At 69.1% G+C, this 46,340-nt stretch carries 44 protein-coding genes (1 of these 44 only partly in view); 16 read left to right on the top strand and 28 right to left on the bottom strand.

The window, feature by feature from the left end; genetic code table 11:
- Nucleotides 1-87: 87 nt before the first annotated feature.
- The 7 genes from AB0L53_RS07775 to AB0L53_RS07745 are packed head-to-tail and all read right to left on the bottom strand — an operon-like array spanning nucleotide 88 to nucleotide 12,604.
- A complete protein-coding gene (locus AB0L53_RS07775) occupies nucleotides 88-2,751 on the bottom strand; it encodes a hypothetical protein (RefSeq protein ID WP_363991916.1) in 2,664 nt (887 codons plus the stop codon).
- Nucleotides 2,751-5,144 (bottom strand): glycoside hydrolase family 3 N-terminal domain-containing protein, encoded by a 2,394-nt coding sequence (locus AB0L53_RS07770; protein WP_363991913.1) that lies wholly within the window; start codon nucleotides 5,142-5,144, stop codon nucleotides 2,751-2,753. Before AB0L53_RS07770 ends, AB0L53_RS07775 begins: the two co-directional genes overlap by 1 nt.
- A complete protein-coding gene (locus AB0L53_RS07765) occupies nucleotides 5,131-6,432 on the bottom strand; it encodes a glycosyl hydrolase (RefSeq protein ID WP_363991910.1) in 1,302 nt (433 codons plus the stop codon). The genes AB0L53_RS07770 and AB0L53_RS07765 overlap by 14 nt, the downstream gene beginning before the upstream one ends.
- 1 nt (nucleotide 6,433) lies before the next feature.
- A complete protein-coding gene (locus tag AB0L53_RS07760) occupies nucleotides 6,434-7,282 on the bottom strand; it encodes a carbohydrate ABC transporter permease (protein WP_363991907.1) in 849 nt (282 codons plus the stop codon).
- Nucleotides 7,282-8,211 carry a sugar ABC transporter permease gene (locus AB0L53_RS07755; RefSeq protein WP_363991904.1) on the bottom strand — a complete coding sequence of 310 codons (930 nt, stop codon included), beginning with the start codon at nucleotides 8,209-8,211 and terminating at the stop codon, nucleotides 7,282-7,284. Before AB0L53_RS07755 ends, AB0L53_RS07760 begins: the two co-directional genes overlap by 1 nt.
- Nucleotides 8,208-9,500 carry a sugar ABC transporter substrate-binding protein gene (locus AB0L53_RS07750; RefSeq protein WP_363991902.1) on the bottom strand — a complete coding sequence of 431 codons (1,293 nt, stop codon included), beginning with the start codon at nucleotides 9,498-9,500 and terminating at the stop codon, nucleotides 8,208-8,210. Before AB0L53_RS07750 ends, AB0L53_RS07755 begins: the two co-directional genes overlap by 4 nt.
- The gene (locus AB0L53_RS07745) at nucleotides 9,497-12,604 is read right to left on the bottom strand and encodes a glycoside hydrolase family 38 C-terminal domain-containing protein (protein ID WP_363991899.1); all 3,108 of its coding nucleotides are present in this window, start codon (nucleotides 12,602-12,604) and stop codon (nucleotides 9,497-9,499) included. Before AB0L53_RS07745 ends, AB0L53_RS07750 begins: the two co-directional genes overlap by 4 nt.
- 139 nt (nucleotides 12,605-12,743) lie before the next feature.
- On the opposite strand from AB0L53_RS07745, the gene AB0L53_RS07740 reads away from it, so the two are divergent.
- The 3 genes from AB0L53_RS07740 (at nucleotide 12,744) to AB0L53_RS07730 (ending at nucleotide 16,714) form a co-directional block, all read left to right on the top strand.
- Nucleotides 12,744-13,850, top strand: coding sequence for a LacI family DNA-binding transcriptional regulator (locus AB0L53_RS07740; RefSeq protein ID WP_363991897.1), 1,107 nt, complete (start codon nucleotides 12,744-12,746; stop codon nucleotides 13,848-13,850).
- Nucleotides 13,847-15,808 (top strand): beta-N-acetylglucosaminidase domain-containing protein, encoded by a 1,962-nt coding sequence (locus AB0L53_RS07735; RefSeq protein ID WP_363991894.1) that lies wholly within the window; start codon nucleotides 13,847-13,849, stop codon nucleotides 15,806-15,808. Before AB0L53_RS07740 ends, AB0L53_RS07735 begins: the two co-directional genes overlap by 4 nt.
- A 126-nt stretch (nucleotides 15,809-15,934) precedes the next feature.
- The gene (locus AB0L53_RS07730) at nucleotides 15,935-16,714 is read left to right on the top strand and encodes a hypothetical protein (RefSeq protein WP_363991891.1); all 780 of its coding nucleotides are present in this window, start codon (nucleotides 15,935-15,937) and stop codon (nucleotides 16,712-16,714) included.
- Nucleotides 16,715-16,808: 94 nt separating this feature from the next.
- On the opposite strand, the gene AB0L53_RS07725 is transcribed toward AB0L53_RS07730, so the two are convergent.
- The 5 genes from AB0L53_RS07725 to AB0L53_RS07705 form a co-directional block, all read right to left on the bottom strand.
- The gene (locus tag AB0L53_RS07725) at nucleotides 16,809-17,831 is read right to left on the bottom strand and encodes a right-handed parallel beta-helix repeat-containing protein (RefSeq protein ID WP_363991889.1); all 1,023 of its coding nucleotides are present in this window, start codon (nucleotides 17,829-17,831) and stop codon (nucleotides 16,809-16,811) included.
- A gap of 9 nt (nucleotides 17,832-17,840) precedes the next feature.
- Nucleotides 17,841-18,845, bottom strand: coding sequence for a pectinesterase family protein (locus tag AB0L53_RS07720; protein WP_363991886.1), 1,005 nt, complete (start codon nucleotides 18,843-18,845; stop codon nucleotides 17,841-17,843).
- 158 nt (nucleotides 18,846-19,003) lie between these two features.
- Nucleotides 19,004-20,755, bottom strand: coding sequence for a biotin carboxylase N-terminal domain-containing protein (locus AB0L53_RS07715; RefSeq protein WP_363991932.1), 1,752 nt, complete (start codon nucleotides 20,753-20,755; stop codon nucleotides 19,004-19,006).
- A gap of 2 nt (nucleotides 20,756-20,757) precedes the next feature.
- Nucleotides 20,758-20,991 carry an acyl-CoA carboxylase subunit epsilon gene (locus AB0L53_RS07710; RefSeq protein WP_363991883.1) on the bottom strand — a complete coding sequence of 78 codons (234 nt, stop codon included), beginning with the start codon at nucleotides 20,989-20,991 and terminating at the stop codon, nucleotides 20,758-20,760.
- Nucleotides 20,988-22,526 carry an acyl-CoA carboxylase subunit beta gene (locus AB0L53_RS07705; protein WP_363991880.1) on the bottom strand — a complete coding sequence of 513 codons (1,539 nt, stop codon included), beginning with the start codon at nucleotides 22,524-22,526 and terminating at the stop codon, nucleotides 20,988-20,990. The genes AB0L53_RS07710 and AB0L53_RS07705 overlap by 4 nt, the downstream gene beginning before the upstream one ends.
- A 79-nt stretch (nucleotides 22,527-22,605) precedes the next feature.
- Here AB0L53_RS07705 and AB0L53_RS07700 point away from each other — a divergent pair, with 79 nt between their 5' ends.
- Nucleotides 22,606-23,289 (top strand): TetR family transcriptional regulator, encoded by a 684-nt coding sequence (locus tag AB0L53_RS07700; RefSeq protein ID WP_357952415.1) that lies wholly within the window; start codon nucleotides 22,606-22,608, stop codon nucleotides 23,287-23,289.
- A gap of 6 nt (nucleotides 23,290-23,295) precedes the next feature.
- Here AB0L53_RS07700 and AB0L53_RS07695 read toward each other — a convergent pair whose 3' ends face one another.
- From AB0L53_RS07695 to AB0L53_RS07680, 4 genes are all read right to left on the bottom strand, one after another.
- Nucleotides 23,296-24,360, bottom strand: coding sequence for a TIGR03617 family F420-dependent LLM class oxidoreductase (locus AB0L53_RS07695; RefSeq protein WP_363991876.1), 1,065 nt, complete (start codon nucleotides 24,358-24,360; stop codon nucleotides 23,296-23,298).
- A 9-nt stretch (nucleotides 24,361-24,369) separates the two neighbouring features.
- Nucleotides 24,370-25,941, bottom strand: coding sequence for an AMP-binding protein (locus tag AB0L53_RS07690; protein WP_363991873.1), 1,572 nt, complete (start codon nucleotides 25,939-25,941; stop codon nucleotides 24,370-24,372).
- A gap of 49 nt (nucleotides 25,942-25,990) precedes the next feature.
- Nucleotides 25,991-26,908: an SDR family NAD(P)-dependent oxidoreductase gene (locus AB0L53_RS07685; RefSeq protein WP_363991871.1), complete on the bottom strand. Its 918-nt coding sequence runs from the start codon at nucleotides 26,906-26,908 to the stop codon at nucleotides 25,991-25,993.
- A gap of 459 nt (nucleotides 26,909-27,367) precedes the next feature.
- Entirely contained in the window at nucleotides 27,368-27,979 is a 612-nt protein-coding gene (locus tag AB0L53_RS07680; protein ID WP_363991869.1) for a TetR/AcrR family transcriptional regulator, read from the bottom strand.
- A gap of 109 nt (nucleotides 27,980-28,088) precedes the next feature.
- On the opposite strand from AB0L53_RS07680, the gene AB0L53_RS07675 reads away from it, so the two are divergent.
- Nucleotides 28,089-28,385: a DUF3817 domain-containing protein gene (locus AB0L53_RS07675; RefSeq protein WP_363991865.1), complete on the top strand. Its 297-nt coding sequence runs from the start codon at nucleotides 28,089-28,091 to the stop codon at nucleotides 28,383-28,385.
- An 85-nt stretch (nucleotides 28,386-28,470) separates the two neighbouring features.
- On the opposite strand, the gene AB0L53_RS07670 is transcribed toward AB0L53_RS07675, so the two are convergent.
- Nucleotides 28,471-29,970 (bottom strand): serine/threonine-protein kinase, encoded by a 1,500-nt coding sequence (locus AB0L53_RS07670; protein ID WP_363991862.1) that lies wholly within the window; start codon nucleotides 29,968-29,970, stop codon nucleotides 28,471-28,473.
- Nucleotides 29,971-30,158: 188 nt separating this feature from the next.
- Entirely contained in the window at nucleotides 30,159-30,536 is a 378-nt protein-coding gene (locus tag AB0L53_RS07665) for a PPOX class F420-dependent oxidoreductase (RefSeq protein ID WP_363991860.1), read from the bottom strand.
- Between the two features lie 102 nt (nucleotides 30,537-30,638).
- Between AB0L53_RS07665 and AB0L53_RS07660 the strand changes: the two genes are divergently transcribed.
- Entirely contained in the window at nucleotides 30,639-31,091 is a 453-nt protein-coding gene (locus AB0L53_RS07660) for a helix-turn-helix domain-containing protein (RefSeq protein ID WP_363991857.1), read from the top strand.
- A 25-nt stretch (nucleotides 31,092-31,116) separates the two neighbouring features.
- Here AB0L53_RS07660 and AB0L53_RS07655 read toward each other — a convergent pair whose 3' ends face one another.
- Nucleotides 31,117-32,175, bottom strand: a complete 1,059-nt coding sequence (locus tag AB0L53_RS07655) for a D-2-hydroxyacid dehydrogenase (protein WP_363991855.1) — start codon at nucleotides 32,173-32,175, stop codon at nucleotides 31,117-31,119.
- Between the two features lie 61 nt (nucleotides 32,176-32,236).
- Entirely contained in the window at nucleotides 32,237-33,307 is a 1,071-nt protein-coding gene (locus AB0L53_RS07650) for a FadR/GntR family transcriptional regulator (RefSeq protein WP_363991853.1), read from the bottom strand.
- Between AB0L53_RS07650 and AB0L53_RS07645 the strand changes: the two genes are divergently transcribed.
- From AB0L53_RS07645 to AB0L53_RS07630, 4 genes are all read left to right on the top strand, one after another.
- A complete protein-coding gene (locus AB0L53_RS07645; protein ID WP_363991850.1) occupies nucleotides 33,294-34,376 on the top strand; it encodes an ABC transporter substrate-binding protein in 1,083 nt (360 codons plus the stop codon). The two genes, AB0L53_RS07650 and AB0L53_RS07645, sit on opposite strands and share 14 nt — an antisense overlap.
- Nucleotides 34,377-34,468: 92 nt before the next feature.
- Nucleotides 34,469-35,305 (top strand): sugar ABC transporter permease, encoded by an 837-nt coding sequence (locus tag AB0L53_RS07640; RefSeq protein WP_363991848.1) that lies wholly within the window; start codon nucleotides 34,469-34,471, stop codon nucleotides 35,303-35,305.
- Nucleotides 35,302-36,165 carry a carbohydrate ABC transporter permease gene (locus AB0L53_RS07635; protein WP_363991845.1) on the top strand — a complete coding sequence of 288 codons (864 nt, stop codon included), beginning with the start codon at nucleotides 35,302-35,304 and terminating at the stop codon, nucleotides 36,163-36,165. Before AB0L53_RS07640 ends, AB0L53_RS07635 begins: the two co-directional genes overlap by 4 nt.
- Complete coding sequence (locus AB0L53_RS07630; protein WP_363991842.1) at nucleotides 36,162-37,829, top strand: alpha-amylase family glycosyl hydrolase; 1,668 nt, start codon at nucleotides 36,162-36,164, stop codon at nucleotides 37,827-37,829. Before AB0L53_RS07635 ends, AB0L53_RS07630 begins: the two co-directional genes overlap by 4 nt.
- Here the strand turns inward: AB0L53_RS07630 and AB0L53_RS07625 are convergent.
- The 3 genes from AB0L53_RS07625 to AB0L53_RS07615 form a co-directional block, all read right to left on the bottom strand.
- On the bottom strand, nucleotides 37,762-38,031 hold the full coding sequence (locus tag AB0L53_RS07625; RefSeq protein WP_363991839.1) for a hypothetical protein: 270 nt from the start codon (nucleotides 38,029-38,031) through the stop codon (nucleotides 37,762-37,764). The genes AB0L53_RS07630 and AB0L53_RS07625 overlap by 68 nt on opposite strands.
- Nucleotides 38,028-38,516 (bottom strand): hypothetical protein, encoded by a 489-nt coding sequence (locus tag AB0L53_RS07620; RefSeq protein ID WP_363991837.1) that lies wholly within the window; start codon nucleotides 38,514-38,516, stop codon nucleotides 38,028-38,030. Before AB0L53_RS07620 ends, AB0L53_RS07625 begins: the two co-directional genes overlap by 4 nt.
- Before the next feature lie 180 nt (nucleotides 38,517-38,696).
- On the bottom strand, nucleotides 38,697-39,134 hold the full coding sequence (locus tag AB0L53_RS07615) for a MarR family winged helix-turn-helix transcriptional regulator (protein WP_363991835.1): 438 nt from the start codon (nucleotides 39,132-39,134) through the stop codon (nucleotides 38,697-38,699).
- 225 nt (nucleotides 39,135-39,359) lie between these two features.
- Here AB0L53_RS07615 and AB0L53_RS07610 point away from each other — a divergent pair, with 225 nt between their 5' ends.
- Nucleotides 39,360-40,427, top strand: a complete 1,068-nt coding sequence (locus AB0L53_RS07610; protein ID WP_363991832.1) for a glycerophosphodiester phosphodiesterase family protein — start codon at nucleotides 39,360-39,362, stop codon at nucleotides 40,425-40,427.
- A gap of 26 nt (nucleotides 40,428-40,453) precedes the next feature.
- On the opposite strand, the gene AB0L53_RS07605 is transcribed toward AB0L53_RS07610, so the two are convergent.
- Entirely contained in the window at nucleotides 40,454-41,347 is an 894-nt protein-coding gene (locus tag AB0L53_RS07605) for an FAD-dependent oxidoreductase (RefSeq protein ID WP_363991828.1), read from the bottom strand.
- A gap of 92 nt (nucleotides 41,348-41,439) precedes the next feature.
- On the opposite strand from AB0L53_RS07605, the gene AB0L53_RS07600 reads away from it, so the two are divergent.
- The gene (locus tag AB0L53_RS07600) at nucleotides 41,440-41,943 is read left to right on the top strand and encodes an RNA polymerase sigma factor (RefSeq protein WP_363991826.1); all 504 of its coding nucleotides are present in this window, start codon (nucleotides 41,440-41,442) and stop codon (nucleotides 41,941-41,943) included.
- On the top strand, nucleotides 41,940-42,422 hold the full coding sequence (locus tag AB0L53_RS07595) for a hypothetical protein (protein ID WP_363991823.1): 483 nt from the start codon (nucleotides 41,940-41,942) through the stop codon (nucleotides 42,420-42,422). The genes AB0L53_RS07600 and AB0L53_RS07595 overlap by 4 nt, the downstream gene beginning before the upstream one ends.
- Here AB0L53_RS07595 and AB0L53_RS07590 read toward each other — a convergent pair.
- Nucleotides 42,403-42,564, bottom strand: coding sequence for a hypothetical protein (locus AB0L53_RS07590; RefSeq protein WP_363991820.1), 162 nt, complete (start codon nucleotides 42,562-42,564; stop codon nucleotides 42,403-42,405). The two genes, AB0L53_RS07595 and AB0L53_RS07590, sit on opposite strands and share 20 nt — an antisense overlap.
- A 32-nt stretch (nucleotides 42,565-42,596) precedes the next feature.
- Nucleotides 42,597-42,899, bottom strand: a complete 303-nt coding sequence (locus AB0L53_RS07585) for a hypothetical protein (RefSeq protein WP_363991817.1) — start codon at nucleotides 42,897-42,899, stop codon at nucleotides 42,597-42,599.
- A gap of 254 nt (nucleotides 42,900-43,153) precedes the next feature.
- Here AB0L53_RS07585 and AB0L53_RS07580 point away from each other — a divergent pair, with 254 nt between their 5' ends.
- From AB0L53_RS07580 to AB0L53_RS07570, 3 genes are all read left to right on the top strand, one after another.
- Nucleotides 43,154-44,407, top strand: a complete 1,254-nt coding sequence (locus tag AB0L53_RS07580; RefSeq protein ID WP_363991814.1) for a hypothetical protein — start codon at nucleotides 43,154-43,156, stop codon at nucleotides 44,405-44,407.
- A 149-nt stretch (nucleotides 44,408-44,556) separates the two neighbouring features.
- Complete coding sequence (locus tag AB0L53_RS07575; protein WP_363991811.1) at nucleotides 44,557-44,949, top strand: GNAT family N-acetyltransferase; 393 nt, start codon at nucleotides 44,557-44,559, stop codon at nucleotides 44,947-44,949.
- Nucleotides 44,865-45,401, top strand: a complete 537-nt coding sequence (locus tag AB0L53_RS07570) for a hypothetical protein (protein WP_363991808.1) — start codon at nucleotides 44,865-44,867, stop codon at nucleotides 45,399-45,401. Before AB0L53_RS07575 ends, AB0L53_RS07570 begins: the two co-directional genes overlap by 85 nt.
- Here the strand turns inward: AB0L53_RS07570 and AB0L53_RS07565 are convergent.
- Complete coding sequence (locus AB0L53_RS07565) at nucleotides 45,361-45,750, bottom strand: helix-turn-helix domain-containing protein (protein ID WP_363991805.1); 390 nt, start codon at nucleotides 45,748-45,750, stop codon at nucleotides 45,361-45,363. The genes AB0L53_RS07570 and AB0L53_RS07565 overlap by 41 nt on opposite strands.
- Before the next feature lie 101 nt (nucleotides 45,751-45,851).
- On the bottom strand, nucleotides 45,852-46,340 hold the 3' end of the coding sequence (locus AB0L53_RS07560) for a BTAD domain-containing putative transcriptional regulator (protein WP_363991802.1). 2,364 nt of this gene lie beyond the right edge of the window; 489 of the gene's 2,853 nt are visible here — the last part of the coding sequence; its start codon lies beyond the right edge, outside the window — the gene reads right to left on this strand; it ends in the stop codon at nucleotides 45,852-45,854.

Here is a 46,340-nt window from a genome sequence, read left to right as displayed (position 1 = left end):
CTGCCGGTGTGGGGCGGGCCGGGGGGGGGTGTGGATTTCGGTGGGGCGCCCCGGCGGCGCCCCCCACGTCTCCCCTGGCTTTCGCGATCAGTTGCCGCGAAGCACCGTCGTGGCCTTGTTGCCGGCGTAGTCCTCCAGGATGGCGACCACCTTGCTGGTGGCGCCGGACATGGTCACCGTCTCGGCGGCGCGTGTGGTGCGGCCACGGATGATGTACGGCTTGGCGCCCGAGCCGTACGTCGTCGTGAACGACTTCGCCTGGCCGTCCTCAAGGATGGTCAGGGTGTGCCAGTCCGGAAGCGTCGGCCGGGAGAACGTGAAGGTGTTCCCGTTGATCGCCACCGCCGACGCCGGGTAGGGGCTGATCTCGGTGTCGGCGAACGTCCCGCGTACCCCGGTGACCGTGCCCGTTCCCGACCGCAGGGTCAGGAGGTAGCCGTCGCCGTTGACGGGTACGCCGGTCAGCGTCGTGCTCGAGCTCGTTCCGGGGACTTCGACCTCCTTGGTGTACGGATGCGCGGTGTCGAGGCTTGTGACCTTCAGCGTGATCGGCTGCCCGCTCGCCGGGGGTGTCCAGGTGGCCGTCAGCGTGCCGTCCGGCTTCGCCGACGCCTGCGCCTTGCCCGGCGCCGTGGACAGGTCGAACGACGTGGTCGCCGCCGGGCTCTCCGACCCGTCCGGGCCGACCGCCACCAGCTTGATCGTGCCCGCGGTGGCCGTGAAGCGCTTGACGTAGTAGACGTCGTCGTAGGCGCCGCCGAGGTAGGTGTCGTCCAGGTAGACGTCGTAGCGGCGTACCTTGTCGTAGGCGGAGCGCTTCCAGGACAGGAACAGTTCGCCGGTCGCGGGGAGCAGCTCGGTGATGCGCAGGTCCTGCGGCGCGGCAGGGGTGTGGTTCGTGCCGTCGCGCAGGGCCAGTGCGCCGAGGTTGACCTGGTATCCCGGGATGGGGCGGGCGCCGGCGGCGACGACCAGGCCGAGCGCGGCCACCTTCTGACCGGCGTACGCCGACAGGTCGGCCGACCGGGTCGTCCAGCCCGTGGTACGCCGGCCCGAGCCGGTCAGCGGGAGCTGGATCACCTTCGCCGGATCGGAGGCGAGGACGAGGCCGAGTCGGAGTTCGGAGTCGTCGCTGGCCGAGGGCTTGTTGTAGGTCAGGTCCAGTGTCGAGCGCTTGTTGATCCGCAGGTCCGTCTTGTAGAGACGCACGGTGTTGTCACTGTCGAGGGTCCCGCTGAGGACGAGGGAGCTGCCGCCGTTGTAGGCGCCGATCTTCTGGTAGGAGAACCGGCTCGCCGGTGTGTACGCGGGGCCGTAGTCGAAGTCGGCGTTGAGCGGCGTTCCGGACGCGTCCACCCACCACTGCCAGGTCACCGGGATGTCCTGGAGGTTGATGTTGCCCCACTCCTGCTGGCTGGACAGCCGGCCCTTGGTCCAGGTGGACAGGCCGTGGCCGGTGTTGAAGGAGGTGGCGAACGTGGTGCCGCCGATGACGGAGCGTTCGGCGACGTACTTGGAGATGCCCTTCCAGGTCCCCTCCGGCGTGGTGGTGCCGGCTGAGGAGCCGGTCCACCAGCGGCGTTCCCGGTCGAAGACGTCCCGCTGGGCGGCGTCGTCGGTCTTGTTCGCGTAGTCGGAGGAGACGAAGTCGGCGCCGAGGGTGGCGATGGCGTTCATCGGCGCGCCGTTGGCGTCGAGGTTGTCATCGAGGTTGTACGGCTGGTTGAACTGGTACTGCCCGGCCTCGACGCCGGCGAAGACGCTCTTGCGGGAGTCCAGCCCGAGGCCGGCGGCGTAGCTCTTGGAGTTGGTGAGCTTGGTCCTGTTCCACCAGTAGTTGAGGAAGATGGAGTCGGACACGTCGCCTAGTTTCGCGTCGCGCACGAACGGGCCGTTGACCGCGTTGAACTCGTTCTGGTACGAAATGGCGCCGGTGGAGTTGTCGATGGAGTCGTACCACTGCACGTAGAGGCCGCCCTCGCGCAGTTGCCGCAGGAACTCCTTGTACGCCGGGATGTCGGCCGGCGCGACCCGCGCCTCCTGGTTGATGAAGTAGCCGTCGAAGCCGTAGAACTTGGCCGTCTGGATCAGCTTGGCGGCGACGGGGAACCCGCCGTCGGCGTCACGGACCAGGAGCTCGTTGTAGGTCTGGTCGCCGCGGTCGTTGTCGGAGAAGAAGAGGCAGCCCAGCGAGCGCACCCCGTTCGCGTGGGCCGCGTTGGTGTATCCGGGGTTCGGGAGGTTGAGCATCCCGAACTCGAACCACTTCTCCCGCCAATCCTTGGTCGGGTCGTAGTAGCTCGTCGGCACCCCCTCGGTGGGCATGCCGTGCCACGAGCCGTAGAAGTCGGCGTACTGCCAGTAGGAGAACAGGTACTGGCTGAACTCGTTTGTATACGAGTGGCTTTCGAAGAAGGCGTTGCCATAGTCGCCGGCCAGGGTCAGCTGCTGGGTGGCGGCGGGCAGCGCCGGGTTGCGTTGCGTGGCGGCGTTGGCGGCGTTGCGCTTCTGGAGCGGCACCTTGGCGCGTAGGAGCTCGGCGTGGGCGTCGTCGGCGGGGTTCCAGCGCAGCAGGTCGGTGACGGAGTAGCCGTGCTGGTACGGCTGGTTGGCACCGACCGCGCTGTCGCCCGTCCAGGGCAGCGTGTCGCTGGCGGCGGCACCGCCGGCGGTGAGCACGACGGCGAGCATGGCGGCCAGGGCGGCGGTTCCCGCACGGGTCGTCGCCCGTCTGCGATGTGATCGGGCCATCACAACTCCTCACTGTCGGGAATGGGCTCGGCCGATCCGGAGTGGATGGCGGCCTGGGGGTGACTGAATGGTCGGATGGTCGCGTGCAGGTCTTCGACGTACAGGTCGGTGACGGCCCGGTCCGTCGCGCCCTCGGCGAAGCAGCGCGCCTCGGACAGGTTCCAGACGACGGTGGTACGGGCGCCCGGTGGGACGGTGACCCGGCGGAAGGCGAGCAGTTCGCGGAGGCGAGGCAACGCGATGCCTCCGGTACGCCGCCCGAACACCGGCACGACGACCTCGGCTTCGGTGGCGTCAGGGTTGACGACCTCGACGCTGACCTCGATCGTGTCCGCGTGTGCCGCCGTGGTCAGGCGGTCGAACCGGATGGGCCGGTAGCGCAGGCCGGAGCCGAAGGGGAAGAGCACCGGGTCCGGCGCGTCCTGGTAGACGCCGTGGGCCGGGTGCCGGTCGTTGTGGCGTACCGGTACGGCCCCCGGATGGCGTGGCGCGGTGAACGGCAGGCGGCCGACCGGCTCGTAGCCGCCGAGCAGCGCGTCGACGATCGCGTGGCCGCCGTGCGGACCGGGGTAGCCGGCCCACAGCAGGGCGTCGGTGTGGGCCAGTACGCCGGTGAGCACGTGCGCACGGCCGGCGATGACGACGGCCACCACGGGGCAGCCTGCCTGCGCGCGGACGGCGGCGATCAGGTCGTCCTGACCGCCGGGCAGGGTTATGTCGGCCAGGTCGACGCCCTCCCCGGCGGTCGCGACGGCCGCCGGTCCGGTGATCGCTCCGTTGGCGGCGAAGTCCTCCGCGTACGTGCGGTGGCTCGTCCCGCCGAGCGCCAGGATCACGACGTCGGCGCCGCTCAGCTCGGCCGCCGTGGGTGCTCCAGGGGTGCACACCACCTCGGTTCGCGGTAGCGCCTGCCGCAGCGCCAGGTCCAGTCCGGCGGCCGACCCCGTGGGCAGGGGCGGTACGTAGTCGCCCAGCAGGGCGGTGACGTCGCGGGCGTTCGGACCGGCGAGAACCACCTTGGTCAGGGTCCGCCGGTCGAGGGGCAGGAGGGCGTCGGCGTTGTGCAGCAGGACCAGCGACTGCCGGGCCAGACGACGCGAGAGGCCGTCAGCGACACGGGAGGCCCGCGCGAGGTCGTCGGCGGTGCGAGCGGCCAAGGTGAGCCTGTCGCGAGCGGCCGGGGTGGCGGGACCGGTCGCGGACGTGGCCGGACCGGTCGCGGACGTATGGTCCGCGAGCAGGCCGACACGCTGCTTGAGTGTGAGCACTCGGCGGCAGGCGTTATCGACCAGCTCAGCCACTCGCGGATCCTCACCTGCAGCCTGTTCCAGCAGGCCGAAGGAGTCGTCCCAGAGCGACAGATCCACACCGGCCTCGATCGCGGCCACGGCGGCGGTCGTCGCGTCGCCTGTCATCGCGATGAGCCGATCCACGGCCAGGCCGTCGGCCATGACGATCCCGTCGAAACCGCACTCGGCCCGCAGAAAGCCGGTGAGGAGGTCGCGGTTGGCGCAGCATGGCACCCCGTCGATGTCGTTGTAGGCCGCCATGAACCCCATGGCCCCGGCCTCCACTGCGGCCCGTACGGCCGGGAGATGCAGCTCGCGCAGGTCGCGGGGGCCGATGACGGCGGATTGGCCGTTGCGCCCGCCGACGGCCTCGCCTTGGGCGGCCAGATGCTTGAGGACGATCGCGACCCCGCCGCGACCCACCGCGCCGCGATCACTGCCCTGCATGCCGATCACCAGCGCCCTGGTGAGCTCCGCCGCCAGCAGCGGATCCTCTCCGAAGCACTCCTCCGCCCGGCCCCAGCGCGGGTCGCGCAGCAGGTCGAGCGCGGATACCAGGGCCAGGTGCACCCCGCTGGCCGCGAGCTCGGCCGCGACGGCGGCCGCGGCCTCGGTCAGCAGCTCCGGATCCCAGCCCGCGGCCACCGCGAGGTTGGTGGGCAGCAGCGTCCCGCCCAGCGCCTGGTGCCCGTGCGGGGCCTCTTCCGACAGCAGCACCCCGATGCGGTGCCCGCCGGACCGCGACACCTCGTCTTGGACGAGGGCCGCGACCTCGGCGCGTTCCTCCGGCCGGATCCCGTCGGCCCATGAGCGGCCCGACCAGGCGTCGGCGCGGAAGACTCCGTACAGCGCGCCGAGCCCGCCCCACCGGTCGAGCTCGGCGCGGGCGAGGTCGGTGAGCCGGAAACCGCCTCGCGGAGCCCGCTCGACGGCCTGCCAGCCGAAAAGCCGCTGGTTGAGCTGGCCGACCTTCTCCCGCAGGGACAGCTCGCCGAGCAGCCGCTCCACGGGCTCGGCGGGCAACGGCTCCACCGGCCCAGCGCCCCGCGCGCACGGCTCCACGGGCCCGGCGAGCAGCGGTTCCGCCGACTCAGCGTTCCGCATGCGCGGCCGTCCGGTTGAGTACCTCCACGTCGCTGACGGAGCTGTAGAACGTACGCCCCGTCGGCTCGGCGTGGACGAGCCGTTCGACGCCGCGAGCGCGCAGCGCCGACGGGTCGCCCGCGACCGTGGAGGTGACCAGAGTGGGACGGGCTCCGGCGCGGGCGCGGCCCATCCAGGTCTCGAAGACGCCGCCACCGGGAGACAGCTCCGCCCGGGACACGGGAACGTCCTCGGAGTCGACCGGTACGACGACCGCCTCCCGCCTTGGAGAAGGGCGCGGCCGGTGCCGCAGCTCGGCGGCCAGTTCGGCGAAGCGCCGGCCGATCGGCTTGACGGTGGCGTCGGCGTCGATCAGGCCGAGGCTGTACTCCAGGCCGGGGAAGTCGGCCAGCCGGCGTTCCACGTCGTGCGAGCACCACCACGTGACGCCCCACAGGGCGTCGCTGTCGGCCGCCGCGCGCACGGTCGCCTCACAGAAGTCGGGCGCCTGGTCCTCGGTGAGGTGGTTGAGCGGCGCGCCGACCTCCTGCAGCCACACCGGGCGGGCCGGGTCGAGGGCGAAGGCGCGTGACAGTTCGATGAGGTACGCGGCGTGGCTGACGCTCTCGTGCGACATCGCGCCGTACCCCTGCGCCGTGCCGTTGAAGATCCACGAGTGGATCACGCTCATCTGGCCGTGCCGGGCGGAGTGCGCGGGGGTGAAGGCGTGGCCGTCGGCGTACCAGACGGCGTCGTATTCGGCGTTGAGCCGGAAATGGCGCCGGTCGCGCGGGCCTTCGCCGTGCAGCGCCCGGAGCCAGGCCGTGACCTGTTGCGCGGTGGCCGGCATCGGGCTCGGGTGCAGGGCGGAGGTGAACTGGTTGACCTCGTTGCCCAGGGTCAGGCCGAGGAAGTTGGGCAGGTCGTACAGGTGCCCGTCGAGGGCCTCGACCAGCTCGGCCTGCGCGGCGATGGCGTCGGGGTCGGTGAACATGCTGCGCCGGTGCCAGTCCGTCAGCCAGCTCGGCACGAAGTCGAACCCCGACAGGTGGCCCTGCAAGATGTCCACGCCTGCGTCGAGGCCGGCCTCGCCGGCGATCTCCACGACGCGGCGCACGTCGTCGAGGGCGCGGCGGCGGATCAGCGTCCGGTTCGGCTGCAGAACGGGCCACAGCGGCATGACCCGGACGTGGTCCAGGCCGAGACCGGCGAGGGCCGCCATGTCGCGCCGGGTGACCGCCCAGTCCGGATCCAGCCAGGAGTAGAACCAGTCCCGGGAAGGCGTGTAGTTGACCCCGAATCTCAGCATTTCACCCTTTCAAGCCTCCCGCTTCGAGCCCGCGGAAGAAGTAGCGCTGCAACATGGCGAAGAACGTGACGATGGGCACCAAGGCGATGATCGTGCCGGCCGCGATGAGGCGTGGATCGTCGTAGAAGGTGCCGCGCAGGCGGTTCAGTCCGACGGTGAGGGTGTAGTTGTCCTCGTCGGACAGCACGATGAGGGGCCACAGGAAGTCGTTCCACGAGCCGACGAAGGCGAAGATCGCCACGACGGTGATGACGCCTTTGACCTGGGGGACGGAGACGCGGATGAACCGCTGCCAGGCGTTGGCGCCGTCGATGACGGCCGCCTCGTCGAACTCGGCGGGCAGGTTGGCGAACGCGTTGCGCATCAGCAGCACGTTCAGCGCGGCCACGATCGTCGGCAGGACGACACCCAGCAGGGTGTTGGCCAGACCGGCACCCCTGACCAGCAGGAACTGGGAGATGAGGACGGTCTCGGCCGGGACGAGCAGGGCCGCGACGAAGATCCCGGCCGCCACCCCGCGCCCGCGGAAGCGCAGCTTGCCCAGGGCGTAGCCGGCGCAGGTGGCCCCCACCACGTTCCCCGCGACGGCCATGGCGGCCACCATCAGGGAGTTGACCAGGTAGTGGGGTACGGGGATGCGGTCGAGCACCGTGGCGAAGTTCGCCGGCGTGGGATGGCCGGGGATCAGCTCGGGCGGCCGGGCGTACAGGTCGTCGCCGGCGCCCTTGAGTGACAGCGAGAGCTGCCAGAGCAGCGGTCCGGCCAGCAGCACGGCCATCAGGATGAGGATCAGGTAGCGGCCGACGAGGCCCGGCGAGACGCGCCGCCGTCCGGCGGCGGAGGTGGGCATCAGAAGGTCCTCTGCTTGCGCTGCATGACGAGCTGCGCGATCAGCAGCGCGCCGAGGATGACGGACATGACCAGGCTGATCGCGCCGGCGTACCCGGTACGCGCCTGCAGGCCGGTGCCTTCGCGCTGGATGAGCATGGTCATCGTGAGATCGCCGCCGCCCACGCCTCCGGTGCCGTCGGTGAGCACGTAGATCTCACCGAAGACCCGGAAGGCCGCCACGGAGGACAGGACACCGATGAGCGCCATCGTCGAACGCACGCCCGGAACGGTGACGTTCAGGAAGGTACGCACCGGGCCGGCTCCGTCCATCGCCGCCGCGTCGTACAGGCTCGGGTCGATGTTCGCCAGCGCGGCAAGGTAGATGACCATGTAGTAGCCCAGGCCCGTCCACACGGTGACGAACATCGCGCTGAACAGCAGCAGCCAGCGGTCGGTGAGGAACGGCACCGGCTGGGCGACGACCTTGAGCGTGCCGAGCAGCTCGTTCACCAGGCCCTGCTTGTCGAGCAGGTTCGTCCAGATCAAGCCGACGATCACCGGCGACATGATCACCGGCAGGTACATGGTGGTGCGGAAGAACCCCATGAGCCGCCCGGCGCCGCTGAGCAGCGAGGCCAGGACGAGGGGCAGCCCCACCATGAACGGCACGACGCACACCACGTACAGGCTGGAGTTCAGCAGCGCGGTGCCGAACCGCTCGTCGTCGAACATCCGCCGGAAGTTGTCCAGCCCGACGAAGTCCCCCGGCCGCAGCAGCATCGAGTCCGTGAACGCCAGCCGCAGCGTGTTCACGAACGGCACGAGGACCAGGAGAACGACGACGGCCAGCCCCGGCAGCAGGAACAGCCACGGAGTCGCCCGCCACCGGTGGGTGGCCAGAGCGGTGTCCCCGCCGCGTGGCGGGGACACCTGATGCTTGGTCGTCATCCGTGCGAGGCCAGCCGGTCGTTGGAGTACTTCACCGACGCGTCCAGCGCCTCTTTCACCGTCTTCTTGCCCAGCAGCGCCTGGGCGATCTGCTCGCGCAGCGTCTCGGCGTCGGTCGAGCCGGAGAACGCCGGGGGCCACCACACGATCGCCTTCTTGACCTGGGCGGCGCTCTCCAGCCGCACCTTCGTGGCGGGGTCGCCGTCGTCCTTGGTGAAGTACTCGTCGTCCATCGACCCGGCCGACGAGGGGAACACCGAGGCCTTCTTGCCGAAGGCGAGCTGGTTGGCGGGGTTGGTCACGTACTTGGCGAAGGCCATGGCCAGCGGCTGGTTCTTGCCGGTGGCGTTCACGACGAGCGACTCGATGTACATGTTGGGCGCGGCGGTGCTGATTCGCGGCCCGATCCCGAGATTCTTGTAGATGTCGGGCGCGGTGTCCTTCAGGTCGTTGAGCGTGTACGAGCTGCCCGACAGGTACGCCAGCCGCCCGGCCTTGAACTCCTCCACCTCCTTGGTCTGGAGGTTGTTCAGCGACTCCTGGGTCAGGCCCCTGCCGGCGTACAGCTTCTTGTAGCGCTCGACGAACTCCACGCCTTTGGCGTCGTTGTAGGTGAACTGCTTGCCCGCGGCGTCCATGAGGGGCACGCCGTACTCGCCGAAGTTCTCGATGGCCGGCATCCTGACGATCATCGACACGTCCGAGCAGTTCTTGGCCATGGTCTCGGCCTGGGTGAACAGCTCGTCATAAGTGGCGGGCAGCTTCTCCGGGTCCAGGCCGCACTTCTTGAACAGCGCCTTGTTGAAGAACGACGGCCCGGTGTTCAGGTACCACGGATAGCCGTAGGTCCCGCCGCCCAAGCCGCTGAACGTCATCGCCTGCCACGCCTTGTCCAGGAACAAGCCCTTGGCCTGGGGGTCGGCCTTGTTGAGGTCGAGCAGGACCCCCGCCTGGGCCAGGGTGTAGGCGGCCTCGGGGCCCATGTCGACGACGTCGGGGAGCGCCCCCGCCGCGGCGTCGGCGGACAGCTTGTCCTGGTAGCCCTCGGCTGGCTGGTCCACCCACTTGATGTCGGTGCCCGGATTGGCCTTCTCGAAGGCGGCGATGAGCTCGGTGAAGTAGGGCGTGAACTTGTCGTTCTTCAGGTTCCAGGTCTGGAACGCGATCGATCCCGACAGCTTTCCGCCCGACGCCTTCTGCGTCGTGTCACCGCCGCCGCACCCGGACAGCAGCAGCGATCCCAGGGCGAGTGCCGCGACGCCGGTCCAGCCTCTTCCGATTCTGGTCATTGGGGGTCCTCCTTAGGTGATGCGTGAGGGGCGATCCGCAGGGTCGCCACCTGGAAGGGGCCGAGATCCAGCCGGGCCTCGCTCACGGGACGGCGTCCCCCGGCCAGTGCCACGGGCAACAGGTCCTCGTCGCCGCCGGGCTCGCGTTCGTCGCCGAGCTCGCGTTCGAGCAGGTCGGTCTCCCACAGGACGGCTCCCGCGGCGAGTTCCTCGTGGCAGTGCAGCCGGGCGCTCGCCCGTCCGCCCCGCGTCTCGTACACCCGTACGACGAGGTCCCCGGAGCCGTCGTCGGCCTGCTTCACCCAGTCGATGAGCGCGTGCCCGGTGAGCGGCTCCAGCCGTACCAGCGGCGCCAGCCGGGACAGCCCGGCGATGTCGGGCGCGTTGAACGCGTAGGCGGCCTCGGCCGCGGCGGGCACGTCCGCGCCGGGCAGCACCGCCCAGCGGAAGGCATGGGTGCCCATGTCGGCGCGGGGGTCGGGGAAGCGGGCGCTCCGCAGCAGGGACAGCCGGACCACGGTGGAGTCGCCGTCGGCGCGGGCGTCGGCTCCGTACATCGAGTCGTTGACGATCGCGACGCCGAAGTCACCGTCGCCCACCTGGACGTAGCGGTGCATCGCGGCCTCGAACATCGCCTCCTCGGTCGCGGTGTTCGACAGCAGCGGGCGTTCGACGTATCCGTACTGGGTCTCGAACCGCGCGGTCCGCGCCATGACCCGCACCGGGACGGCCACCTTCAGCAGGCGTTCGCGCTCCTGCCAGTCGACGGCGCAATCGGTCTCGAACCGCCCGGTGCCGGCGCGCAGCCACATGGTCAGCGTGATCGTCGACGTGCCGACCCGCCGGACCACCTCCACACCGGCGTCGGGCCCGTCGCGGACCACTCTCCGACTGGTGACCTGGTCGAGCACCTGGGGGTGGCGCAGCGTGTGCCGGTCCACGTCCCAGGCGTCCCAGCGCACCGGCTCGTCACGGAAGAGCTGCAGCTCGTTGAGGCGCCGGCCGGGCGGGACGACCTCCCGGCCGCTGCGCACGTCGAGGAGCGAGGTGACGTGGCCGTCGTCGCCGATCACGACCCGCAGCAGGCCGTCCTCCAGTACGGTGCCGCCGTCGTCGGTGACCTCGACGGCGCGCGTGTCCGGTTCCGCTGTGGCGAACGGGGGGAGCACACTCCCTACCCGGCCGCTTTCACCGTCGCCCAGTGCCGCGCTCGCCTGTTTGATCAGGTCGGTCAGCCGTTCCTCGATCGCCCGATAGGTGTCTCGGGCCTCGCGGTGCACCCAGGCGATCGAGGTGCCCGGGAGGATGTCGTGGAACTGGTGGAGCAGCACGGTGCGCCAGATGTCGTCCAGGTCCGCGTGCGGATAGGGCGCCCCACGCAGTGCGCTCGCCGCCGCGCTGAGATATTCCGCCGCCCGCAGCAGCGACTCGCAGCGCCGATTGTGCCGCTTCATGGCCGCCTGCGAGGTCAGGGTGCCTCGGTGCAACTCCAGGTAGAGCTCGCCACGGTAGACCGGCTCCAGTGGCCCGGCGTCGCGCAGTTCGGCCTCGGCCTCCCGGAAGAACTCCGCCGGCGACCTGGAGGTCACGCGTGGCGCGCCTTCCAGGTCGGCGAAGCGGCGCAGCCGCTCGGCCATCTCCCTGGTGGGTCCGCCGCCTCCGTCGCCGTACCCGTAGGGCAGCAGCGAATGGGAGGCGATCGCCTTGTCCTTGAAGGTGGTGACGGCATGGCGGAGTTCGGCGGCGGTCACCTCGGCGGCGTACGTCTCCGCGGGCGGGAAGTGGGTGAAGATCCGCGTGCCGTCGATGCCCTCCCACCAGAAGGAGTGATGCGGGAAGACCGTGGTGTCGTTCCAGGAGATCTTCTGGGTCAGGAACCAGCGGGACCCGGCCCGGCGGGCCAATTGCGGCAGGGCGCCCGAGTAGCCGAACGAGTCGGGCAGCCACATCTCCCGTGGTTCCCTGCCGAATCGGTCGATGAAGTACCTCTTGCCGTAGGTCAGCTGGCGCACCATCGACTCGCCGGTGGGAATGACGCCGTCCGCCTCGACCCACATGCCGCCGACCGGTACGAACCGGCCCTGCTCGACATGGTGTCGCACCCTCTCGAACAGCTCCGGATAGTGCTCTTCGAGCCAGCTGAAGTGCTGCGCCGCCGACATCGTGTACACCAGCGAGGGGTCCTGGTCGAGCAGGGCGAGCGCGTTGGAGACCGTACGGGCGAGCTTGCGTACCGTCTCGCGCAGCGGCCACAGCCACGCCGTGTCCATGTGCGCGTGCCCGACGGCGGTGATCCGGTGGGCGCTGGCGTGCGCCGGCGCGGCCAGGAGCGGGGCGAGGATCGCGCGCGCCCGCCGGGCGCCGGCCTCGGCGTCCGCCTCGTCGTAGGCGTCCAGGGCCTCCTCTATCGCGCGCAGCAGCCGCCAGTGACGCGGCTCGTCCGGGCTCAGCTCGGCGGCGAGCCCGCCGGCGACGTCCAGATCGCAGCTCAGGGCGTGAATCTCGGGCGAGAACGCGGCGACCTCCGCGCGACGCAGCCTGAACTGCTCGAACTCCTCCTCCGCCCGCTTCTCACCCAGTTCGGTGACCACGAACGGCGGCAACCCGAGCAGCAGGGGGTTCGCCGCCGCCTCGACGTAGAGCAGGAACGCGCCATCGGCGTCGAGCACACCGGGGACGGCTCCGTCGCCCCGTAACCGGATGGCGGACTGCCGAGGGTGCAGGCCTTTGACGATCGTGCCGTCCCGGGTGAAGACCAGGCCCTCGCAATGACCGCCCACGGAGTGGTCGAACCAGCCCAGGTCGAGCACGAGGTCGACGGGGGTGTCCCCCTGCGGTCCGACCGTGCCCCGAATCCGGAACCAGGTCGTCGACCACGCCTCCCCCCAGGCCGCGCCCAGCGGGAAGGGGCGGTAACCGGGAGGGGTGCGGCCGGGATCGCGGGCGAGCCCGAGGGCATGCCGGGCGCTCACCGGCTCCCCGTCGTCCGCGACCGTCCATGCCTCAACGTCGACACCCGACAGCCGGGTGTGCGTCCGGGACAGGATCCGTTCGCGCTTCACGCGGGTGAGCCGCTCAAGCGTGCGGCTGAGGTGGTTGTGCATCTCGTACCTCTCCGTAGCGGAGATATGACAATATGCCTGATACGTTTTAGTTGTCCTGAGTGACCGCAGACTAATACGTTTGAGTCCTCAAGGTCACCGGGGAGGATCGTCTCGTTTGCGTAACGACGATGGAGGAGCGATGCCGCCGAAAGATGAGGTTCCGCCCCAGGATGCCGCCGCTTCATCGGGCCCTTCCCGGGGTGCCGCGCCGGCCCGGCTGCGAAGCACCGACATCGCGCGGCTGGCGGGCGTCTCCGTCTCGGCGGTGTCGCTGGCGTTCAACGCCCGTCCGGGCATCAGCGACGCGACGCGCAAGCGCATCCTCGACGTCGCCGAGGAGCTCAACTGGCGCCCACACCGGGCCGCGCGCGCCCTCAAGGGGGCCAACAACGACGCGGTCGGCATCGTCATCGCACGTCCGGCCCGCACGCTGGGCGTCGAGCCGTTCTTCGCGCACGTCCTGTCCGGCCTGCAGTCCCGCCTGTCCAACGAGGGCATCGCCACGCAACTCCTCATCGTCGAGGACACCCAGGCGGAGGTGGCCGTCTATCGCCGCTGGGCCGCCGAGAACCGGGTCGACGGGCTCGTGCTCTTCGACCTCGCGGTGGACGACGTACGGCCGCGGCTCGTCGCCGACCTCCGCATACCCGCCGTCGTCCTGGGCGGCCACGGGGCCCCCTTGCCCCTGACCAGCGTCTGGGTCGACGACCACGCGGCGATGACGCGCGTCCTCGCCTACCTCGCCGGGCTCGGCCACCGGCACATCGGCCACGTCGGCGGCATCCCCTCCTACCAGCACACGCGACGCCGCCTCCAGGCCATCGCCGACGGGCGCGAGACGCTCGGCATCGACATCGTGAGCGTGGCGACCGACTACTCCGACACCCAAGGCGCCTCGGCCACGCGCCGGCTGCTGGCGTCGAGCCCTCCGTGCACGGCGATCATCTACGACAGCGACGTCATGGCGGCGGCGGGCCTGGGCGTGGCTACCGAGCTGGCCGTACGGGTGCCTGGTGACGTCTCCATCGTGTCCTTCGACGACTCCATCCTCACCCAGCTGCCGCACCCCTCGATCACCGCGCTCACTCGCGACACGTTCGCGCTCGGCACGCTCACCGCGACCGAACTGCTCCACGTGATGGCCGAGCGTCCTGAGCCCCGTGCGGTGCAGGCTCCCACCCCCGACCTCGTGCTACGTGCCAGCACCGCCCCTCCAGCCGACACAGACGAATGGAGAGTTCCGTGAGAAGTCGCAAGATCACCCCCACCGCGGTCCTCGCACTGGCCGCGGCCCTGTGCGCCGGGGCACTCCTGCCCATCCCCGCGGCCTATTCCGCTCCTGTTCCGAGCGGCTCCTTACCCTCGGTGTCGCCGACTCCGCAATCGCTGAGCGGCGTCGGCGCGGCCGCCGTCGTCACCAGCCGGGTGCTCGTGATCGCCGACGACCAGACCGACCCCGCCGCCCGCGACCGCCTCGTACGGGAACTCAAGGCACACGGCGCCGACCGGGTGGACATCATCGCCCCTGACCGGACCCCCACGGCCGGCCTGCTCACGGTGCGCCTCGGCCCCGCGGCACGCCCGGACATCGCGCGGGCGCTCGGCGACGCGGTCGTGCCCGACAAAGCCGAGGGATACGCGTTAAGGGTCTCCGGCGGCCGGTCGCGCCAGATCGCTCTCGGCGGCAGGGACGCGGCGGGCCAGTTCTATGCCGTACAAACGCTGCGCCAGTTGTTCGTCCCCGCCAGCGACGGCTGGACGGTGGCGGGGGTCCAGGTCAGCGACTTCCCGTCCATGCCGCTGCGCGGCACCATCGAGGGCTTCTACGGCGCGCCGTGGACACACGCCGAACGCCTCGACCAGATGAACTTCTACGGCGACGTCAAGGCCAACACCTACATCTACGCCCCCAAGGACGATCCCTACCACCGCGACAAGTGGCGCGACCCCTACCCGGCGGCCAAGCTCGCCGAACTGGGCGAGCTGGTGACCAGGGCCGCCGCGAACCATGTCCGCTTCACCTTCGCGCTGTCCCCGGGCGTGTCGATCTGCTACTCCGACCAGGCGGACCGCGACACCCTCAAGCGGAAGCTGCAAGCGCTCTACGACCTGGGCGCCAGGGCGTTCTCCATCCCGCTGGACGACATCAGCTACACCAGCTGGAACTGCGCGGCGGATGAGGCCGCGTACGGCACGGCCGGGCGCACCGCCGCGGCGAAGGCCCAGGTCGATCTGCTCAACGACCTGCAGCGAAACTTCATCGCCACCCACGAGGGCGCCCAGCGGCTGCAGATGGTGCCCACCGAGTACGGCGATCTGACCGACACCACGTACAAGCAGACCATGCGGGCCTCCCTCGATCCCGCGATCGAGGTGATGTGGACCGGCACCGACACCGTGCCTCCAGAGATCACCAACGCGCAGGCCGAGAAGGCGGCGGAGCTGTTCGGCCGCAAGGTGTTCGTCTGGGACAACTACCCGGTCAACGACTACGGCAACACCAGCGGCCGACTGCTCCTGGCCCCCTACGACAAGCGTGAGGGCGGCCTGGCCGCGCACCTGTCCGGCATCGTGGCCAACCCGATGAACCAGCCGTACGCGAGCAAGGTCGCGGTCTTCGGCGCCGCGGACTTCACCTGGAACGACAGAGCGTACGACGCGAGGAAGAGCTGGCCGCGCGCGATGGCCTATCTCGCCGGCGGCGACAAGGCGGCCACCGAGGCCCTGCTGGTCTTCGGCGACCTGGAGCATATGGCGCCGACCTTCGGCGGCACCCCTTGGCAGCCCCAGGCACCCGAGCTCGCCGCGCGGGTGGCCGAGTTCTGGCGGGGATGGGACGGCGGGCGGCCCGCCGACGCGATCGCCGCGCTGCGTCCGTACGCGAAGGCCATCGCCACGGCGCCGGCCACCATCCGCGGCGGGTCGGTGGAGAAGGGCTTCACCGATGACGCCGCGTCGTGGCTGAACGCCACCGAGCTGTGGGGCAGGGCGATGGTGACCACGCTAGACGCGCTCCAGGCTCGGCAGGCCGGAGACGAGACCAAGGCCGCCGCGTTGCTCGCCGAGTCGCGTGAGCTGCAGCGGCAGGCCCGCGCGATCCGGGTCAGCCCGCCGCGCAACCGCTGGGGCGCGGCCCAGCCTCAGGTCGGCGACGGGGTGCTCGATGTCTTCCTGGCCCAGGCCGAAACCCGGCTCCAGGGGTGAAGCAGGTCAGCCGAACTCCTCGACGTACTCCTCCGGAGGTCCCGGCTCGGGGCGCTCCCGCGTGCCGGCTGACCGAGATCGCCGTCCACCACACGGGTGGGTAGGTCTGATCGCTAATGTACCGGGATGAGTGAAGCGTTCCCCAGGCATGTGCTGTGCGTACTCGGCTCCGGGATGGCCCTTTCAGAGATGGAACGGGTCGCGGCGGGCTTCGGCGGGTTCGTCCTCGACCGTGAGTACTCCGAGGCCGAACCCGACCCCCGGATGCCGGAGGCGTTCGAGGCCAGCATGGCGGCGGCCTCGTTCGACGAGACGGACTGGGCCGCGGTCGAGTCGCACGACACGGTGGGCTACTTGCTGTCCATGCCGATGATGCGGGAGCTGGCGTTCGACACCTCCCGGCGGCTGCTGGCGGTGACGGCGGCGCTGTTGCGGTCCGGCGCCACGGCGGTGAAGAACGAGAGCAGCGGGATCGCGCACGGCCGGTACCGCTGGCTCACGCTGGCCGATGTAGCGGCCGACGTCCCGGACAAGGGCCTGGCCGATGTCCCGGACGCGGGCTTGGCCGACACACTCGTCACCGCCTGGGTGAAGCGGCCGATCTACGACGGCCAGGTGCTCTACAGCTGCGGCATGCACCTGCTCGGCGCGCCCGAGGTGGAGATCGAGGTCGGCGCGGAGCCGCCGGCGAAGGACGAGCTGCCTGAGCTGGTCGCGCTCCTGGACACGCTGGCGGTCTACCTGCTGACCGATCCGCGCGCGGCGGAGATCGAGGACGGCGCCGGTTTCCGGATGACCGAGGACGCGCCCCGCTGGTCGCTGCGCACCGGCCCGTGCGACCGTTACGACGAGGACGATCTGTTCTTCAATCCGTACGGATATGTCCGGCTGACTCGCTCGGAGTGACGGACGCCAACCCCCGGACGTGAAGCTTCCGGGATCTCAGTCGCCGGCCGCCCGCGTCCCAGGTGATGGACGCGCGCGGCCCGCGACGTGAGCGTCAGGCGCCGATGTTCGCCTGGGCTCCCGCGAACGTCCTGAGCAGGGACGGGACGTCGGCGGCCGGGTCGAGCGCGTAGGAGTAGAACGAGCCGGGAGTGAAGGCCGAGCCGCTGGTGGTCCGCTTGCCCGTGCAGCTGACGCAGACGCTGCCGCTCTGGCGCAGCTGGGCGGCGGCGTCGGGGTAGTAGGGGTCCTTGACGTGGTCGTAGTAGCTGTTCTCGATCACCATCTTGGTGGCGCCGCGCGAGTAGTTGCCGTAGCTGGTGATGTTCTGCAGATAGTTGTTGTAAAGGTGGGCGTAGGCGACATTGTCGGTGCTGGGGTTGCGCTGGTTGTTGTCGTGGATCCAGTTGTGGTGGATCGTCATGCGGGCGGTGACGTTGTCGGTCCAGCCGATGCCGAACGACTTGTTGTTCTCGGACAGGACGTTCCAGGAGACCGTGAGGTAGCTGGTGTCCTTGCGGCTGTCGATCAGGCCGTCGTTCATCCGCGTGATCGTGTTGTGGTCGATCCAGACGTGGTGGGCGGTGTCCAACTGGATGCCGTCGTAGTCGTAGAGCTTGTCGTCGGGGTCGTCGTCGGCCATGCGGGTGTCGCGGATGGTCAGGTTGCGGATGATCACGTTGCTGACGCCGGTGCCCAGGAAGAAGCCGCCGTTGACGATGTGACCGCTGGTGCCGACGCCGACGATGGTCTTGTTCGAGGCGACCTTGATCTCGGTGCCGTACGGGGTGACGGTGATCGCGCCGTTGACCCGGATGGTGTAGGGGGTCGCGGCGGTGGCGTACTTGACCAGGTCGGTGTAGGTGGTGACGGTGACCGTGGCGCCGGCCGCGCCGCCGGTGGTGGTGCTCAGCCCGTTTCCGCTGGTGGCGGCGAACCCGTCGGCGGTGCTCGGCCAGGTGCGCGCGATGCCCACCGGTTCGAGGGCCCGCTGCTGGTGGGTTCCGCCCGCGGCGGGGGCGGCCGTCCCGAGCGCGGCCAGGACGGTCAGCGCGGTGAACGTTGCACGGAAGTTCATGATCCTCCCTTAGGAGATGGGGTTCCAGCCGTCGGAGCCGGCCAGGTACCTCTGAGGCGTGTAGTTCGCGGCCTGGGCGTCGCTGTACTGCGGCCGGTTGGCGTTCGAGCCCGCCCCCGAGCCGTTGTTCCGGTACTCGAAGAAGCGGGCGTTCTTCCACGAGTTGCCGGACATGTCGGTCCACGGCTGGCCGGTTTTGATCACCGAACTGAGCGTGGACTCCCGGTAGAGCACCTGGGCATTGGGCCGCCAGGGACGGCCCAGCGTGGTGGTCCCGGCCGCGGACGCTCCGGAGATCCGCGACTTGTAGAACAGGAATCCGTAGCTCTTGGCGGCGTCGGTGCTCGCGGCCGTGACCGGGCCGCCGGTGCCGCGCTTCTCGAAGATGTCGCAGTTGTCGAAGACGATGGTGCCGCCGCCGAAGATGAAGTCGACGGTGCCCTCGACGTAGGAACCGGCGACGTAGGCGCGGGCCGCGTTGTTGACCAGGAAGGTGTCCTGGTCGCCGAGCAGGCGTACGTTGCGCAGGACCGCGCGGTCGGCGTTCAGGTTGAGCGCGACCGCCTGGTGGCCGGTGACGTTCGGGTTCTCGTCGAAGTCGTTGGAGATCGTCAGGTTGGTGGCGACGAAGTCATGGCCGTCGACGAAGGCGGTGGCGCTGTTGAAGGTCCCGTACTGGCCCGCGTAGTGATTGTTGACGATGACGGTCTGGGCCGCCGAAGAGCCGAGTCCCTGGAGCGTGATGTACGGCTTGTTCGCCGGGATCCGGACGATCTCGCGATAGGACCCGGCCGCGATGGTGATCGTCACCCGGCCGGCGTTGCCCGCGGGCACGGCGTCGACGGCGGCCTGAACGGTCCGGTAGGTGCCGGAGCCGTCCGCCGCCACGGTGGGCTTGGCCAGGGAATCGAAGGCCCGTTGCTCGTTGCTGTCGGCCGCCGCCCGCGGTACGGCTCCGCAGACCATCGCCGTGGCCGCCAGCAAGGCGGCGCCTGCCTGCTTGCGTACGAACATGTCGCGTTCCCCTTCCTCTCGTCGTCACCGAGGAAGAGGCACCTTGAGCGGGAAGTCAACTCAACAAGCGCGGGCGAGTCGAAATCCCAAGGTCACGCGTGAAGCTTTCAGGCGAGGAGCGGTAGTGGCGCGGACGCCTCGGCGATCAACCGCCGGGGTCACGACGGGTCCTTGATCTCGCAGATCACCGCGCCTGCCGCGACCGTCGCGCCGACCTGGGCGGACATCCCCACCACGGTGCCGTCCTTGTGGGCGGTGAGCGGCTGCTCCATCTTCATGGCCTCCAGGACCACGATGGTGTCGCCCTCGCGCACGGTGTCGCCGTCGGCGGCCACCAGCTTGACGATGGTGCCCTGCATCGGGCTGACCAGGGCGTCTCCGCTGGGCGCGGACCGCACGGCACTCGTGCCTCGGCGGCGCGGGGCGGCGGCCCTGGGCGGGCCGGCACTCTGCGGACCGCCGAGCCCGGCAGGCAGGACGACCTCCAGGCGCTTGCCCGCCACCTCGACGGTGACCCGGTCCCGCTCCACCGGTTCCGCCGTGGCGGCCGGTCCGGCGTAGGGGGCGAGCTGGTTGTCGAACTCGGTCTCGATCCAGCGGGTGTGGACGGTGAACGGCTCGGCGGTGAACGCCGGGTCGTCCACGACCGCGCGGTGGAAGGGCAGCGCGGTGGGCATGCCGTCGACCTCGAACTCGGCCAGCGCCCGGCGGGCGCGCTGGAGCGCCTGCTCGCGGGTGGCGCCGGTGACGATCAGCTTGGCGACCAGGGAGTCGAAGGAGCCGGGCACGGTCTCGCCCTGTTCGTAGCCGCCGTCGAGACGGACGCCAGGGCCTGAGGGGGCGTGCCAACGAGTGATCGTGCCGGGGGCGGGCAGGAAGCCGCGGCCGGGGTCCTCGGCGTTGATCCGGAACTCGATCGAGTGGCCGCGAGCCTGCGGGTCGTCGTAGCCCAGCGGCTCGCCGTCGGCGACGCGGAACATCTCGCGTACGAGGTCGATGCCGGTGACCTCCTCGCTGACCGGGTGCTCGACCTGCAGCCGGGTGTTGACCTCCAGGAAGGAGATCGTGCCGTCCTGGCCGACGAGGAACTCGCAGGTCCCGGCGCCGACGTAGCCGGCCTCACGCAGGATGGCCTTGGAGCTGTCGCGCAGCAGGGCCTCCTGCTCCGCGGTGAGGAACGGCGCGGGCGCCTCTTCGACCAGCTTCTGGTGGCGGCGCTGGAGCGAGCAGTCGCGGGTGCTGACCACGACCACCCCGCCGTGGGCGTCGGCCAGGCACTGGGTCTCGACGTGGCGGGGCCGGTCGAGGTAGCGCTCGACGAAGCACTCGCCCCGCCCGAACGCCGCAACCGCCTCGCGGACCGCGCTGTCGTACAGGTCGGGGATCTCCTCCAGGGTGCGGGCGACCTTGAGGCCGCGCCCGCCGCCGCCGAAGGCCGCCTTGATGGCGATCGGCAGGCCATGCTCCCGCGCGAACGCCAGGACCTCGTCCGCCCCGGACACCGGGTCGGCCGTTCCGGCCACCAGCGGCGCTCCTACCTTCTGGGCGATGTGCCGGGCCTCGACCTTGTCGCCGAGGGCGGTGATCGCGGGCGGCGGCGGGCCGATCCAGACCAGCCCGGCGTCGATGACCGCCTGGGCGAAGGCGGCGTTCTCCGCCAGAAAGCCATAACCGGGATGTACGGCGTCGGCGCCCGACCGCGCCGCCACCTCGATGATCTTGTCGATCGACAGGTACGTCTCCCCCGGCGTGGCGCCGTCCAGCGCGTACGCCTCGTCGGCCATGCGGACGTGCAGCGCGTCGCGGTCGGGATCGGCGTAGACGGCCACGCAGCCGATGCCGGCGTCCCGGCAGGCGCGGACGATGCGGACGGCGATCTCGCCGCGGTTGGCGATCAGCACTTTGCGCAGGCTCACAGGTGTCCTCCCAGGTTCCAGCTCGACTCCCGCCAGCCGCGCGGGCCTGGCACGAGGGGACGGCGCAGCACACGCCGTGAGCGGGTGACGGCGGGTCGCGGGGCGTCGGCCGCCGGTCGCACCAGACGCAAAGCCACGACCAGGGCGGCGAGTTCCTCCGGCGTCGGAGCGCCCTTCACCACGCGCACCTCGACTTCGGGCGCCCGCTCGACGTCCTCGATGTTACTCACAGCGGTATGTTCCCGTGCTTCTTGGGCGGCAGGGCGTCGCGCTTGCCGCGCAGCAGCCGCAGCGCCCTGGTCACCTCGCGGCGGGTCTCGCTCGGCCGGATGACGGCGTCCACGTAGCCGCGTTCGGCCGCCAGGTACGGGGTCGCGAGGGTGTCCTCGTACTCGTGGACCAGCTCGGCGCGCAGCGTGTCGGGGTCGTCGGCGGCGGCCAGGCGTTTGCGGTGCAGGATGTTGACCGCGCCCTGGGCGCCCATGACCGCGATCTGGGCGGTGGACCAGGCCAGGTTGACGTCGGCGCCCAGGTGCTTGGAGCCCATCACGTCGTACGCGCCGCCGTAGGCCTTGCGGGTGATGACGGTGACGAGCGGGACGGTGGCCTCGCCGTAGGCGTACAGGAGTTTGGCGCCGCGCCGGATGATGCCGTTCCACTCCTGGTCGGTGCCGGGCAGGAAGCCGGGCACGTCCACCAGCGTGAGGACCGGGACGCTGAAGGCATCGCAGGTGCGTACGAACCGGGCGGCCTTCTCGGAGGCGTCGATGTCGAGCGTCCCGGCCAGCCGCATCGGCTGGTTGGCCACCACGCCGACCGGACGGCCCTCGATCCGGCCGAAGCCGACCACGATGTTGGGCGCGAACAGCCCCTGCACCTCCAGGAACTCTCCGTCGTCCAGCAGCGCGCCGATCACCTCGTGCATGTCGTACGGCTGGTTCGGCGAGTCCGGGACCAGCACGTCCAGCGCCAGGTCGTCGGCCGAAGGCTCCAGGTCCGCCTCGAACACCGGGTGCGGCGGCTCGTCGAGGTTGTTGTCCGGCAGGTACGACAGCAACGCCCGGACGTAGTCCAGCGCGTCGTCCTCGTCGTGCGCCAGGTAGTGGGCCACGCCGCTGCGGCTGTTGTGCACCCGCCCGCCGCCGAGTTCCTCGAACGTGACGTCCTCGCCGGTCACGGTCTTGATCACGTCCGGGCCCGTGACGAACATGTGCGAGGACTCGTCCACCATGACCGTGAAGTCGGTGAGCGCCGGCGAGTACACGTGACCGCCCGCGCAGGCACCCATGATGAGGGAGATCTGCGGGATCACACCGGAGGCGCGGATGTTGCGGCGGAAGATCTCGCCGTACAGCCCGAGCGAGACCACACCTTCCTGGATGCGCGCCCCGGCGCCCTCGTTGATGCCGACGATCGGGCACCCGTTGCGCATCGCCAGGTCCATGACCTTGCAGATCTTCTGCCCGTACACCTCACCCAGACTGCCGCCCGCGACCGTGAAGTCCTGCGAGAACACGCACACCTGGCGGCCGTCCACCGTCCCGTACCCGGTCACCACGCCGTCGCCGTAACCGAGCGAGCCCTTCATGAGGGCGTCCAGTTCGACGAACGAGCCGGGATCCAGCAGCCGCTCGATCCGCTCGCGGGCGGTCAGCCTGCCCTTGGCGTGCTGCTTGGTCGCCGCCCGTGCCTCGGCGACGTGGACGGCCTCGTCGAGCCGCTCCTTCAGGCGGGCGAGGCTGCCCGCGGTGTCAGGTGGTCTCATCCATCACCGTCCATGGGACTGAGTTTCATAAGTACGGTACTGAGTTTCGTACGTTTTGGACACCCCTGAATCCGGAAGAATGGCCCCTGTGCCGAACCCGAGCATCAGCCACCGCCTGGCCGAAGCCGCCGTCGCCCTGTTCGACGAGAACGGCTACGACGCCACGACCGTGGACGACATCGCCGCCCGGGCGGGCGTGAGCCGCAGCACGTTCTTCCGCCACTACCACTCCAAGGAAGACGCGATCTTCCCCGACCACGACGCGCTGCTGGCCAAGATCGACACCCGCCTGCGCGCCTCCGCCGCCGACACCGCGATCGTGGCCATCACCGACGCCGTACGCCTCGTGCTCGCCCACTACGTCGACGACGCCGAGGTGTCGCTGCGCCGCTACCGCCTGGTCCGGGAGGTGCCCGCGCTGCGCGACCGGGAGATCGCCAGCGTGGCCCGCTACCAGCGGCTGTTCCGGGAGTTCGTCGGCGAATGGCTCGGCGACTCGCCCGACGCCGGACTGCGGGCCGAGCTCATGGCCGCCTCCGTCGTGGCGGCGCACAACCAGGTCCTGCGCGGCTGGCTGCGGGCAGGCGGCGCCTACGATCCCTTCGGGCTCCTGGACCACGCTCTCGGCTACGTCATCGCCACGTTCCGCCACCTGGAGCAGCCCCAGGAGAAGGGCGAGCAGGTGGTGGTGGCCACCTTCAGCCGCTCGGCCTCGCCGCGGGCCGTCATGGACGCCATCCAAGCCCACCTCGAGACCCGCTGAGACGGCCTATCGCTCGCCCACAGGGTGGGCTCGCTCTCCTACGGGCAGGACGGAGTCGTGGAGCGTGGCCAGGGCGGCGCGGATCTCCGCCTCCGGTGTGCCCGCCGGTGGATGGAGGTGCACCTGGCCGACCAGCCCGCCGAACCGGCGGCGCAGCTCCGCCGCCACTTCGGGCAGCGTGCCGCTCGTACAGAACGTGTCGAGCACCTCGTCATCGACGAGGTCGGCCATCCGGTCCCAGCGATCGGCCTCCGGACGGACCGACAGCGCGTGGAGCCGCTCGTGTAACTCCTCCCAGCCGTGGAGGGCGAGAACCCCCCGATAGGCGGGGGTGGAGCCGTAGAAGGCGACCCGGCCGCGCAGCATTTGCCGCTGCTCGTCGACGGAGCCTTCCGGTGCGTACACGTGCGCGAAGCCCGGGCAGTGGACGCTCACCTCAGACCGGTCACGGCCGGCCCGCTCCAGGCCCTCCTCCAGAGCCGGCAGGGTGATCTCGCGGAAATACCGTTCGGTGCTGAAGCCGTGCGGGATCAGCCCGTCCGCCACCTCGCCGGCCAGTCGCGTCATGGCCGGGCCGACCGCGGCGAGGTGGATCGGCGGATTGTCGTGTCCGTGCGGCGCCGGGCGGAAGGTCGCCGTCATGAGCGTGTGCCGGTAGTACTCCCCCGTGTGCCGTACCTCCTCGCCCTTGTTCCAGTCGTTCCAGATCGCGCGCAGGGCGGTGATGTACTCCCGCATCCGGGTCACCGGTTTGCCCCACCCCATGCTGAAGCGGCGAGTGATGTGGGGCTTGGTCTGGGTGCCGAGGCCGAGAACGAAGCGCCCGCCGGAGAGCGCCTGAAGGTCGTTGGTCACGTACGCCAACGCCATCGGCGTGCGCGCGAAGGCGACCGCGATGCCCGTCGCGAGCCGCACCCGGCTGGTCGCCTGGGCGGCCAGCGCCAGTGGCAGAAAGGGATCGTGATCGACCTCGGTGGTGGTGACGACGTCGAAGCCGGTCTCCTCGGCCCATCCGGCGAACCGCGCGACCTCTGACGACGGCGGGCCGCCGACGTGCGCACCTACCTTCACCTGTACTCCTTATATCGATGGGTTGATGTAGGCATCGCGCAGCTTGCGGCGTTGCAGCTTGCCCGTCTCGGTCCGCGGGAAGTCGGCGCGGAACTCGTACCGGCGCGGGATCTTGAACGAGGCCAGGTACTCGGCGCAGTGCGCGCGGAGTTCGGCGGCCAGTTCGTCACCGGGCACCGCGCCGGCGGCCGGTTGAACGACCGCGAGCACGCTCTGACCCCAGTCCGGATCCGGCACGCCGATGACCGCGACGTCGGCGACGGCGGAATGCGTGATCAGGGCCTGCTCGATCTCGGCCGGATAGATGTTCACGCCGCCGGAAATGATCAGGTCCGTCCGCCGGTCCAGCAGGAACAGGTAACCGTCCTCGTCGAAGTAGCCGTAGTCGCCGGCGGTGACCAGGTCGCCCCGCCGCGCGGCCGCGGTCTTGTCCGAGTCGTTGTTGTACTCGAAGGCCGGCCGCCGCCCCGACGTGCCGAAGTAGATGGTGCCCGCCTCCCCGACAGGCACCTCCTTGCCGTCCTCGTCGAGGATCTTCACGTCCGTGTTCGGCACCGGCCGTCCCACGGTGCCGGGCTTGCGCAGCCACTCGCGCGGGCTCACCAGGGAGACGCTGCCCTCGGTGGACCCCAGGTACTCCCACACCCGCGGGCCCAGCCACTCCATCATCTGCTGCTTGATCGGCACCGGGCACGGGGCACCCGCGTGGATGACCGCCTCCAGGCTGGACAGGTCGTACGCGGACCGCACCTCCTCCGGCAGGCGCAGCAGGCGGTGGAAGTGCGTGGGAACCATGTGCACGCTGGTCACGCGGTATCGCTCCACCGCGCGCAGCACATCCTCGGCATCGAACCTGTCCTGGAGCACCACCGTGTGGCCGAGGTGCAGGAAGGCGGAGGCGTGGCCGCTGGGAGCGGCGTGGTAGATCGGCGAGCACACCAGGTGTACCCCCTCGGCCACGGTGATCTCGTAGCGGGAGACAAAGGCCGTGAACGACGTGATCGCCGCCTCCGGAAGGACGTCCGGCAGCGGGAACCGTACGCCCTTGGGGCTGCCCGTGGTGCCCGAGGTGTAGCCCATGACGGACCCGAGCCGGCGCTGCGGCGGCGTGTCGGCCGACTCGCCCGCACCCAGCTCCGGGTAGGGCCGCCAGCCGTCCACCGCGCCACCGACCACGAACCGGTGCTCCGGCAGCGACTCCGGCGGCAGCGTCGCCGCCTGCTCGGCGTCCATGACCACGACCTTGGCCCCGGAGTCCTGGATGATGTACCGCGTCTCGGCCGGGGCCAGCCGCCAGTTCACCGGAACCAGGAACATCCCGACCTGCCCCAGGGCCAGCGACAACTCCAGATACTCGTGACCGTTGTGCACCGCCACCGCCACGGCGTCGCCCGCCGTGAGACCGTGCGACCGCAGGGCGCGCGAGACGCGGTTGACCCGCGCCAGCAGCTCGCCGGAGGTGAGAGCCGATCCGTCCGGATCGATGATGGCCACCCGGCCGGGCTCGGCGGCGGCGATCTCATAGAAGCCGATGGGTGCCGTGGGCGATGGGGTGGTACTCGATTGAGTAGCAGAGGACATAGCGCTTCCCTCTCCTGTCGGCATGGACGGGCCTAAGGTGATGATCGGCTCACTTGGGGATCTGTGCCATGAAGAGCGATGGCGGAAGGCCGTCGGCCTTGGGGCGGAACGACTTCGCGACCTTGGCCGCGAGGTCCTGGAGGTCCCACGGGCCGTCGGAGGCGACGGTCTCGACGACATCGGGGGTGTTCCACAGCCTGACCTCGTACCCGGCGGCGCCGAGCGTACGCCCCGACAGCCAGTCCGACTCGGTGGAGGCGAGGTAGGTGACGATCGGCCCGATGTTGTCCGGCGACATGACCTCCGCGAGGCGGGAGTCGTCGCCGACCTTCTTGTCGTCGGGGACGGTGGCGGTCAGGCGAGTGGCCGCGCCGGGGGCGATGGCGTTCGCGGTCACGCCGTACCGGGCCAGGCCGTTGGCGAGTGAGGCGGTCAGGCCGATGATGCCCATCTTCGCGGCGGCGTAGTTGGGCTGGCCCGGGGAGCCCTGGAGCGCCGAGTCCGAGGTGAAGTTGATGACGCGGTAGTGGCCGTCCGGGTTGCGCCGGCCGCGCCAGTACGCGGCCGCGGGCTTGATCGTGCTGTAGTGGCCGCGCAGGTGCACCCGGATGACGGCGTCCCAGTCCTCCTCGGGCAGATTGAAGATCATCTTGTCGCGGAGGATGCCGGCGACGTTGACGACGATGTCGAGCCCGCCGTAGTTCTCCACAGCCAGGTCGACCAGGCGCCGGCCGGTCGCGGTCTCGGCAATGTCGCCGGTGTCGGCGACGGCCTGGCCGCCGTGGTCGTTGATCTCCTTGGCGACGTCCTGTACGGGACCGGCGTCGCCGCCCGTGCCGTCCGGGCCGGCGCCGAGGTCGTTGAGCACGAGTTTCGCGCCCTGGGCGGCGAACATCCGGCCGATGGAGGCGCCGATGCCGCGACCCGCGCCGGTGATGATGGCGATCCTGCCGTCGAGAGCTCCCATGGAATGCCCTTCCTGTGTGCGCAGCGGTCGTTAGGACTGTTCAGTGGGGATCGGTTCCGTCAGGTAGGCGGGCCGTACCTTGCTGGTCGGCTGCAGATCGCCGGACGCTAGATCGCCGGACGCTAGACCGCCAGACGCTAGACCGCCAGACGCTAGACCGCCAGACGCTAGACCGCCAGACGCTAGATCGCCGGACGCTAGATCGCCAGCCGCATCGGCGGACGCTCGATCGGCGGAGCGTCGGCCGGGCAGGAAGACGGCACCGCGACGATCCGGCCGGGGCGGCTCTCGTCTGTGAGCGTCACGGGCTGGGGGCCATGTCTGTGCTCCTTCCGGGAGGCCGCGTCAGGGCCGTATCCGTGAGCCGATCAAGCCGTTGGCGCGCTGATCCGCACGCTAATACAGACGAACTTGGTCTGTAAATAGCCGCTCAACAAGTGACCGATTGTCCTGAAACAGTCAGACCGCTGACTGGTAGCCGACGGCCGACAGCACGAAGTCGACGGTCTCCTCGGCGAACTTCTCCTTGCGCTTGATCAGCGCGGGCATCTGGCTGGCCGGTGTCGACAGAACGTGGTTGGTCAGAATGCCCGCGACCGCGTCCAGCACCCGAGCCGGGGATGTCCCCGCCGGAAGTTCGCCTCGGTCGATGCCGCTCACCACGATGGCGCGGCCCTCCCTGATGCGCTCTCGCTGGAGCCGCTCCAGCGCATGACCGAACAGCTCCGGATAGACCTTGGCCTCGATCTGCGCCCGTAGGATGACCAGACCCCGTCGATCGAAGTAGCCGTCGAGGATGTTCACCGCCATGACGACCAAGTCCTCCCGCAGCAGCCCCGACCGTTTCGGGGCATTCGGGTCAGGGTCGGGGTGCATGGCCGTCAGCGCGTCGACGATCAGCTTCTCTTTGCTGCCCCACCTGCTGTAGAGGGCCGCCTTCCCCACCCGCGCCCGCCGCGCCACCACGTCCAGGCTGAACCCCGCCCAGCCCACCTCGCCGTACAGGTCGAGCGCCGCGGCATGGACCCGCGCTTCGAGGTCCGGGTCCGGCGGGCGACCTCGTCCACTCATGGACTCAGTGTGCCAGACGATCATGCACCCCAGAACGACCCTTGGCCGCCGCTCGCCATCCTCTACAGCCTGTAGAGTATCCGCGTCATTTCGGGCGAAAGGGTGAGAAATGCTGGGTTGGTTCCGGGTCGTGGCAGTGGCCGAGGCATGCTCGTGGGCAGGGCTGCTGGTCGGGATGTTCTTCAAGTACGTGACCGCGACCGGCGAACTCGGGGTGAAGGTGTTCGGGCCGATCCACGGAGCGCTCTTCGTGCTGTACGTGATCGGCGTGCTGCTCTCGGCGCGCGAGGCGGGCTGGAGCCGGGGCGCGGTGGTGCTGGGCCTGGTGTGCGCGGTGCCGCCGTTCTGCTCCCTGTGGTTCGAACGGCGGATGGCGGCGCGCGCGGCGGCCGGCCAACCCGCTTAAGGGAAGCCACCGGGGATGCCGTTCGCGCCGACAGCAGTCACGTTCGGCGCGAACGTACGCCGCGCCGAACGCCGGCCGGGCCGGGCTACAACGCCTGGACCAGGGCCACGATCACCGAGGTCAGCGCGATCGGTCCCATCACGGCCACCGTCACCACGGTCGCGCTGCGGCCGGGCAGGAAGCGGGCGAGGATGTCCGAGGCGGCCCACCGTACCGTCCCCGAGCCAGGCAGCACGAACAGCCCCAGCGTGAACGCGCCGGCGGCCAAGGACTCCGCGTGGCCGACGCTCAACCGGCCGGCCATGTGCAGGAAAGTCGCGGCGGCGATGCCGAACGCCAGCGACAGGAGCATGTGACCTCCCGCCACGAGCGCCTCCCTGGACAACGTCCGCTCGTTCTCGCCCAAAAAGTATTCGGCCACGCGCAACGCCAGCGTGAGCGCCGCCGCCAGCAGCCCCATGGCGACCGGCATGACGACGGTCAACGCCATCAGCGTCACGACCGCGAGCACCCCGACGAACCCGCTACCGGCCAAGAATCGCTGGAGGTCGAAGGGTTCCTTGGGAGCCGGAGCCGGGCGGCGCTCCTCCGGCTGATCGATGTGGACGGTCGGCGCCGGGGCGGGTATGTACGGCGACTGCTCCTGGCGCCTCGCGGCGTAGTCGACCGGCGGGAGCAGATCGGAGACGGCGTCCATGGTGAGCGTGCTGTCTCCGCGCCCCTTGGCCTCACCCAGGCGGCTCGCTGGCGTACGATCTCCGTGCCATTCGGCCTGAGCCGGGCGGCCCGCCGGATCGAGCGCCCTGGCCATCCGCAGCAACTCCCGCGCGCTGGGCCGGGCCGCCGGATCGACCTGCAGCGCCCGGCCGAGCCAGTCCCGCAGCCACACCGGCGCCTTGTCGAGCTGCACCCGCCCTTCCATCGTGTTGAAGCAGACCGTCTCGAACGCCCCCGTCCCGAACGGCGGCAACCCCGTGGCGGCGAAGAACACCGTCGAGGCGAGCGCGTGCACGTCGGCCGCCTGGGTGATCTGGGAGTCGCGGATGATCTCGGGCGCCAGATAGCCCGGCGTCCCCACGAACATGCCCGTCAGCGTGAGCCGGGTCGCGTTCACCAGATGCGCGATGCCGAAGTCGATGACCAGCGGCTCGCCGCCGACCAGCATGACGTTGGACGGCTTGAGATCCCGATGGATCACACCGGCCGCGTGCACGTCCACCAGCGCCTGGCACAGCCCCTGGGCGAGCCTGATGACCTCGCGCGCCTCCATCGGGCCCTGGGACAGCACGGCGTCCTCCAGCGTGCGGCCCGCGGCGAAACGGGTCACCACATACGGCCGGCCGCCCGTCAGCTCGGCGTCGATCACCTCGGCGACGTACGGGCTACGCACCCGCCGCATGGTCTCCACCTCGCGGACCAGCCGGTCACGGGCCTTGAGGTCGGCGGCCACATGCTGGTGCAGCACCTTGATCGCGACTTTGCGGCCCGCGCCGTCGAGACCGAGGTGGACGACCCCCATGCCGCCTTCGCCGATCTTCTCGATCATCCGATAAGGGCCGAGCTGCTCCTGAGCCTGAGTGCCCATTCCCGACGTCATCCTCCGTGATCCCCCCTTGATCCCCCCTGCCACGCCGCGCATCTGTACGCCCTGGCTCGGACATTCTGCCTCAGCGATTTCCCCGAGATGCACAGTAAGCGAAGATCGATGCTCCTCTGCCCAGGCAACTTCTCCGCGCGATCCGTACCGAGCAAGACGGCGTGCGACAGAGCGCCTCAGCCCATGGTCTGCCGATCGGGCTCGATGAGCGCGACGACCCGCTCCACATCGCGCGTGTAGGGGCCGCCGATGTACTTCGTCGAGATCCGGTCGACGATCTCCCAGGCGGCGTCGCCCTCGATCCACTCGACGACCCTGCCGCGGACGATGACCGGCTGGAACGGGTTGTCCGGCGGCGTCAGGGAGAGTGCGACCCGGGGGTCGCGTCGCAGGTTGCGGGCCTTCTGGGAGCCCGGGCCTGTCATGATCGCGACTTGCTCGCCGTACGTGCCGACCCAGACCGGAACGGAGTGGGGAGCGCCGTCGGGGAGGACGGTGGCGAGGTGGGCGAGCGAGGTGCCGTCGAGCACGCGGCGTACGTCAGCGTTGAGCATCGTGATCATCTCCTGGCATGAGTTCTTTGGGTTCCTTGAAGAGACTCCATGACCGTAACACTCGAAGTTCCCTAAGGGAACCCCAATTGCTAGACTCCGCTCATGCAACGCACGAACTTCAGGGAGATGGCCTGCTCCATCGCACGCACCCTCGACGTGATCGGGGAGCCGTGGTCGCCGTTGATCCTGCGTGACGTGTGGGCCGGGGTGAGCAGGTTCGACCAGATCCAGGCCGACCTCGGGATCTCCCGCAAGGTGCTGACCGAGCGGCTCAACCACCTCGTCGACCAGGGCGTGCTGGAGCGCCACGCCTACGACATGCGGCCGCGCTACGAGTACCACCTGACGGCGAAGGGCAGCGAGCTCGTCGACCTGCTCATGGTCATGGCCGGCTGGGGGGACAAGTGGCTCGCGGGCGAGGCCGGCCCGCCGGTGCTCTACCGCCATCACGCGTGCGGTGAGATCAGCAGCGTCGACCTGCGCTGCGCCCACTGCGGCGAGCCGATGCACGCGGGCGACGTCGACCTGCTGCCCGGCCCCGGCGCGGCCGGGTGACCGACTTCTTCCAGGAACCCGCAGGTCAGTAGAACTCGACGGTGTCGACGACGTTCACGAGCGGATGCCCGTCGAGCAGCCGCGTGGCATTGTCCGCGAACAGCTCGACGACGGCCGCCTCCTCGTCGACGGCGAGGGCTGCCGTATGCGGGCTGATCAGGACGTTCGGCATGGTCCAGAGCGGGCTCTCGGCGGGCAGCGGCTCGACCTCGAACACATCGAGGGCGGCGAAACCGATCCGTCCGTCCTCCAGCGCCGCGACGAGCGCCGATTCGTCGACCACGGTGCCTCGGCCCACATTCACGAATGTGGCACCGGGTTTGACCCGGGCGAGCAGTCGTTCGTCGACGATTCCTTTCGTCAGATCGGTGCCCGGCAGCGCGCACACGATCGCGTCCATGTCTCCGATGACCTCGGTCAATTCATCGACGCTGACAAATCTGTCGACATCGGGGTGCTTGGCGTCGGCGTGGCGCGAGGTTGCCGTAACACTCATGCCCAGCGCCGAGAGAGATCGAGCGACGGCCCGGCCGATCCCGCCGAAACCAAGAATCAACACCTTTTGCCGGGAGATTTGCCGAGACATCCACCGTTCGCTCCAGCGGCGCTGGCTTTTCAATTGCAGCAGCCGGGGAAGGTCTTTGGCACCACTGAGAATGCCCAGGACCACGAACTCCGACAGCGGCGACCCGTGCACGCCGGCGGAGGTGGTGAAGGTGACCCTCTCGAGGTGCGACGGGCTCAGTCCGGCCCTCCCGACCTGCTGACCACCGCCGGCCGAGGTCGCGTGCACCCAGCGAAGACGTGGGTTCGACCGCACCGCCCGACCCAGCGCCGCGGCATCGACGTCAGGGATCCCGAGCAGCGCGTCGGCTGAATCGAGGAGTGCCTCGAATTCCGCCTGCTGTTCAGGGGTCCGCCGAAATTCCGGGTCGCCGGAGAAATCCGCCCGGTGCCGTATGGGGGGAAGCAGTGAGAGATCATTGAGCAGGGTTACACGGGGTTCGCGCTCTATGATGCGCTGGTAGGACTCCTCATGAAGAGGATTGGCAACAACTACTCGAAGGCGTTTCTGGCCGGGCAAAAGTCGTTCCTCGTTCAGTTTTTCGTCATCACTAAATTTTCGTCATCACCAGATTCGCGGGTCAGCTCTCGACGAAGAGCCGTTGCGCACGCCGCCAAGCCTCTACGGAAGTCGCCATGTGCACCTTCATCGCGTGCCGCGCCTGATCAGGGTCGCGTTGTTCGATCGCGCGCAGGATCTCCGTGTGCTCCTCCAGCGCCAGTGAGATCGCGCCGGGGAGACGATCAGTAAGCTGACGCGCGTTCAGGAGAAGATCACCCACGCCTTCGAGCACGTTACGGAACGCCACGTTGTGACTGGCGACCGCCAGCGCCGCGTGAAAGGCGACGTCGGCACGGTAGGCTCCGTGGCCGTCCCGGTGGGCGCGCTCGTAGTCCTCCAGGGCGAGGCCGATCGCTTCAAGGTCGGCGGGCGTCGCCTCGGTCGCCGCACGCTCGGCGATCGCCGTCTCCAGCACCCGCCGCAGTTCATAGATATCCCCAACGGCCTCCCCTGCCAGTAATGCCGAGATGGCCGCGGACTCGACGGCCTCGTCCACCGGTACGGAGGTCACCCTCGCCCCGACGCGTGGGCGGACATCGAGGTACCCCATGGTCACGAGCGACTGAACCGCCTCCCGGACGGTGTTGCGGCCAACCCCATAGGCCGCCATGAGCTCCTTCTCGTTCGGCACCTTCGAGCCCGGTGGCAGCTGACCGCTCTTGATCTTGAACAGGAGATCGTCGGCGATCGAAGCCGACAGGTTCCTCCTGGTCGCCTTGACACGAGGTTCGATCATGTGCTCTACTCCATTCATCCTACAAATGGGATTAATCGGAATAATAGCGAGATTCCGACATATCAGCAAATCCCCGCCGACTTGATTTGTGGCGCTCCGACGACACACCTCACAAGCAACCAGAGAAAGCACAATGATGTTGACAGGTGAACGACGTCTGTTCCGTGCCGTTTCGGTGATCGGGGCGGTCTCAGCGCTGGCCGTAGCGCTCACAGCGTGTTCCGACTCCCAGAAGTCGGACGCCACCAGTGCGCCGCTCGATTCCGCGCAGGCCAAGTCGGCGAAGGGAAATATCTCGGTCTGCGGGCCAACGGACTCGTCGGGCGTCTGGAAGGCGACGATGGCGGCCTTCAATAAGGCGCACCCGGAGGCATCGGCCAATTACGTGGAGCTAGGAGCGTCGGCCGACGACCAGCTTCAGCAGATCACGCAGCGAATGCAGACGAAGTCCACCCAGTGCGACGTCGTCCGGCTGGATGTCGTTTGGACGGCACAGCTGGCCGCTCAGGGATGGCTCGCGGACATGAGCAACGTCATCAAGTCCAAGCTGGACAAGCTCATCCCCTCCACGGCCGGCACCCTGCTCTACAAGGACAAATACTGGGGCGTCCCGTTCTATTCGAATACGGGCCTGCTCTTTTACCGCACCGACCAGGTCAAGCCGCCGAAGACCTGGCAGGAGCTCTACTCCTACGGTGAGGCCGACCCCAAGAAGGGATTCCTCTACCAGGCGTCGCAGAGCGAGTCGCTCACCGTCAGCTTCCTTGAGCAGCTGTACAGCGCGGGCGGCGAGGTGCTGAACGACAAGGGCGAGGTCGCCATCAACTCGCCGAAGACGGTTGAGGTGCTGACGTTCATGCAGAACGGCATCACCAAGGGCGCCGCGCCGAAGACCGTGCTGACGTACGACGAGGACGCCACCCGCCTCGCGTTCGAGGGCGGCGCCGGGGCGACGATGCGTAACTACCCCTACGCCTATGCCGCCGGTCAGAAGTCGGCGATCGCCGGCAAGTTCGCCGTCATGCCGCTGCCCGCATGGCAGACGGCGGGCGAGGGCGTCGGCGTGCTCGGCGGCAGCAACGTCGCCGTCAGCGCGTTCTCCAAGAACCAGGCGGGCGCCCTCGCGATGATCGACTTCATGACCAGCGACAACTGGCAGGAGCAGATCGCCGTCAAGAACTCGCTCGCTCCCGCCGTCGCGGCGGCCTATACCTCCGAGCCCGTCAAGAAGGCTCTGCCGTTCTCGGACGTGCTGCTGAAGGCGCTGACGAACGCGAAGTCCCGGCCGGTGTCGCCCGTCTATCCGCAGATCTCGCAGGCGATCTACCAGACCGTGGGCAAGGTGCTCTCCGGAGAACTGGCTCCGCAGCAGGGAGCCTCGCAGATGGCAGACAAGGTCGCCAGCGCCCTGAAGACGTTCTGATAGCGATGCTGTTCTCCCGATCCTCGAGGCACCTCTCCGAATCGAACGAGAGGCGCCTCGCAGGGCGTATGGTCGCGCCCGCCCTCATCCTCATGGCCGGCGTCGCCGGCTATCCCGTGCTCTACGCGATCTGGCTTTCGCTGCACCAGTACAGCGTCATCACCCCCGGGCTCTCCCGGTCCGTCGGCCTCGGAAACTACATAGCGCAGCTCACCTCGCCGGCGTGGTGGAAAGCCGTCGGTAACACCTTCCTCTTCACCCTGATCTCGGTTCCGCTTGAGCTGGTCATCGGCATCGGAATGGCGCTCATGCTGAACGTCGCGTTCCGGTTCAGGACGCTGCTGCGCAGCATCGTGTTGCTGCCGTACGCGATTCTGACCGTCGTGAGCGCCATTACCTGGCGGACCATCTTCGACCCGGACCTGGGTCTCGTGTCCACCTTGCTCAGCTCCCTCGGTGCCACCGACTCCGGCGTGGTCTGGCTGGGTCAGAGCGGATACGCGATGGCGGTGGTGATCCTGGCGGACGTCTGGAAGACGGCGCCCTTCGTCGCGCTCCTCGTGCTCGCCGGGCTCCAGGTCATTCCCGCGGATCTGCGCGAAGCCTCGCAGATCGACGGCGCCGGCGCATTCCGGCACTTCCTGAGCATCACGCTGCCCCTGCTCTGGCCGGCGATCGCCTTGGCGATGATTTTCCGGACGCTCGACGCGCTGCGCGTTTTCGACCTGCCGTTCGTGCTGACGCGTGGCGCGTATGGCACGGAGACGATGTCCGTACTGGCCTACCAGACCTTGCGCGGCAACCAGCTGATCGGCGAAGGATCCGCGGTGTCGATCCTCACCTTCGCCATCGTCATGCTCGTGTCCTTCATCTATATCCGCTTCGCCGGCGGCAACATCCGTTCGGTCGCCAAGGGAGGCTCGCGATGACCAAGGCGAACCCCGGTCGGCGGCGGCCCCGACGGCGCGGAGCGGAGCACAATCCGCTGTTCTGGTGCGCCGTCATCGTCGTTATGATCTTCTCGCTCGTGCCGCTCTATTGGCTCATCAACACCTCGCTGAAGGCAGGGCCCGATCTCTCCACGGCGAGTCTCACCCCGCCGCGCCCCACTCTCGGGAATTACCTGGCGATCCTCGGCGACAGCCATTTCCTGGGCGCCCTGATCAATTCCGTCATCGTGGCGTCGACGACGACCATTCTCGCGCTCGCCGTCGCGTCGTTCGCCGCCTATCCCCTTGCCCGGCTCAGGATGCGCGGCAAGTTCCTCATCCTGAGCATCGTGCTCTCGGTGACGACTTTCCCGGGCATCGCGATCGCCGCGCCGATGTTCTCCCTGTGGAACGATCTGGGGCTCTACAACACGCTCGTCGGGCTGATCATCCCCTACCTGACGTTCACGCTGCCGCTGTCGATCTACACCCTCGTGTCCTTCTTCAAAGAGATCCCCGTGGAACTCGAAGAGGCGGCCTACATCGACGGCACCTCCCCTTTCCAGGCGTACTACAAGGTCATCCTGCCGCTCGCCGCGCCCGGCATCGCCACCGTGGGAATCCTCGCCTTCATCTTCGCCTGGAACGAGTTCCTGCTCGCGGCCACGCTCACCTACAGCCCCGAGGCGCGTACGGTTCCGGTCGCCATCGCGTTCTTCACGGGCGCGAGCGAGTACGAGCAGCCGCTCGGCACGATCAGCGCCGCGTCCGTGATCATCTCCATCCCGCTCGTCCTCCTGGTGCTGGTCTTCCAGAAGAAGATCGTGTCCGGCCTCACCGCGGGGGCGGTGAAGGGATGACCACCCAGGTACCAGGACAGTGGTGGCGCGAAGGGGCCTTCTACCAGGTGTACGTGCCGTCGTTCCAGGATGGCGACGGGGACGGGTTCGGCGATCTGCGGGGCGTGGAGCACCGCCTCGACTACATCGCGGCACTCGGCGTGACCGCGATCTGGCTGAGCCCGATCTACGCTTCGCCGCTACTGGACTTCGGCTACGACGTGTCCGGATACACGGAGGTCGGGGCGGTGTTCGGCGATCTGGCGACCTTCGAGCGGATCGTTCGGGGGGCGCACGATCGAGGGCTGCGTGTCGTACTCGACTACGTGCCCCAGCACACCTCCAGCGAGCATCCATGGTTCCGTGACGCCCTGTCGAGCCGCGACAGCGCGCACCGGGACTGGTATCTCTGGCACGACCCGAAGCCGGACGGCAGCCCGCCCAACAACTGGGCCTCCGCGTTCGGCGGCTCCTCCTGGACCTTCCACGAGCCGACCGGACAGTATTACTACCACGCGCATCTGCCGGAGCAGCCGAGCCTGAACTGGCGCAACCCGGACGTCAAAAACGCGATGTTCGACGTGATGAGATTCTGGCTCGACCGTGGGGTCGACGGGTTCCGCGTGGACGCGGTTTGGCGGCTCATCAAGGACGCGCGACTTCGCGACAATCCGATGGATGACGGCAGCGAGTCGTTCGAGATCGGCGGCGCGGCGGCCCACACGACCGTGCGGCAGATTCAGAAGTACACCGCCGACCAACCCGAACTCCCGGGCCTCCTCACGGAGATGCACACGGTCACCGAGGACTATGCCGACCGGATGCTGATGGGTGAGCTCCATCTCAAACTCGAACGCGTCGCCGCGCTCGGGTCGCGAGGGCTGGACATCGCGATGAACTTCTCCCTCATCGACACCCCCTGGAACGGCGTCGACCTGGCGAAACTCATTCAGCGCTATTACGCCGCGCTCCCGGCCGGCTCGCACCCCAACTGGGTACTGAGCAATCACGACCGCTCTCGTCTGGCCAGTCGAATCGGAACGGAACGCGTACCCGGCGCACTGACCCTGCTGCTCACACTCAAGGGAACGCCGACACTCTATTACGGCGACGAACTCGGTCTCCCCGACTCCCCCGTCGACAGCGCGCACGCCCGCGACTGCGCCGAACTACGCGCGCCCGGTCTCGGCCTCGGCCGTGACCCGCAGCGGATGCCCATGCCGTGGCAGGAGAAGCCGGCGCACGCCGGATTCAGTCCCGATGACGTCGAGACTTGGCTGCCCATACCTTCGTGGGCGGGAGAGTTCAGCGTCGAGAGCCAGGAATTCGACCCCGGCTCGGTCCTCTCCCTCGGCAAAGAACTCCTGACGCTCCGAAAAGAGCTGGCCGTACTGCGCGAAGGCAGTATCACCGTGTTGTCCGCCCACCCGGACCATCTCATCTATCGCCGCGGTGACGGCGAAGACGCGGTTCTCGTGGCGGTGAATCTTTCCGACCGTGACCAGAGAATCGCGCTTCCTGATGCCAGGAACACGCTTTGGTCATCGCATGCGACCGTCAACGAGCGAGACCAGCCGACCGACGCGGTCACCCTCGCGCCTTTCGAGGCACGGCTCCTTACTGGGTCTCTGGGGAATGGTTTCGCATCCGCCGTACAACCAGCAGTCCACCGACGCCCGGAATGACGGCGCGCCGGCGGGCGCCCGCCGGGAGGGCGGCCGGAGTGAGCAGAGCGGTCACGACGATCACGAGGTAGGCCGTGCCGTGGAGCGGGCCGACCAGCGTCGCGACCGCCGGCGTATGCGTGGTGAGCAGGTTGCCCAGCAGGATCATCAGCGAGACCAGCTCCACGGCCGCGGCGAGCCGCAACGTACGCAGGAGGGTCATGCCGTGGCCGAGCCGGGACGGACGATCATCAGCACGACGACGGTCGCCCACAGCAGGTTGTACATCCCGGCGAGCATGGAGAGCTTGCGCAGTCGTTCGCCGCCGTCGGGGGTGGCGAGCGCGTCGCGTTGCCGCGGGTAGATCTGCAGCGCCAGCAGGCCGCCCGCCACCGCGGTGAGGATCATGGACACGGTGATCCAGATCTCGCCGATCCGGCCCTGCACGAGGGCCGCGGCGATCCCGACCACCGGCACGACAATGCCGAAGAGACCGTAGCCCCGGGTGATTCGGTGCAGCGCGGCGGCCACGGCCCGATTCCGCTCGGTCTCGGTTGAGAGCTGCGTCGGCGCGTCGCCGACCGCCGAACCCACGCCGACGTCGGCGGTAACGGGTGCATAGCGGGGAAACAGGCTGGCCGCGATGGCCGATCCGCCGACGAACACGATGCCGGCGAGTACGTGTATCGACAGCAACAGACCTTCCATGGATACTCCCTCATAGCCTTCAGGTTGCCTGAAGGCTAGCACGAAAGCTTCAGGCAGGCTGAAGGTTGTTTGAGCGGGATGTGCCACAAAGCCGCGCGACCAGTCAGCGCGCGAACAGTCAGTCAGCGGCGCTCGAAGGAGTTAGTCGGGCCCCGACGCAGCCAGCGGCCCCCGAAGCAGTTAGCGGGCCTCGAAGGCGGCGCGGACGGCGTCGGCGATCTGCCGCTGGATCGGGTCGGACTCGGGACCGAACAGGTGCTCATCCACTCCGGCCACCGCCTCTTTGGCCGCCTCGAGGAGGCGCGCACCATCAGGCGTGAGCTCGATCGTCGAGGCGGAACCGGCGCGGGCGACACTGTCACTCACGAGCCCAGCGGCGGCCAGCGCCTTCACCGCGCTGTGGGCGCTCTGCACCGTGGTCCCCGACATCCGCGCCAGATCGCTGAACGACACCCCAGGCACACCGGCGATGTGACCCAGCAGCCCGAGCTTGCTGACCGTGAGGTCGAGCGCGGCCAGAGCGGCGTTGAGCTCGGCCTCGATCCGGCGCGCCAGAGTCAGCAGCACGACGGAGACACTGGTCACGGGCGGACCGGGACGGCCGTTCTCGGTGGTCATCCCTCCAGTTTCCCGCACCCCGGAAGGCCGCATCGACACAGTAGGGCTCGCGCCGGCTGACGATCGTGTCCATGCTGAGCCGGCGGGAGTCGTCGGCCAAGCTTCGTCGGGCGTTCCCCGTGCCGTCACAGATGATCGGCAGCCTGGTGCGCGGTAGGAGAGGCGCCCGTCTCGGACGGGACGTACGTCCTCTCGCGTTCGACCGCAGGAACAGGACGACTGACGATGATCGGATTGCGCGCCGCAGCGGCGGCCGTCGCTCTCACCCTCGCCGCCGCGGCCTACCCCGGACCGGCCGCCGCCGATCCGGGGCTCGACCGGCACGGCCGCCGTACGTTCGACCTCCAAGCCCACCGGGGCGGGCTGGGCCTGGTGGTGGAGAGCACGCTCGCATCCTTCGCCAACGGGCTGCAGGTCGGCGTGAGCACGCTCGAACTGGACATTCAAATCACCGAGGACGGCAAGGCAGTCGTCACGCACGACCGGCGGGTGGACGCCCGCAAGTGCCAGGACACCGGCCCGGTCACTCCCGGCGATCCGGAGTACCCGTACGTCGGCAAATACCTGAACACGCTCACCTTCGCCCAGGTGCAGACCCTGGACTGCGGGTCCCGGACGCTACCGGACTTCCCCGGGCAACGGCCGTCGCCGGGTGCCCGCATGCCGCTGCTGCGCGAGGTGTTCGACCTGGTCAAGCGCTACCGTGCGAACGACGTGAAGCTGAACGTGGAGACCAAGGTGGAGGCCGGCGCGCCGAGCGAGACCGCGCCCCGCGAGCAGTTCGTACGGGTGGCGGTCGAGGAGATCCGGCGCGCCCACATGCTGCGGCAGGTGACGATCCAGAGCTTCGACTGGGGCTCGCTCATGCTGATGCGCCAGGTCGAGCCGCGCCTTCCCCTGGTGGCGCTGACGAACATCGACTTCCTGCAGACCGGCAAGCCCGGCGCCTCCCCCTGGCTGGGCGGGATCGACATCGACGACTTCGGCGGCGACCCGCTCAGGGCCGTCAAGTCGTTCGGCGCCGGCGCGTTCTCGCCCGTGCACGGCAGCCCGCAGAACGGCAAGGTGACCGATCCCGGCTACCAGGCCTACGTCACCCGGGAGATGGTCGACCAGGCGCACCGCCTCGGCCTCAAGGTGATCCCGTGGACGATCGACGACGAGGCCACCATCAACAAGCTCATCGACGACGGCGTCGACGGCATCATCACCGACTACCCCGACCGCCTGCGCACCGTGCTGGAGACGCGCGGCTTCACACTGCCGAGGCAGTACGCCGAGCCACGCGCCTGACCGTGCTCATCGTGCGTGGCTCGCTCTCACCAAGCCTGGCCCACCCAGATCGGCCTCGATGCGTCAGGCTCGCGTGAGGGTTTGGGCGGGCCTGGGGGTTTCACCGAACTGTTGGAGGGCGAGTTGCGCGGCGGCGATTGAGACCTCGGCCAGCAGTCCGGGCGCGGCGGATTGGTCTGTGGCAACCAGTCCGGGCCGCCGCCGTCGACCCGCAGACCCAGGTCGACCGTTGCCACGCGGGCGCTGGGCCAGGTGAGCGATTGGTCGCCGGTCAGCTGGCGCGCGGTGGCCAGGCTGGTGGCCAGGATCGTCGGGCCCGCGGGCAGGGCGGATACCCGGGTCTGGGTGTGTATCCGCACGCCGAGGTCGGCGGCTCGCTCGGCCAGAAGATCGACCAGGGTGGACCAGCCTCCGGTCACGTACCGAACGCCGCCGGCCAGCGCCCGGCGCAGGCGCTGGTGGGCGAAGGCGGCCGAAAGCCGCCCGGGGTCGTGGTCGAAGGTGAAGATGAAGACCACTCCGATGATGGCTTCGGCCGTCTTGGCGTCGACGTGCCGGAGCAGCCATGCGCGCAACGATTCCGCTGCGGGCGCTTCGGCGGGTAGCGCGGCGATGGCCTGGCTGAGTTCGGCCGGCCAGGGGCCGAGCCGGCCTCCGGCCCGGACGAGGCCGGCATAGCGCGGCGCCGCCACGATGGGCGGGGTGAGGCCGCGGCGCTCCAGCCACGCCCACCACGGCCCGTCCACGTACATCGCGTGGGTGCCGAGGTTGGCCCGGTAGACGGTTGCCAGCGTGCGTGCCCGCCCGCCCGGCCGGGAATGCGCCTCGGCGACGGTTACCCGCCAGCCGCGTTCGGCCGCCTCGATGGCGGCGGTGAGTCCGGTCAGGCCGGCGCCGACGATGTGCAGATCTGGTTTCACCAGAAGGTCCTCTCTGCGTGATGTCCTCCTAGCTGGAAAGTGGTGAGGAACCCGCGAAAGGTTCCTGCCGATGTTCTTGTAATCTTCCTGGCGTGGATCCCGGGAACGTCGTCGCCGCTCAGCAGGGGGACGCGCTCGCCTTGGACCGGCTTCTCGATGAACTGGCCCCGTACGTCCGCCGATTGTGCGCACGGATCGCCCCGGCGGCGGCCGACGACGCGACGCAGGAGGCCCTGCTGGCGATCTTCCGGGGCCTGCCTTCGCTGCAGACTCCTGAGGCGATCATGACCTGGGTACGGTCGATCACCGTCAGGACGGCGATCCGGCTCGCCCGCCGGCATGATCTGGAGGCCCCCACGGACGAACCAGCGGAGGGAACGCTTACGGGCGGCCACGCCTCCTCTCTGGAAGGGCTGGTGGACATCGACGACGCCCTGGCGCGTCTGCCGATCTCCCAGCGCGTCGTGCTGGTCTTGCGTACCCGGGAAGGCCTCAGCGAACAAGAGATCGCCACCACTTTGGGGATCCCCGCAGGAACCGTGAAATCCCGGCTGCATCGGGCCAGGGCCGCCTTCCGGGAGGTGTGGGAATCGTGAACGATCCCGGCGCGCGATCCGATATCGACCCGATCGACCGCCTGGCCATTCTCGCGGCCGCCTTGCCCGGCGCCGCTGTCGGGCAGCGCCGCATCGCCGCCCCCTTCGAGGCGGTGTGGCAGCTCATCGCGGACCTGGAACACTCCACCCCCCGCTACGAACCCGATGTCGCCCAGGTGCGTGTCATCGAGCAGCACGGCGAGTTCCTGCGCCTGCTGGTGCGGGACACCGCCGGCCGTGAGGACGCGATGGACGCCCGGCTCCGCCAGGGCTGGTGCGTCATGCAATCCGCCACCGTCGCCATCGCCTTCGCCGCCCGCCCCTTGGGCGACGAGACCCTGCTGGCGCACCTTGAACACCGGCGCGGCCAGCCTCCGGCGCCCGGCCCGAGCGAGCCGCGGTCCCGCCGCGCCGCTCTCGCGAAAATCGACCAGGAGCTCCGCACCATCGAAAGGCTCGTCACCCGGTCCGAGCACTGAGCTCCGGGGCTGCCAGGATTCCCTTGATGCGTACAGCGACACGGCGGCGGCTACGCTCGTGCGGCGGCGCGCTGGCGTAGTCGTCGAAGTAGTCGCCGGTCAGCGGCCGCATCAGCAGCCGCTCAGTTTCGATCACAGTCATGACGAGGAGTATGTGCCACGCGCGCCATTTCGTCAGTCTTCGCCGTGATAAGCGCGCAGTTCGCGGCGCGCCTGGCGACGGCTACGGCGGCGCCCTTCGCGCCGGAAGAAGTACCACTCCCGGCCGCCGTCGCCACCGCCGCAGTCGAACCAGTAGTGGTCGCTGGCACGCCAGTAACAGCCGCTCGTACGGTGGCTCAGGGACGCGCTGACGGCGGTGATCTCGTCGGGAAGCGTGCATGGCCCGAACCGATGATCATGGATGGGCAGACAGGTCACCATCGACTCGTCGGCGATCCGCACCCACCAGGGCCGGGTCTTGTCGGTCTTGCTCATACGGTCACCTTTCGGCTCCGTGACACCCCGGGATGGGGCTGTCATGAGACCGGATGCACCGTGATCACCTCCGACTTGACGCACGCCATATCAGGGCAGAAAGCGACATTGACCCTGATTCCAATATCACCACGAAGACTAGCCAACAGGACGTCTCAGCGGCGGCGGGCGAGACTGTTGATGGCGACATGGACCGGTCTTCGAGGCCCTCGCCCCAGGCGAACCTTTCTCGGACGCCCGGCGTCGTACCCCTTGTGGATCTTGCCAGGCTGCGTGTCGCGGCCGCAGCTGCCGCCCTGCTGTTAGCCTCAGGCGTCGCCGACCGGCCGATGGCGCCCCTGTTGCCGATACCCGTACAGGCGGCGACTTCGGCGGAGGAGATCGCTGAGCGGCTGCGGAGCCGCTTGGATGACGACGTCGACCGCCGCCTCGAGGACATGGGCCTCACCATCGCCGTTCCCTCCGCGATAAACCTGGACTTCCCCCTTCTGTTTTCCTGTTGGCCGGAGCACGGCCTCGACGCGCTGCCACCCGAGGGGGTTCCGGCCTACACCGGCCTGCTACGCGTCCCGGAGGTGTCCTCAGCGCTGGACGTCAGGTTCTGGATCACATCGCCCGGCACTGCGAGCCGCCTGGTCCGGGAGGCCCGTCGCGGCGCGGAAGACTGCGCCCGCCAGCCCCAATCCGATTATTCGGGCAGTGATCTGGCGGACTTCGATCGCTGGGGATGGTACGGAGTGCGGGCCAGGGTCAACGAAGAGGAGTACACGAAAGATGGCGACCCGGACATCATGTCGACGATCGTGGCCGCCCGAGGAGGGCTGCTGGCCGAGGTGTCATGGAGAACGATGGACCCGCTCCTGCTCCCGCTCGGCCCGGAAACCGGGGCAGTGTCCGTGTTGGCCGCTGTTGGCGGCGACCCCGACAGCCCCGCTCCGGCCGGCACCTCCCCAAGATCGGCCTTGAGCGCCCTGGCTGCGGCGTTGCCCGCGCCGTCCGCGTACGGCAAGAACATGAAGGCATGGCAGACCTTCGATCCCGAACACGACACCGTCTGCCCGTCCGCCGGTTTCGACCAGAATGTGTACGGTGGCGCTCCCACGATCAGGCGCCGCCTGGTCGGCGAGGTATCCATACGTACAGACGTGCTGCTCCTGCCCGACGAGCAGGCCGCCGAACAGGCGCGCACCCGCCCGCTCAACTGGGGCGACTGGGTGAATTGCGAGACCGAAGACAAGTCGCACGTGAGTGGCAGTCACCGGGTCGAGCCTCTCACCACAGGACCCTGGACAGGCGAGATCGAAACCTTCGCCATACGACGCCGGGACCCGTCGTCTCGTCCGGCCCATCAGTACGTGGTCGCGAATGTCTCGGTGGCCGTGCGTCATGGCACCACCATGGTTTATCTCCGATGGCAGGGACCAGCCGGAACCGATCGGACCGCTGCCCTACGCAGGGGTCGCGCCGCGCTCACCCGGACGCTCGCTCTCCTGCCGGCCGCCGGTTGAATCAGTCCGGCGACGTTCACCGATGACAGGCGGCCCAGCGTCTTCGGGGCGGCAGGCCAGGCAGCCTGGCCAACAGGAATCTCAGCGGCGGCGGGCGGGGCTGGTTCTGTAGGTTGATGGCGGCATGGACCGGCCTTCGGGGAGGCTCAGTGCGAGATGGGCAGCGGATGATCCAGCCGATCGATTTCGACCAGCCGGGTGACCTGGTCACGGGCCTGTACGACGCGTTCGTGGCCGGCAACGGCGACGACCACGGCCCCGTACCGTCCCTGCCCTGGTTCTCCTACGTCGTCAGTACGGGCGGGGCGGGCGGGCGGTCCGAGGCGTGGGTGGCGGCCGAGGGCGGCAGGGTGGTCGGCGGGTACGCGCTGGCGCTGCCCGAGGACGACAACACCCACGTGGGCCGGCTGTTCACCCTCGTGGTGCGGCCGGAGCGGCGCGGGCAGCGCTGGAGCGGATGCGGCCCGAGGTGGACGGCTACCACCTGGAGCGCTGGGTCGGGCCGGCCGGCCCCGAGTTGCTGCAGGACCTGGCCACGCTGATGGGCGGCATGAACGACGCCCCGCGCGACGCGGACATCGAGGCCGCGAACTTCTCCGTCGACCGCGTGCGCTCCCGCGAGCAGGCTCTTCCGATCATCGGCCGCACTCCGTACACCATGATCGCCAGGCGCACGTCCGACGGCGCCCCCGCCGGCTACACGCGCATCCTGGTCGACGAGGACCGCTCCGACAGCTGGGGCTATCAGGGGGACACGACCGTGCTGCGCGAGCACCGGGGCCACCGCCTGGGCCTGCTTCTCAAGATCGGCAACCTGCTGTGGCTGCGCGAGCGAGAGCCCCACATCGAGCGCGTCATCACGTGGAACGCCGTCTCCAACGCCCACATGCTGGCCATCAACGAGGCCATGGGATTCGAGTTCTTCGACGAGCAGAAGAGTGACGGTTGGAGATTTAAGCGCTCCGGAAGGAGGCGCGATAGGCCTGCGGGGTGACGCCGACGACGCGCTTGAACCGCTCCCGAAAAGCGGTGGGCGAACCGAACCCGGCCTGCGTCGCGATGCGCTCGACGCCGTGGTCGGTGGTCTCCAGCAGGAACTGCGCCCGGCGTACCCGGGCTCGTAGGAGCCACTGCAACGGAGTGGTGCCGGTCTGCTCCCGGAAGCGGCGGCTGAAGGTGCGCTCGCTGAGCCCGCCGCGCCTGGCCATCTCCGCCAGGGTCACCTCCCGGGCGAGGTTGTCCTCGATCCACGACAGTACGGGCTCCAGCAGCGAGCCCTGGGGCACCGGCGGCTGAGCGTGCGTGATGAACTGCGCCTGTCCGCCCTCTCGTTCCAGCGGCATCACCGACAGCCGGGCCGAGTCGGCGGCGATCGCCGAGCCGAAGTCCCGGCCTGCGACTCCGCTCGCCTCCCCCGACGGGCAACCTCAATAGGGGTACAGGTTCAGAGCTCTCCGCGGGCGATGTCGATCATATGGCGCGCACGCGCGGGCCAGGTCGGATGGCCGTGCCTGTTCATGAGGTCGTGGCAGCGTACGAAGTATTCCGCCGCTGCTTGCCGCTCCCCGCGTTCAAGGCTGAGTTCGCCAAGGAAATAGGCGGACAGCGCCTCGCCGTACATGTCGCCTGCCTTCGCTGACATGGCCGACAGCTGGTGCATGGTGTTCACCGCGTCGGCGTGTCTTCCGACGGCGTGATAGACCTCGCCCAGCCTGCGTAGCGCATAGCGTTCGCCCGGACCCCAGCCCAGGTCATGAGTGAGGTCGAGGCAGTCCTGGTAACGAGCGATGGCTGTTTGCGGGGCGTCTTGGCGAAAGAGGGTGATTCCCGTGATCAGGGTGCGGAGGAACTGCATGACGGGTTCGCGGCACTGCGGGTTTTGGGCAAGGAGTAATGCCTGCCGGAAGATGCGAATGACTTCCTGATGATCCTG

The sequence above is a fragment of the Nonomuraea sp. NPDC052129 genome (genome assembly GCF_040680095.1).
Classification (GTDB): Bacteria; Actinomycetota; Actinomycetes; order Streptosporangiales; family Streptosporangiaceae; genus Nonomuraea.
The sequence above is the reverse complement of the archived record's forward strand: the minus strand, read 5'-3'. Positions and strand labels throughout refer to the sequence as shown.

Excerpts from the sequence above, each read along its gene's own strand:
- AB0L53_RS07570 (WP_363991808.1), top strand. The coding sequence starts at position 44,865 with ATGCGGCCCGAGGTGGACGGCTACCACCTGGAGCGCTGGGTCGGGCCG.
- AB0L53_RS07625 (WP_363991839.1), bottom strand. The coding sequence starts at position 38,031 with ATGACCCTCCTGCGTACGTTGCGGCTCGCCGCGGCCGTGGAGCTGGTC.
- AB0L53_RS07675 (WP_363991865.1), top strand. The coding sequence starts at position 28,089 with ATGCTGGGTTGGTTCCGGGTCGTGGCAGTGGCCGAGGCATGCTCGTGG.
- AB0L53_RS07690 (WP_363991873.1), bottom strand. The coding sequence starts at position 25,941 with ATGTCCTCTGCTACTCAATCGAGTACCACCCCATCGCCCACGGCACCC.
- AB0L53_RS07740 (WP_363991897.1), top strand. The coding sequence starts at position 12,744 with ATGCCGCCGAAAGATGAGGTTCCGCCCCAGGATGCCGCCGCTTCATCG.
- AB0L53_RS07670 (WP_363991862.1), bottom strand. The coding sequence starts at position 29,970 with ATGGGCACTCAGGCTCAGGAGCAGCTCGGCCCTTATCGGATGATCGAG.
- AB0L53_RS07585 (WP_363991817.1), bottom strand. The coding sequence starts at position 42,899 with ATGAGCAAGACCGACAAGACCCGGCCCTGGTGGGTGCGGATCGCCGAC.
- AB0L53_RS07620 (WP_363991837.1), bottom strand. The coding sequence starts at position 38,516 with ATGGAAGGTCTGTTGCTGTCGATACACGTACTCGCCGGCATCGTGTTC.
- AB0L53_RS07635 (WP_363991845.1), top strand. The coding sequence starts at position 35,302 with ATGACCAAGGCGAACCCCGGTCGGCGGCGGCCCCGACGGCGCGGAGCG.
- AB0L53_RS07725 (WP_363991889.1), bottom strand. The coding sequence starts at position 17,831 with ATGAACTTCCGTGCAACGTTCACCGCGCTGACCGTCCTGGCCGCGCTC.
- AB0L53_RS07730 (WP_363991891.1), top strand. The coding sequence starts at position 15,935 with ATGAGTGAAGCGTTCCCCAGGCATGTGCTGTGCGTACTCGGCTCCGGG.
- AB0L53_RS07775 (WP_363991916.1), bottom strand. The coding sequence starts at position 2,751 with ATGGCCCGATCACATCGCAGACGGGCGACGACCCGTGCGGGAACCGCC.
- AB0L53_RS07660 (WP_363991857.1), top strand. The coding sequence starts at position 30,639 with ATGCAACGCACGAACTTCAGGGAGATGGCCTGCTCCATCGCACGCACC.
- AB0L53_RS07565 (WP_363991805.1), bottom strand. The coding sequence starts at position 45,750 with ATGCCGCTGGAACGAGAGGGCGGACAGGCGCAGTTCATCACGCACGCT.
- AB0L53_RS07590 (WP_363991820.1), bottom strand. The coding sequence starts at position 42,564 with ATGACTGTGATCGAAACTGAGCGGCTGCTGATGCGGCCGCTGACCGGC.
- AB0L53_RS07685 (WP_363991871.1), bottom strand. The coding sequence starts at position 26,908 with ATGGGAGCTCTCGACGGCAGGATCGCCATCATCACCGGCGCGGGTCGC.
- AB0L53_RS07720 (WP_363991886.1), bottom strand. The coding sequence starts at position 18,845 with ATGTTCGTACGCAAGCAGGCAGGCGCCGCCTTGCTGGCGGCCACGGCG.
- AB0L53_RS07755 (WP_363991904.1), bottom strand. The coding sequence starts at position 8,211 with ATGACGACCAAGCATCAGGTGTCCCCGCCACGCGGCGGGGACACCGCT.
- AB0L53_RS07610 (WP_363991832.1), top strand. The coding sequence starts at position 39,360 with ATGATCGGATTGCGCGCCGCAGCGGCGGCCGTCGCTCTCACCCTCGCC.
- AB0L53_RS07630 (WP_363991842.1), top strand. The coding sequence starts at position 36,162 with ATGACCACCCAGGTACCAGGACAGTGGTGGCGCGAAGGGGCCTTCTAC.
- AB0L53_RS07770 (WP_363991913.1), bottom strand. The coding sequence starts at position 5,144 with ATGCGGAACGCTGAGTCGGCGGAACCGCTGCTCGCCGGGCCCGTGGAG.
- AB0L53_RS07640 (WP_363991848.1), top strand. The coding sequence starts at position 34,469 with ATGGCCGGCGTCGCCGGCTATCCCGTGCTCTACGCGATCTGGCTTTCG.
- AB0L53_RS07700 (WP_357952415.1), top strand. The coding sequence starts at position 22,606 with ATGGCCCCTGTGCCGAACCCGAGCATCAGCCACCGCCTGGCCGAAGCC.
- AB0L53_RS07750 (WP_363991902.1), bottom strand. The coding sequence starts at position 9,500 with ATGACCAGAATCGGAAGAGGCTGGACCGGCGTCGCGGCACTCGCCCTG.
- AB0L53_RS07615 (WP_363991835.1), bottom strand. The coding sequence starts at position 39,134 with ATGACCACCGAGAACGGCCGTCCCGGTCCGCCCGTGACCAGTGTCTCC.
- AB0L53_RS07645 (WP_363991850.1), top strand. The coding sequence starts at position 33,294 with ATGGCGGCCTTCAATAAGGCGCACCCGGAGGCATCGGCCAATTACGTG.
- AB0L53_RS07705 (WP_363991880.1), bottom strand. The coding sequence starts at position 22,526 with ATGAGACCACCTGACACCGCGGGCAGCCTCGCCCGCCTGAAGGAGCGG.
- AB0L53_RS07765 (WP_363991910.1), bottom strand. The coding sequence starts at position 6,432 with ATGCTGAGATTCGGGGTCAACTACACGCCTTCCCGGGACTGGTTCTAC.
- AB0L53_RS07745 (WP_363991899.1), bottom strand. The coding sequence starts at position 12,604 with ATGCACAACCACCTCAGCCGCACGCTTGAGCGGCTCACCCGCGTGAAG.
- AB0L53_RS07665 (WP_363991860.1), bottom strand. The coding sequence starts at position 30,536 with ATGCTCAACGCTGACGTACGCCGCGTGCTCGACGGCACCTCGCTCGCC.
- AB0L53_RS07680 (WP_363991869.1), bottom strand. The coding sequence starts at position 27,979 with ATGAGTGGACGAGGTCGCCCGCCGGACCCGGACCTCGAAGCGCGGGTC.
- AB0L53_RS07760 (WP_363991907.1), bottom strand. The coding sequence starts at position 7,282 with ATGCCCACCTCCGCCGCCGGACGGCGGCGCGTCTCGCCGGGCCTCGTC.